The organism is Rhizobacter sp. P2_G4 (assembly GCF_056403575.1).
The window spans coordinates 165,106-219,628 of the sequence record NZ_JBFUFG010000001.1 but is presented as its reverse complement, the minus strand read 5'-3'; the positions used below and the strand labels follow the sequence as shown (position 1 = coordinate 219,628).

56 protein-coding genes and 1 pseudogene (2 of these 57 running past the window's edge) are annotated in these 54,523 nt (G+C 66.3%); 22 read left to right on the top strand and 35 right to left on the bottom strand.

Going from position 1 to position 54,523, the window contains the following annotated elements; genetic code table 11:
* The 3 genes from AC1DYS_RS01070 to AC1DYS_RS01060 all read left to right on the top strand — a co-directional run.
* On the top strand, positions 1-469 hold the final stretch of the coding sequence (locus AC1DYS_RS01070) for a sensor histidine kinase (RefSeq protein ID WP_477895188.1). It extends 1,157 nt beyond the left edge of the window; 469 of the gene's 1,626 nt are visible here — the last part of the coding sequence; its start codon lies off the left edge, out of view; it ends in the stop codon at positions 467-469.
* On the top strand, positions 466-1,149 hold the full coding sequence (locus tag AC1DYS_RS01065) for a response regulator transcription factor (protein WP_477895186.1): 684 nt from the start codon (positions 466-468) through the stop codon (positions 1,147-1,149). The genes AC1DYS_RS01070 and AC1DYS_RS01065 overlap by 4 nt, the downstream gene beginning before the upstream one ends.
* Positions 1,150-1,309: 160 nt before the next feature.
* The gene (locus AC1DYS_RS01060) at positions 1,310-1,795 is read left to right on the top strand and encodes an SgcJ/EcaC family oxidoreductase (RefSeq protein ID WP_477895184.1); all 486 of its coding nucleotides are present in this window, start codon (positions 1,310-1,312) and stop codon (positions 1,793-1,795) included.
* Positions 1,796-1,851: 56 nt separating this feature from the next.
* Here the strand turns inward: AC1DYS_RS01060 and AC1DYS_RS01055 are convergent, their stop codons facing one another.
* A complete protein-coding gene (locus AC1DYS_RS01055) occupies positions 1,852-2,361 on the bottom strand; it encodes an Lrp/AsnC family transcriptional regulator (RefSeq protein ID WP_477895182.1) in 510 nt (169 codons plus the stop codon).
* A gap of 205 nt (positions 2,362-2,566) precedes the next feature.
* On the opposite strand from AC1DYS_RS01055, the gene AC1DYS_RS01050 reads away from it, so the two are divergent.
* Positions 2,567-3,583: a 1-aminocyclopropane-1-carboxylate deaminase gene (locus AC1DYS_RS01050; protein WP_477895181.1), complete on the top strand. Its 1,017-nt coding sequence runs from the start codon at positions 2,567-2,569 to the stop codon at positions 3,581-3,583.
* 53 nt (positions 3,584-3,636) lie between these two features.
* Here AC1DYS_RS01050 and AC1DYS_RS01045 read toward each other — a convergent pair whose 3' ends face one another.
* Entirely contained in the window at positions 3,637-4,032 is a 396-nt protein-coding gene (locus AC1DYS_RS01045; protein ID WP_477895180.1) for a nuclear transport factor 2 family protein, read from the bottom strand.
* Positions 4,033-4,136: 104 nt separating this feature from the next.
* On the opposite strand from AC1DYS_RS01045, the gene AC1DYS_RS01040 reads away from it, so the two are divergent.
* Entirely contained in the window at positions 4,137-5,120 is a 984-nt protein-coding gene (locus AC1DYS_RS01040; protein ID WP_477895179.1) for a helix-turn-helix domain-containing protein, read from the top strand.
* Between the two features lie 21 nt (positions 5,121-5,141).
* On the opposite strand, the gene AC1DYS_RS01035 is transcribed toward AC1DYS_RS01040, so the two are convergent.
* Both AC1DYS_RS01035 and AC1DYS_RS01030 read right to left on the bottom strand, forming a co-directional pair.
* Complete coding sequence (locus AC1DYS_RS01035; protein WP_477895178.1) at positions 5,142-6,509, bottom strand: polysaccharide lyase family 1 protein; 1,368 nt, start codon at positions 6,507-6,509, stop codon at positions 5,142-5,144.
* A 167-nt stretch (positions 6,510-6,676) separates the two neighbouring features.
* Entirely contained in the window at positions 6,677-7,573 is an 897-nt protein-coding gene (locus AC1DYS_RS01030; protein ID WP_477897231.1) for an SDR family oxidoreductase, read from the bottom strand.
* Positions 7,574-7,665: 92 nt separating this feature from the next.
* Here AC1DYS_RS01030 and AC1DYS_RS01025 point away from each other — a divergent pair, with 92 nt between their 5' ends.
* Complete coding sequence (locus tag AC1DYS_RS01025) at positions 7,666-8,502, top strand: helix-turn-helix transcriptional regulator (RefSeq protein WP_477895177.1); 837 nt, start codon at positions 7,666-7,668, stop codon at positions 8,500-8,502.
* A 12-nt stretch (positions 8,503-8,514) separates the two neighbouring features.
* Here the strand turns inward: AC1DYS_RS01025 and AC1DYS_RS01020 are convergent, their stop codons facing one another.
* The 6 genes from AC1DYS_RS01020 to AC1DYS_RS00995 are packed head-to-tail and all read right to left on the bottom strand — an operon-like array spanning position 8,515 to position 15,102.
* Positions 8,515-9,918 (bottom strand): M20 family metallopeptidase, encoded by a 1,404-nt coding sequence (locus AC1DYS_RS01020; protein ID WP_477895176.1) that lies wholly within the window; start codon positions 9,916-9,918, stop codon positions 8,515-8,517.
* Complete coding sequence (locus AC1DYS_RS01015) at positions 9,915-10,748, bottom strand: ATP-binding cassette domain-containing protein (RefSeq protein WP_477895175.1); 834 nt, start codon at positions 10,746-10,748, stop codon at positions 9,915-9,917. Before AC1DYS_RS01015 ends, AC1DYS_RS01020 begins: the two co-directional genes overlap by 4 nt.
* A complete protein-coding gene (locus AC1DYS_RS01010; RefSeq protein WP_477895174.1) occupies positions 10,745-11,752 on the bottom strand; it encodes an ABC transporter ATP-binding protein in 1,008 nt (335 codons plus the stop codon). Before AC1DYS_RS01010 ends, AC1DYS_RS01015 begins: the two co-directional genes overlap by 4 nt.
* 10 nt (positions 11,753-11,762) lie before the next feature.
* A complete protein-coding gene (locus AC1DYS_RS01005) occupies positions 11,763-12,647 on the bottom strand; it encodes an ABC transporter permease (RefSeq protein ID WP_477895172.1) in 885 nt (294 codons plus the stop codon).
* A gap of 29 nt (positions 12,648-12,676) precedes the next feature.
* On the bottom strand, positions 12,677-13,594 hold the full coding sequence (locus tag AC1DYS_RS01000) for an ABC transporter permease (RefSeq protein ID WP_477895170.1): 918 nt from the start codon (positions 13,592-13,594) through the stop codon (positions 12,677-12,679).
* Between the two features lie 23 nt (positions 13,595-13,617).
* Positions 13,618-15,102, bottom strand: a complete 1,485-nt coding sequence (locus tag AC1DYS_RS00995) for an ABC transporter substrate-binding protein (RefSeq protein WP_477897229.1) — start codon at positions 15,100-15,102, stop codon at positions 13,618-13,620.
* Positions 15,103-15,290: 188 nt separating this feature from the next.
* Between AC1DYS_RS00995 and AC1DYS_RS00990 the strand changes: the two genes are divergently transcribed.
* Positions 15,291-16,238: a LysR family transcriptional regulator gene (locus AC1DYS_RS00990; RefSeq protein WP_477895168.1), complete on the top strand. Its 948-nt coding sequence runs from the start codon at positions 15,291-15,293 to the stop codon at positions 16,236-16,238.
* Positions 16,239-16,288: 50 nt separating this feature from the next.
* On the opposite strand, the gene AC1DYS_RS00985 is transcribed toward AC1DYS_RS00990, so the two are convergent.
* The 6 genes from AC1DYS_RS00985 to AC1DYS_RS00960 all read right to left on the bottom strand — a co-directional run bounded on the left by AC1DYS_RS00985 (position 16,289) and on the right by AC1DYS_RS00960 (position 22,397).
* Entirely contained in the window at positions 16,289-16,735 is a 447-nt protein-coding gene (locus AC1DYS_RS00985) for a hypothetical protein (RefSeq protein ID WP_477895166.1), read from the bottom strand.
* A gap of 139 nt (positions 16,736-16,874) precedes the next feature.
* Positions 16,875-17,198 (bottom strand): hypothetical protein, encoded by a 324-nt coding sequence (locus tag AC1DYS_RS00980; RefSeq protein WP_477895164.1) that lies wholly within the window; start codon positions 17,196-17,198, stop codon positions 16,875-16,877.
* Between the two features lie 164 nt (positions 17,199-17,362).
* Complete coding sequence (locus tag AC1DYS_RS00975; protein WP_477895162.1) at positions 17,363-17,824, bottom strand: hypothetical protein; 462 nt, start codon at positions 17,822-17,824, stop codon at positions 17,363-17,365.
* A 10-nt stretch (positions 17,825-17,834) separates the two neighbouring features.
* Positions 17,835-19,655: an ABC transporter ATP-binding protein/permease gene (locus tag AC1DYS_RS00970; protein ID WP_477895160.1), complete on the bottom strand. Its 1,821-nt coding sequence runs from the start codon at positions 19,653-19,655 to the stop codon at positions 17,835-17,837.
* Between the two features lie 28 nt (positions 19,656-19,683).
* Complete coding sequence (locus tag AC1DYS_RS00965; protein ID WP_477895158.1) at positions 19,684-20,211, bottom strand: porin family protein; 528 nt, start codon at positions 20,209-20,211, stop codon at positions 19,684-19,686.
* 161 nt (positions 20,212-20,372) lie between these two features.
* The gene (locus AC1DYS_RS00960) at positions 20,373-22,397 is read right to left on the bottom strand and encodes a sensor histidine kinase (RefSeq protein WP_477895156.1); all 2,025 of its coding nucleotides are present in this window, start codon (positions 22,395-22,397) and stop codon (positions 20,373-20,375) included.
* Between the two features lie 300 nt (positions 22,398-22,697).
* Between AC1DYS_RS00960 and bamE the strand changes: the two genes are divergently transcribed.
* From bamE to AC1DYS_RS00945, 3 genes are all read left to right on the top strand, one after another.
* Positions 22,698-23,012 carry an outer membrane protein assembly factor BamE domain-containing protein gene (gene bamE / locus AC1DYS_RS00955; protein WP_477895154.1) on the top strand — a complete coding sequence of 105 codons (315 nt, stop codon included), beginning with the start codon at positions 22,698-22,700 and terminating at the stop codon, positions 23,010-23,012.
* 281 nt (positions 23,013-23,293) lie between these two features.
* Complete coding sequence (locus AC1DYS_RS00950) at positions 23,294-24,025, top strand: response regulator (protein ID WP_477895152.1); 732 nt, start codon at positions 23,294-23,296, stop codon at positions 24,023-24,025.
* Positions 24,026-24,171: 146 nt separating this feature from the next.
* Positions 24,172-24,552 carry a VOC family protein gene (locus AC1DYS_RS00945; protein WP_477895150.1) on the top strand — a complete coding sequence of 127 codons (381 nt, stop codon included), beginning with the start codon at positions 24,172-24,174 and terminating at the stop codon, positions 24,550-24,552.
* An 87-nt stretch (positions 24,553-24,639) separates the two neighbouring features.
* Here AC1DYS_RS00945 and AC1DYS_RS00940 read toward each other — a convergent pair whose 3' ends face one another.
* The 3 genes from AC1DYS_RS00940 to AC1DYS_RS00930 form a co-directional block, all read right to left on the bottom strand.
* Entirely contained in the window at positions 24,640-25,002 is a 363-nt protein-coding gene (locus AC1DYS_RS00940) for a YXWGXW repeat-containing protein (RefSeq protein WP_477895148.1), read from the bottom strand.
* Positions 25,003-25,308: 306 nt separating this feature from the next.
* Complete coding sequence (locus tag AC1DYS_RS00935) at positions 25,309-25,785, bottom strand: AAC(3)-I family aminoglycoside N-acetyltransferase (RefSeq protein WP_477895146.1); 477 nt, start codon at positions 25,783-25,785, stop codon at positions 25,309-25,311.
* 48 nt (positions 25,786-25,833) lie between these two features.
* Positions 25,834-26,232 (bottom strand): PPC domain-containing DNA-binding protein, encoded by a 399-nt coding sequence (locus tag AC1DYS_RS00930; RefSeq protein ID WP_477895144.1) that lies wholly within the window; start codon positions 26,230-26,232, stop codon positions 25,834-25,836.
* A gap of 297 nt (positions 26,233-26,529) precedes the next feature.
* Between AC1DYS_RS00930 and AC1DYS_RS00925 the strand changes: the two genes are divergently transcribed.
* From AC1DYS_RS00925 to AC1DYS_RS00905, 5 genes and pseudogenes are all read left to right on the top strand, one after another.
* On the top strand, positions 26,530-26,913 hold the full coding sequence (locus tag AC1DYS_RS00925; protein ID WP_477895142.1) for a hypothetical protein: 384 nt from the start codon (positions 26,530-26,532) through the stop codon (positions 26,911-26,913).
* 26 nt (positions 26,914-26,939) lie between these two features.
* Positions 26,940-27,094, top strand: a pseudogene (locus AC1DYS_RS00920) (IS5/IS1182 family transposase); the annotation flags it as partial.
* Between the two features lie 196 nt (positions 27,095-27,290).
* Positions 27,291-28,085 (top strand): MipA/OmpV family protein, encoded by a 795-nt coding sequence (locus tag AC1DYS_RS00915; RefSeq protein WP_477895140.1) that lies wholly within the window; start codon positions 27,291-27,293, stop codon positions 28,083-28,085.
* Positions 28,085-28,771 carry a response regulator transcription factor gene (locus tag AC1DYS_RS00910; protein WP_477895138.1) on the top strand — a complete coding sequence of 229 codons (687 nt, stop codon included), beginning with the start codon at positions 28,085-28,087 and terminating at the stop codon, positions 28,769-28,771. The genes AC1DYS_RS00915 and AC1DYS_RS00910 overlap by 1 nt, the downstream gene beginning before the upstream one ends.
* Positions 28,740-30,158 carry a HAMP domain-containing sensor histidine kinase gene (locus AC1DYS_RS00905; RefSeq protein WP_477895136.1) on the top strand — a complete coding sequence of 473 codons (1,419 nt, stop codon included), beginning with the start codon at positions 28,740-28,742 and terminating at the stop codon, positions 30,156-30,158. Before AC1DYS_RS00910 ends, AC1DYS_RS00905 begins: the two co-directional genes overlap by 32 nt.
* A 104-nt stretch (positions 30,159-30,262) precedes the next feature.
* On the opposite strand, the gene AC1DYS_RS00900 is transcribed toward AC1DYS_RS00905, so the two are convergent.
* The 11 genes from AC1DYS_RS00900 to AC1DYS_RS00850 form a co-directional block, all read right to left on the bottom strand.
* A complete protein-coding gene (locus tag AC1DYS_RS00900; RefSeq protein WP_477895134.1) occupies positions 30,263-30,877 on the bottom strand; it encodes an HD domain-containing protein in 615 nt (204 codons plus the stop codon).
* 32 nt (positions 30,878-30,909) lie between these two features.
* Positions 30,910-31,710 carry a phosphonate ABC transporter, permease protein PhnE gene (phnE, locus tag AC1DYS_RS00895; RefSeq protein WP_477895132.1) on the bottom strand — a complete coding sequence of 267 codons (801 nt, stop codon included), beginning with the start codon at positions 31,708-31,710 and terminating at the stop codon, positions 30,910-30,912.
* A gap of 14 nt (positions 31,711-31,724) precedes the next feature.
* Positions 31,725-32,699 carry a phosphonate ABC transporter substrate-binding protein gene (gene phnD, locus AC1DYS_RS00890; protein ID WP_477895130.1) on the bottom strand — a complete coding sequence of 325 codons (975 nt, stop codon included), beginning with the start codon at positions 32,697-32,699 and terminating at the stop codon, positions 31,725-31,727.
* A gap of 62 nt (positions 32,700-32,761) precedes the next feature.
* Positions 32,762-33,604, bottom strand: a complete 843-nt coding sequence (gene phnC / locus AC1DYS_RS00885; protein ID WP_477895128.1) for a phosphonate ABC transporter ATP-binding protein — start codon at positions 33,602-33,604, stop codon at positions 32,762-32,764.
* A 144-nt stretch (positions 33,605-33,748) separates the two neighbouring features.
* The gene (locus AC1DYS_RS00880; RefSeq protein WP_477895126.1) at positions 33,749-35,137 is read right to left on the bottom strand and encodes an MATE family efflux transporter; all 1,389 of its coding nucleotides are present in this window, start codon (positions 35,135-35,137) and stop codon (positions 33,749-33,751) included.
* Positions 35,138-35,241: 104 nt separating this feature from the next.
* Complete coding sequence (locus AC1DYS_RS00875) at positions 35,242-35,895, bottom strand: DUF2239 family protein (RefSeq protein ID WP_477895125.1); 654 nt, start codon at positions 35,893-35,895, stop codon at positions 35,242-35,244.
* 118 nt (positions 35,896-36,013) lie between these two features.
* Positions 36,014-38,098 carry an esterase-like activity of phytase family protein gene (locus AC1DYS_RS00870; RefSeq protein ID WP_477895123.1) on the bottom strand — a complete coding sequence of 695 codons (2,085 nt, stop codon included), beginning with the start codon at positions 38,096-38,098 and terminating at the stop codon, positions 36,014-36,016.
* 77 nt (positions 38,099-38,175) lie between these two features.
* Positions 38,176-39,114: an ABC transporter permease gene (locus AC1DYS_RS00865; protein WP_477895121.1), complete on the bottom strand. Its 939-nt coding sequence runs from the start codon at positions 39,112-39,114 to the stop codon at positions 38,176-38,178.
* Positions 39,104-40,186: an ABC transporter permease gene (locus AC1DYS_RS00860; RefSeq protein WP_477895119.1), complete on the bottom strand. Its 1,083-nt coding sequence runs from the start codon at positions 40,184-40,186 to the stop codon at positions 39,104-39,106. Before AC1DYS_RS00860 ends, AC1DYS_RS00865 begins: the two co-directional genes overlap by 11 nt.
* The gene (locus AC1DYS_RS00855) at positions 40,176-41,729 is read right to left on the bottom strand and encodes an ABC transporter ATP-binding protein (protein WP_477895117.1); all 1,554 of its coding nucleotides are present in this window, start codon (positions 41,727-41,729) and stop codon (positions 40,176-40,178) included. The genes AC1DYS_RS00860 and AC1DYS_RS00855 overlap by 11 nt, the downstream gene beginning before the upstream one ends.
* A gap of 25 nt (positions 41,730-41,754) precedes the next feature.
* Entirely contained in the window at positions 41,755-42,759 is a 1,005-nt protein-coding gene (locus AC1DYS_RS00850; protein ID WP_477895116.1) for a BMP family protein, read from the bottom strand.
* Between the two features lie 188 nt (positions 42,760-42,947).
* Between AC1DYS_RS00850 and purB the strand changes: the two genes are divergently transcribed.
* The 6 genes from purB (at position 42,948) to AC1DYS_RS00820 (ending at position 50,643) form a co-directional block, all read left to right on the top strand.
* Positions 42,948-44,315: an adenylosuccinate lyase gene (purB, locus tag AC1DYS_RS00845; RefSeq protein WP_477895114.1), complete on the top strand. Its 1,368-nt coding sequence runs from the start codon at positions 42,948-42,950 to the stop codon at positions 44,313-44,315.
* 64 nt (positions 44,316-44,379) lie between these two features.
* Entirely contained in the window at positions 44,380-45,237 is an 858-nt protein-coding gene (gene pyrF, locus AC1DYS_RS00840) for an orotidine-5'-phosphate decarboxylase (protein WP_477895112.1), read from the top strand.
* A 41-nt stretch (positions 45,238-45,278) separates the two neighbouring features.
* Positions 45,279-48,182 carry a PAS domain-containing hybrid sensor histidine kinase/response regulator gene (locus tag AC1DYS_RS00835; RefSeq protein ID WP_477895110.1) on the top strand — a complete coding sequence of 968 codons (2,904 nt, stop codon included), beginning with the start codon at positions 45,279-45,281 and terminating at the stop codon, positions 48,180-48,182.
* Positions 48,183-48,360: 178 nt separating this feature from the next.
* A complete protein-coding gene (gene metX / locus AC1DYS_RS00830) occupies positions 48,361-49,494 on the top strand; it encodes a homoserine O-succinyltransferase MetX (protein ID WP_477895108.1) in 1,134 nt (377 codons plus the stop codon).
* Entirely contained in the window at positions 49,491-50,075 is a 585-nt protein-coding gene (gene metW, locus AC1DYS_RS00825) for a methionine biosynthesis protein MetW (protein ID WP_477895106.1), read from the top strand. Before metX ends, metW begins: the two co-directional genes overlap by 4 nt.
* Positions 50,076-50,196: 121 nt before the next feature.
* On the top strand, positions 50,197-50,643 hold the full coding sequence (locus AC1DYS_RS00820; RefSeq protein WP_477895104.1) for a GNAT family N-acetyltransferase: 447 nt from the start codon (positions 50,197-50,199) through the stop codon (positions 50,641-50,643).
* 9 nt (positions 50,644-50,652) lie between these two features.
* Here the strand turns inward: AC1DYS_RS00820 and AC1DYS_RS00815 are convergent, their stop codons facing one another.
* The 4 genes from AC1DYS_RS00815 to AC1DYS_RS00800 form a co-directional block, all read right to left on the bottom strand.
* Entirely contained in the window at positions 50,653-51,171 is a 519-nt protein-coding gene (locus AC1DYS_RS00815) for a DUF2937 family protein (RefSeq protein WP_477895102.1), read from the bottom strand.
* A 142-nt stretch (positions 51,172-51,313) separates the two neighbouring features.
* Positions 51,314-51,910, bottom strand: a complete 597-nt coding sequence (locus tag AC1DYS_RS00810; protein ID WP_477895100.1) for a chalcone isomerase family protein — start codon at positions 51,908-51,910, stop codon at positions 51,314-51,316.
* A gap of 88 nt (positions 51,911-51,998) precedes the next feature.
* A complete protein-coding gene (locus AC1DYS_RS00805; protein ID WP_477895098.1) occupies positions 51,999-53,081 on the bottom strand; it encodes an S-adenosylmethionine:tRNA ribosyltransferase-isomerase in 1,083 nt (360 codons plus the stop codon).
* Entirely contained in the window at positions 53,078-53,770 is a 693-nt protein-coding gene (locus AC1DYS_RS00800; RefSeq protein ID WP_477895096.1) for an SDR family NAD(P)-dependent oxidoreductase, read from the bottom strand. The genes AC1DYS_RS00805 and AC1DYS_RS00800 overlap by 4 nt, the downstream gene beginning before the upstream one ends.
* A gap of 127 nt (positions 53,771-53,897) precedes the next feature.
* Between AC1DYS_RS00800 and AC1DYS_RS00795 the strand changes: the two genes are divergently transcribed.
* Positions 53,898-54,473 (top strand): helix-turn-helix domain-containing protein, encoded by a 576-nt coding sequence (locus AC1DYS_RS00795; RefSeq protein WP_477895094.1) that lies wholly within the window; start codon positions 53,898-53,900, stop codon positions 54,471-54,473.
* Between the two features lie 4 nt (positions 54,474-54,477).
* Here the strand turns inward: AC1DYS_RS00795 and AC1DYS_RS00790 are convergent, their stop codons facing one another.
* Positions 54,478-54,523 carry the end of a LysR family transcriptional regulator gene (locus AC1DYS_RS00790; RefSeq protein WP_477895092.1) on the bottom strand. 872 nt of this gene lie beyond the right edge of the window, so 46 of the gene's 918 nt are visible here — the last part of the coding sequence; its start codon lies beyond the right edge, outside the window; the stop codon is at positions 54,478-54,480.

The following is a 54,523-nucleotide window of genomic DNA, read 5'->3' as shown; positions in this document are numbered from 1 at the left end:
CCTGCTGCGCGACGCCGCCGAGCAGGCAGAGGCGCTCGGTGCGCAGCATGAGGTCAGCGTGCAGCTCGATGTGCCGGCGAATGCCAGCGGCATGCCGGCCACCGTGCATGCCGATGCCGACCGGCTGCGCCAGGCAGTGGTGATCGCGCTCGACAACGCGGTGCGCTATTCGCGGCGCGGCGGCACCGTGCGGCTGGGCTGGCAGCCCCGCGACGACAGGATGGACATCATGGTGATTGACGAAGGCATCGGCATCGACGCCGAAGAACTGCCGCTCGTGTTCGAGCGCTTCGTGCGCGGGCAGCGTGCGCGCGTGCACCGGCCCGACGGCACCGGCATCGGGCTGTCGATCGCGCAGGCGATCGTGCGGGCGCACCGCGGCGAGATCCGCATCGAGAGCCGCATCGACCGTGGCACCACCGTGTGGATCGAGTTGCCTTGCCACGCAGAGCTGGAGGCACAGTCATGAACCTGCTGGTGGTCGAAGACGACGTGCGCGTCGCCGATTTCCTGCTGCGCGGCCTGAAGGCCGAAGGCTACGGCGTGCAGCTAGCCCGCACCGGTCCGCAGGGCCTGGAGCTTGCGCGTGCCACCGAGCCGGCGCTGCTGATCCTGGACCTGATGCTGCCGGGCCTCAGCGGGCTTGAGTTGTGCCAGACGCTGCGTGCCGAGGGCAGCCATGTGCCGATGCTCATGCTCACCGCGATGAGCAAGCTCGAAGACAAGGTGAACGGCCTGCGCCTCGGCGCAGACGACTACCTCACCAAACCCTTCGCCTTCGAGGAGTTGCTGGCGCGCATCGAGGCGCTGCTGCGCCGCGGCCGCGAACAGCGCCCGCGCGCGACCACGCTGCAGGTGGCCGACCTGCTGCTCGACCGCGAGCGCATGCAAGTCAGCCGGGCCGGCAAGCCGATCGCTCTGACGGCACGCGAACTCGCCTTCCTGGAGCTTCTGATGAGCACGCCGGGGCGTGTGTACAGCCGCGAACGCATCCTCTCGAACGTGTGGGGCACGAACGAAGACCCGCTGACCAATGTCGTCGACGTCTATGTGCGGCGCCTGCGCAGCAAGGTCGACGAAGGCCACCCGGTCGCGCTGATCAAGACCGTGCGCGGGTTGGGCTACCGGCTCGATGCGGATGCGGGCTGACGCCGCGCCGCGTTCATCAGATGTTCATCAAAACATCACCCATTCATCACCTTCGGTGAGGGTCGCCGTTCATCGCTCGTCGAAACAATGACGCCATGCATCGATTGCGATGCAGCACCGAAAAAAACACGGTGTCATTCAACCCTAGACGAGGACTTTCATGAACCTGCTCCGCGCAGCTCTCCTTCCCGCAGCCACCATGGTCGCCATCGGCCTGGCCTCTCCCGCTTTCGCACAGGCACCGGCTGGCGCCACCTGCAAGCCCACCGATGAGAAGCAGGTTGCCGCGCTGTTCGACCGCTGGAACGACTCGCTTCGCACGCTGGACGCCGACAAGGTCGTCGCCAACTACGCGAGCGATGGCGTGCTGCTGGCCACCGTGTCGAACACCCCGCGCACGAACCCGGCGGAGATCCACGACTACTTCGTGAAGTTCCTGAAGAACGCGCCGCAGGGCAAGATCGACAGCCGCACGATCAAGATCGGCTGCAACATCGCGCAGGACATCGGCACCTACACCTTCAAGTTCAAGGACGGCAAGACGGTGCACGCCCGCTACACCTATGTCTACGAGTTCGAGAACGACAAGTGGCTGATCGCGCACCACCATTCGTCGGCCATGCCTGAGGCTGTCAAGGGCAAGTAAGCGTGGGATGACGGCCGGGGTGTTTCACGCCCCGGCCGTTCTGCTTGAACCTGGTCTCAGATCGGGAACTGCGTCGTCGACAGCACCTGCTTCAACACCATGAACGACCGGATCTGCCGCACCCCCGGCAGGTGCAGCAGCTGCTCGGCGTGCAGGCGGTTGAAGCTGTCGCTGTCGCGCGTGCGCAGCAGCATGAAGTAGTCGAACTCGCCGGTCACGATGTGGCATTCCATGCAGCCCGAGACCTTCGCGGCGGCTTTCTCGAAGTCGGCGAACGAGTCAGGGGTCGACCGGTCGAGCACCACGCCGATCATCACCAGCATGCCGGCGTCGAGCGCACGTGGGTTCAGCAGCGCAACGATGCCGGTGATCAGGCCCATCTGCTTGAGCCGCTCGACACGCCGCAAACAAGCCGGCGCACTCAGATTCACCTTGGCCGCCAGCGCCACGTTCGAGAGCGACGCGTCGCGTTGCAGCGACCGCAGGATGGCCTTGTCGGTCCGGTCGATCTCGTGCGTGAGCGAGCCAGGCGGCGATGTGGTGGCACGAACTTTTGTTGCGCTCATGGTCGACTTGCAGAAACTTTTCTCGCCGGGATGACGAGATACCAGGGCAATGTTTCTTCAGCGCAGCCGATTTTGCAACCCTGAAAACAGGCATTTTTTCTACCATGGAGCGATCGTCCGCAGCGATGAAAGCGATCCGAGCATGCCTTCCCTGTTCGCCAGCTTCGATGCCTGGGCGCCGCCCCCAACTCCACAGTCACGAGCCATGAACCTGAAACGCTTCCCCCGCCACGCATTGACCTTCGGCCCCACGCCGATCCAGCACCTCAAGCGCCTGAGCGCGCACCTGGGCGGCGAGGTCGAGCTGTACGCCAAGCGCGAGGACTGCAATAGCGGCCTGGCCTTCGGCGGCAACAAGACGCGCAAGCTCGAGTACCTGATCCCCGAAGCGCTGGCCCAGGGCTGCGACACGCTGGTGTCGATCGGCGGCATCCAGTCCAACCAGACGCGGCAGGTGGCGGCCGTGGCAGCGCACCTCGGCATGAAGTGCGTGCTGGTGCAGGAGAACTGGGTCAACTACTCCGACGCCGTGTACGACCGCGTCGGCAACATCGAGATGTCGCGCATCCTCGGTGCCGATGTGCGGCTCGATGCAGCCGGCTTCGACATCGGCATCCGCCCGAGCTGGGAGCAGGCGATGGAAGACGTGCGCAAGGCCGGCGGCAAGCCCTTCCCGATCCCGGCCGGCTGCTCGGAGCACCCACTCGGTGGCCTGGGCTTCGTGGGCTTTGCCGAAGAGGTGCGCGCGCAAGAGGCCGAACTGGGCTTCAAGTTCGACTACATCGTCGTGTGTTCAGTCACCGGTAGCACGCAGGCCGGCATGGTGGTGGGCTTTGCCGCCGATGGCCGCGCCGACCGCGTGATCGGCATCGATGCGTCGGCCAAGCCGGCGCAAACGCATGCGCAGATTCTTCGCATCGCGCAGAACACCGCGAAGCTGCTCGACCTCGGCCGCGAGATCACCGCGCAAGACGTGGTGCTCGACACCCGCTACGGCGGCCCCGAGTACGGCCTGCCCAACACCGGCACGCTGGAAGCGATCCGCCTGTGCGCACGCCAGGAGGGCATGCTGACCGACCCCGTCTACGAGGGCAAGTCCATGCACGGCATGATCGACAAGGTGCGCCGCGGCGAGTTCCCTGCGGGCTCGAAGGTCCTGTATGCCCACCTGGGCGGCGTGCCGGCGCTCAACGCCTACAGCTTCCTGTTTCGCAACGGCTGAGGGCGGCGCGGCGCTCGGTTGATTGAGTCCACAGCGCTCGCCTCCATGGCGAGTCAGCTCGCCAGGCCCCAGAAAATGTCTTCTGCGTCCTGGTCGCTTGAGAACAAGCGCACCTCGGCGATCTTGCCGTTGTCGATCTTCAAGAGATCGATCCCCGGCTGGGCCAGGCTGATGCCGTCGCGCTCGGCAGCGAAGTCGAGTTCGATCGTGACCCAGCCGCCGTTCTCCATGTAGCGGCTCGCGCGCTCGATGCGGAAGGATCCGCGCGACACGCCCATCATGCCGCCGAGCATCTCGACGACGGCGTGCAAGCCGCGGTGCGTGCCGGAGAACCGATTCTTGCCTGGCTGGTGCCATACGACATCCGCTGCGAAGAGCGTGCCAAGCGCCGCTTGATCTCCGGTTTGCACCGCGCGGATGTAGGTCTGAGCGAGTTCGATGGGCATCATCTGATGTTTCTCCGTTCAACGATTGAGAGGGGTTTGAGATTGCGCGCCGCGCCCGTCGTCCGGGGGAGCAACGTGTTTGGCACAACGCAGCGCATGCGGTCATTTTGCGAACAAATGGCGGCAGACTCACGGTCAGAATACGGGGGACTTATGGTGATAAACGGACAATGAGACGCACACGCCCCTCCGCGCCGAGCGATGACATCGAACGCATCGGCTACCGCCCTGCGGCCCCATACGCGCTCGACATCGAAATCCTGTCGATGCGCAAGCTAAAGGCGCGCATCGCTGCGGAAGAGCTTCGAAGCGCGCATCGGCTCGAGTTTCACCAGCTCATGTGCGTCACCGAAGGCAGTTGCACGCATGTGATCGACTTCAGTCCGATTCCCTGCGAGCCTGGATCGCTGGTCGTCCATCAACCGTCGCAGACCGAGCAGTACGACGTCACGAGCGATTGGGACGGCTGGCTGGTGCTCTTTCGTCCGGAGTTTTTGTTCGCAGCGCCCTCGGGTGCCGCGAGCGACAAGACCGCCGAGGTGAACCTGATCGGAATTCTTGCGGGGCTGCCTCGGCATCTCGCGCTGCCGGCCGCCGAATTCCGTGTCGTCAGAGACGCTCTCTCACGAATGCATGCGGACTCGCAACAGGAGGGCCTGGTGCCCGAGATCCATGCGCTGCTGCGGCATCAGCTCTGCGCGCTGCTGATCCGGCTGCACATGGTGCAGCGGCATCGTGAGGACCTGCAAGCCGCAGCGCCATCGGAATTGCGTCGATTCCGGCGCTTCCAGCAGCTCCTGGAGCAGTCCTTCACCGAGTGGCATCAGGTCGCTCTGTATGCGAACGCGTTAGGGTGTACCGAGAAGACACTGTCGCGCGCGACCCTAAGCGTGGCCGGCCTCACGGCCAAAGCGTTCATCGCGTCGCGCGTCGGCCTGGAAGCGAAGCGCCTGTTGGTCCACACGACGCTCTCGGTGACGGCGATCGCCGACAGCCTCGGTTTCGACGATCCCAGCAACTTCGTGAAGTTCTTCAGGCGCGAGGCGGGCTGCACGCCGCTCGAACTTCGCAGGCAGCACCAACCGGCTTGACGCTCCCGCGGCTTCCGCCGCTCAGATCTTGCCGACCCCGGCGTGTGCTCGCACCGCGGTCGGCACGTCCTCGGTGGCGTAAGGCGTGACGAGGCGCGTGGCCTCGCTCTTCATCGCGTCGATTGGGGCGCTGTCCTGCGCCATGTAGTCGGTCTTGGGCGCCGGCAAAGCGATGTTCGCTTTGCACGGCCGGCCGAAGGCCGCGTTGCACGATGCTGTCGCCGCCGTAGCCGCAGTGGTCGATGCATAGAAGCCGAACAACTTGCCGCGGTGTGCCGGGTCGGCCGAGCCGGCGACGGGCGACGGGACATTCAGGAACTGGTTGCCCTCGAGCAGAACGAGGGTGGGGTCGCCTTCGTAGTCGAGCGCGTGTCCGCCGCTGTTCTCGAACAGGTTGTTCACCACTTGCGCGACGGCGCCGGTGCCCTGCGAGATGATCTTCGGCGCACGGCCGTCGAAGTCGTGCAGCCAGTTGCCGCTCATCGTGACCCGGCCGTTGGCGTAGAGCAGGATATTCCAGTAGTGGCGGCTGTTGCAGTCGATCGAGTAGTCGGTGCGGCCGTCGAACTCGTTGTTCGAGACGGTGAGCATGTCGACCTTGGCTGTGGCCGTTCCGTCGCCGGTCACCAGCAGCTGCCGCCCGATGCGGGCAAAGCGGTTGTGGTCGACCCACACGCCGGTGGCATCGTTGATGGTCAACGCATCGCCGCCCCACACCTTGCCTTCGTTGATGTCGGTGATGGAGATGTTGCGGATGATGACGTTGGTGACGCCCTGTTTCAGCAGCAGGCCCCGGCCCTTGATGCCGGCGTTGGCGCCGACGCCTAGGAGGGTCTTGTTCGAGCCGATGCGAATGCCGCCGGTACCGACGGGGTCGTAGTTGTAGGTGGACTTGGTCTGCCCGTCGCAGTAGGGCAGCTGCCAATCCTGGGCGGTCAGCATGATCTCGCGCTGCTTCGGCGCAGCGCATGTCTTGGTCGGCGAGGCCGTGTTCGGCGTCAGGCAGCCGGCCACCGGCGTGAGCGACTTGCTGGTGAAGTCGATCGTCGACTCGATCTTGATCGTGCGCGCAGCGGTGTCGGTGCAGCCCGTGGAAGCCATCGTGCGGCAGAGTTCGTGCACCAGCTGATCCGCCGTGCTCACGGTCACCACCTCGCCGCCCGCACCCCCTGTCACGCCTGCAGCGAACCCCGCCGGCGAACTTGCAGTGGCTGTCGGGTCGGTCGGCGTCGATCCCGTCGGGGCAGAGGCTCCCTGGTTGGGCGCACTTGGCGCATCGACCGTACCGCCGGATGAGTTGCCGCCGCCGCAGGCTGCGACCGATACGGTGATGGCAACAGCAGCAATGCCCGCCGCGATCAGGGTCGACAGGTTGAGTCGTATGTTCACGAGGGCTCTTCTTTCACGGCGGTTTGAGGGCGGCGCGGAATGTACCTGCCAGCCACCGGCAAGTCATTCCCGAATCATTGCCAACTTCTCAACGGCCACCCTTCCCAGTCGTTTCCGTGACACCCTGCGCGTAAACAGGAAGGGTTCGCGGCTCCCTGCTGCGGGGCTCAAGGCAGGAAGTAACCGGCCTCGTTCATGTCTGCAAGAAGGCCAGGGCCCGTGGGCTCCCACGCGAGCCGGGACCGCGTGTGATCGCTCGATGTCGGCGCGTCCATCGCCGCAAACATCGCGAACCAGCCGAAGTGCGCGGCGGCCTCTTCGCGGCTCTTGGCCACGACCGGCACACAGAGTTGTTTTCCGATGGCGTCGGCGATGATCTTGAAGACCACACCTTGCTCGGCGACCGCATGAAAACGGTCGCCGCCGTTTGCGCCCTTCTCCAGGGCCAGACGGTACAGACGGGCGGCGTCGAGGCGATGAACTGCTGGCCAGCGGTTCTGCCCATCGCTTGCATAGACGGAGATGCCCTTTTCGCGAGCGATGTTGATCAACATCGGCACGAAGCCGTGGTCTCCGCGCCCGTGAACCGAGGGCGCCAGCCGGACCACCATCGCCCGCACGCCTTTCTTCACGAGTAGGTCAGCCGTCGCTTCGGAGACGCGCGGGAATATCGCTGGGTCGGCCACCGGGCGATCGGCTTCCGTTGCGAGACGGCCGGGCGCCAGATGGGCCAGGCCAGACGTCACGACCAATGGGCGATCAGAGCCTTCGAACGCCGCGCCGAGTGCTTCGATCGCACGCTGATCCAACACGCAGTTCTCGCGGAAGCGCGAGAAGTCGTGGTTGAAAGCAGTGTGGATGACCCCATCGCAACTCGCCGCGGCTCGGCGCAGGCCATCGAGGTCTTCCAATGAGCCTCGTTGGGGCTCGGCGCCCGCCGCCACCAGGCTCGCCGCGGCAGCCTCGGTGCGGGCCAGGCCGAGGATCTGATGGCCCGCACCCAGAAGTTCCTGAACCACTGCCGAGCCCACGAACCCCGTGGCGCCAGTAACGAATACACGCATGAACAAACTCCATCGTTGTGATGGAGATGACTTTCGATTCAGAATCCAACGGCGTAAAGGCGTGACCTTATACAGGTATAAGAACCAACTGGATGTCGACCTCTTCTTCGCATGACCCGGCACTGAGCGCCTACCTCAAAGACCGCCGGATGAAGCTGGACCCGGCCGACTTCGGGCTGGTCGGAACGCGTCGGCGAACGCCTGGTCTCAGGCGCGAGGAAGTGGCGCAGCGGGCCAGCATCAGCGTGACCTGGTACACCTGGCTCGAGCAAGGCCGAGGCGGTGCACCGTCGGCCGAAGTGCTCAACCGGATCGCGCAGGCCCTGGTGCTCACCGACGTCGAGCGCGAGCACCTGTTCCTGTTGGCGTTCGGGCGTCGCGCTGAGTCCGGCGTCCGTGCCCCCGAGGGCATCTCTCCGCGCCTTCGGCGCGTGCTCGATGCGATGGAACGCAGCCCGGCGTATGTGAAGACGCTCACCTGGGACCTGGTGGCATGGAACCGCGCCGCATCGGCCGTCTTCGGCTACGACGCGCTGGAACCGGATCAGCGCAACATCCTGCGCCGGATCTTTTGCGACCCGGCCGTGCGGAGCAAGCAGGACGACTGGAACAGCGTCGCACGCTTCGTGGTGGCCGCGTTTCGCGCCGATGCAGCGCGTGCCGGTGCCGCAGAGAACGTCAAGACGCTCGTGTCCGAGATGTGCGAGCGCAGCCCCGAGTTCGAGGCCCTGTGGCGCGAGCACGATGTTCGCGGCTATGGAGAAGGAACCAAGCGTCTCCATCTCCCGCGGGTCGGGCCGCTCGATCTCGAGTACTCCGCGTTTGTCGTCGACGGCCGGCCCGACCTCACCATGGTGATCTTCAACCCGATCACACCGACTGATTCGGATGTGGTGCGGTCATTGATCGACGCCATGCCGGCATCCTAGCTGGGCCGTCGCTCACGAACGCTCTTTCATCACCGCCGGCCCTTCTTCGGCCAGGTCCCAGAACAACCCCGCCATGATGTGCAGCGACTCGCGCGTGAGGTCGGCGAGGATGTGTTCGTTTGGCGCGTGCTGCGAACACGCCGCATACGAGTGCGGCACCCACAGCGTCGGCAGGCCCAGCGTTTCGGAGAACACGTCGTTGGGCAGCGAGCCGCCGAGGTTGGGCAGCAAGGCCGGCCGCTTGCCGGTGCTGCGCTCCATCGACGCCAGGCCCCAGCGCACCCACGCGTCGTCTGGGTCGAGCCGGGTTGCGGCCATGTGCATCTCGGTGCCGCGCAGCTCGACGTCGTCGAAGCCCTGCGCGTCGAGGTGCGCGCGGATGTGCGCGAGGAAGTTCGCCACGTCGCTGCCGACGACGTAGCGCATGTGGCAATGCGCGCGCGCCTCGGCCGGAATGGCATGCACCGGCATGGCAGGGTTGCCGGTGGTGAAGGCCAGCACCTCCAGGCTGTTCCAGCCGATCACGCGCTCGGCGGGCGAGAGGCCGGGCTCGCCCCAGTCGGGGTCGATCTCCGGGTCGCCGGGGCCGCCGCCGACCTCGATGTCTTGCAGCGCACTGCGCACGCTCTCGGGCAGCTCGGCCGGCAGCAGGCCCGGCACGAGGATGCGGCCCTTCGCGTCGACCAGGCTTGCGATTGCATGCGCCAAACGGATGCCGGGGTTGCGCAGCAGACCGCCCCAGTTGCCCGAGTGGTGGCCACCATCGCGCAGCTTCAGGTGCAGCCCGAAATTGAACACGCCGCGCGAGCCGAGGAACATCGTCGCGCGCGAAGCCGCCACGCGTGGGCCGTCGGAGGCAAGGAAGAGATCGGCCGCCAGCAGCTCGCGGTGCTGTGCGCAGACCTCGTTCAGACCGGGGGAGCCGGCCTCTTCGCCCATCTCGAGAATGATCTTCACGTTGTAGCCGAGCGTGCCGCCGCGCACCGCAAGCACCTGCTCGAGCGCGACGAGGTTGATGGTGTGCTGGCCCTTGTTGTCGGCCGTGCCGCGCCCGTACCAGCGGTTGCCTTCGACGACGATGTCCCATGGGTTGAGGCCCGCGCGCCACTGCGCATCGTAGCCGCGCACCACGTCGCCATGGCCATAGGTCAGCAGCGTGAATGCGGCGCCCGGCTCGATGCGCTCGGCGAGCAGGAAGGGACAACGTGGCGTCACCGGGTTCTCGACGATGCGGCAGCTGAAGCCCAGGCGCTCCAGGTGCGGCGCGATCTCGTCGCTCAGGTAGGCGTGCAGTGCAGGGCCGCTCGCCTCGTCCTGGCTTTCAGTGCGCATCGCGACGCGGCGCGCCAACGCCTGCTGGAAGCGGCCGTCGTCGAAGCAGGCAAGGGTTTGATCGATGGCGTGCTGACGGGTCATGCAGCGATTCCTTCCGGGACAAAAATTTCAGGGATGCCGAGACCAGGCTCGGGCGACAACGCAGAGGCCAGCAGCGCACGGGTGTAAGGGTGTTCGGGCCGCGCGAAGATCTGCTCGCGCGTGCCCAGCTCCACGATGGCGCCGCGGTGCATCACGGCCACGCGGTCGACCAGGTGCTCGACGACGCCGAGGTCGTGGCTGATGAAGAAGTAGGTCAGCCCGAACTCGGCCTTCAGGTCCATCAACAGGTTCAGGATCTGCGCCTGCACCGAGACATCGAGTGCCGAGGTCGGCTCGTCGCAGACGAGGATGTCGGGCCGCAGCACCAGCGCGCGTGCGATCGCCACACGTTGGCGCTGCCCGCCCGAGAGCTGGTTCGGGTACTGCTGGTGCGTGCGCTCCGGCATGCCGACGAGGTCGAGCGTCTCGCGCACCAGCCGCTGCTGCTCGGCGCGCGAGCCCACCTGGTGGATGCGCAGCGGCACGCCGACGATGTCGGCCACCGTGCGGCGCGGGTTCAGCGACGAGTACGGGTCCTGGAAGATCGGCTGGATCTGCCGTGCGCGTGCACGGCGCTGGCGCGGGTCGATCTCCTGGCCATGCAGCAGCACGTTGCCCGACGTGGGTGCGAGCAGGCCCAGCAGCATCTTCGCGAGCGTGCTCTTGCCGCAGCCGGATTCGCCCACCAGCCCCAGCGTCTCACCCTTGGCGACGCGCAGCGAGACGTTGTCGACTGCCTTGATCTCACCGGGCTTGCTGAACAGGCCGCGCTTGAGCGTGAAGGTGCGGCTCAGCGCACACAGCTCCAGCGCGTAAGCCGACTTCATCATGCTGCCTCTGAGTACATGTGCGACGGTCTTGCAGCGACGCATCGCACCACATGGTGTGAGTTGAGTTCGACCCGCGGCGGCGTCTGCACGCAGGCGTCTCGCACTTCAGGGCAACGGTTCGCGAACGCACAGCCCGACACCGCCCCGATGAGGCTCGGCACGACACCAGGAATGGACTGCAGCCGGCTGCCGGGCAGCGTCTTGCCGCGCACGGGAATGCAGCTCAGCAGCCCGCGCGTGTACGGGTGCGACGGTTGCGCGAACAGCTCGGCGACCGGCGCGGTCTCGACGATCTCGCCGGCGTACATCACCGCCACGCGGTCGGCGATGCGTGCGACCACGCCGAGGTCGTGCGTGATGAAGACCACCGCGGTGCCGAACTCGCGCTGCAGCTCGCGGATGAGCCTCAGGATCTGCGCCTGGATGGTCACGTCGAGTGCCGTCGTCGGCTCGTCGGCAATGATGAGGTCGGGGCCGCACATCAGCGCCATCGCGATCATCACGCGCTGACGCAGACCACCGGAGAGCTGATGCGGGTACTGGCGCAAACGGTCCGCAGCCTGCGGCACGCCGGCGCGTTCGAGCAGGTAGACCGCGCGCTCGCGCGCCTGCGCTGCGGTGCTGGGGCGGTGTGCCCGCAAGGCCTCGCACAGCTGGTCGCCCAGCGTGTATGAGGGATTCAGCGAGGTCATCGGCTCCTGGAAGATCATGGCCATGCGTGCGCCGCGCAGCGCATTCATCTCGCGCTCGGGCAGGCCTTGCAGGTCGACGCCGTCGAAGCGGATGTGGTCGGCGCTACGCTGCGCCTTGCGCGGCAGCAGGCCCATCAGCGCAAGCGAGGTCATCGACTTGCCGCAACCCGACTCGCCAACGAGGCACAGCATCTCGCCGCGCCGCACCTGGAAGTCGATGCCGCGCACGGCGCGCAGCAGGCCGCGTTCGGTTGGCAGGTCCACCCGGAGGTTCTTCACGTCGAGAAGCAATGAGTCCTTGGGAACGGTCATGGCGGGTTCCTCAGTTGCGGCCATCCGGCGCCGTCACGTCGCGCAGGCCATCGCCGACGAGATTGATGCCCAGCACCAGCACCGCCAGCACCACGCCGGGAATCACGATGACCCAGGGCTGGAAGAACATGTAGGCCTTGCCCTCGGCCACCATCAGTCCCCACGACGGCGTCGGCGGTTGCACGCCCAGGCCCAGGAACGACAGCGTGGCCTCGAGCAGGATCGCGTGCGCCATCTCCAGCGTTGCAACCACGGTGAGTGCGCTCATCAGGTTGGGCAGCAGCTCGCGCAGCAGGATGTACGGCGTGGAGGCACCCAGCGCCTTGGCTGCCGCGATGAACTCGGCGTCTCGCAGCTGCTGCGTGGCAGAGCGCGTGACGATCGCGAAGCGGTCCCACAGCAGAAGGCCGAGCAGCACGATCACGACCTTCAGCGAGCCACCGACCAGCGCCGCCGTGGCCAGCGCGACCAGCACCACCGGCAGCGCCAGCCGCGTCGTGATGATGTAGCTGACCACCGCATCGACGCGCCCGCCGTAGTAGCCGGCGAGCACGCCCATCGTCGTGCCGATCAGGCCCGAGATCAGCGCCGTGGCGAGGCCGATGAACAGCGAAACACGGGCGCCGTACAGCAGCCGGCTGAGGTAGTCGCGGCCGAGCTTGTCGGTGCCGAGCAAATGCTCCCAGCTGCCCTTGGCGTACCAAGCCGGCGGGATCATGCGCTGCGTGACCTCTTGCGCATACGGATCGTGCGGTGCGAGCCAGGGCGCGAACAACGCCGCGAGAGCGATCAGGCCGAGGATCACGCTGCCAAGCACCAGGCCTCGGTGGCCGAGGCTGCGGCGCAAGCCGCGGCGCCACGCGGGGATCGGCGGCAAGGGCAAGGGCGCGGACATGATGAGGTGGCTGCTCGACATCGTGTGCCTCAGCGGGTGCGCACCCGCGGGTCGAGCGCGGCGTTGAGTACATCGGCGACGAAGGTCAGCCCGATGTAGAACACCGCGATGATCAACACCACCGCCTGCACCACCGGGTAGTCGTTGCGCGAGATCGAATCCCATGCGAGCTGGCCGAGGCCCTGCATCGAATACACCGACTCGATCACCACCGAGCCGCCGAGCATGAAGCCGAGCTCGACGGCAGCGAGCGCCATCACCGGGATGATGGCGTTGCGCAGCGCGTGCTTGAAGACCACGCGCGCCGGACTCAGGCCCTTGGCCCGCGCGGTGCGGATGTAGTCGGAGCCCAGCACGTCGAGCATGCCGGCGCGCGTGAGGCGCATCAGCGAAGGCATGGCGTAGTAGCCCAGCGCGATGGCCGGCAACACGAAGTGCTGCCAGCTCGTGTTGCCGGCCACCGGCAGCCACTTGAGTCCGACCGAGAACACCAGGATCAGCGTCAGCGCGAACCAGAAGTTCGGCATCGCCTGCCCGACCACGGCCACCAGCAGCGAGAGCCGGTCGACCCAGCTGTCGCGGTAGATGGCAGCCAGCACGCCGAGCGGGATGGCCACGAGCACCGCCAGCAGTAGCGCGACGCCACCGAGCTTCAGCGTGACCGGCAGGCGCTCGCCGATGAGCTCCATCACCGTGTTCTGGAAGTAGAACGAGCGCCCGAAGTCGAGTTGCACCGCTGCCCCCAGCCAGTCTGCGAACTGGAGTGTGATCGGGCGGTCGAGCCCGTACTGCACGCGCACCTTCTCGACGTCGGCCGCGGTGGACTCCGGCCCCGCGATCGCGGTGGCCAGGTCGCCCGACAGGTGCAGCAGCATGAAGCTGACGACGGCCACTGTGAGCATCACGCTCAGGCCCACGAGCAGCCGGCGAACGATGTAGGTCAGCATGACGGCGTTGGTGCCTGTCGTGCCTACTTCCAGCTCGCCTGGAAGAAGCGCGGCAACTCATCGGGCTGAGCCTCGAACTTCAGGTCCGACGTGAACGCGTAGTTGGTCGAGTACGAGAACAGCGGCGCCCACATCGCCTGAGCCGAGATGCGCTGCAGAGCCTGCGCGTACTTGGCCTTGCGCTCTGCCTTGTCGACAGTGGCGTCGGCCGTCTGCAGCAGCGCGATGACCTGCGGGTCTTTCGCGGTGTCGTCCGGCCCGCCCTTGAAAAAGTTGCCGGCAAAGGCCGACGCATCGTTGACGCCGAACGAGCCCCAGGCCTGGAACGTCAACGGTGCGCGGCCGGCGCGCAGTTCGGTGCGCAGGGCCGGGTACTGCACGAAATGCAGGCGCGCGCGGATGCCGATCTTGCGCAGGTCGCCGATGATGGCCTCGGCGTAGTCACGCTCGCGGTAGGCCCACAGGTCGGTGTCGAAGCCGTTCGCGTAGCCGGCCTCGGCCATCAATGCCTTGGCCTTGGCGGGGTTGTAGTCGTAGGGCGTCACCTTGGCGGTGTCGCAGCCGAACTGGGTGCGGAAGCAGGGCGCGTAAACGGCTTGGCTGCCGCCGCGCACCAGGCTGTCGGCCATGGCCTTGCGGTTGATCGCGTGGTTGACGGCTTGGCGCACGCGGGCGTCCTTGAACGGCGCGGCCTCGGGCGTTGTGCCGTTGTTGTTGATCGAGACGAAACCGACGCGCATGGTCTCGCCGCTCAGCACGTTCATGTTGGGCGTGGCCTTCAGCGACTCGGCCTGATCGGCCGGCACACGCCAGATCCAGTCGACGGCGCCCGTCATCAGCTGTGCCGCGCGGGCCTCGGGGTCGCGCACCACCGAGAACTTCACGGTGCCGATGCGCGGCTGGCCCAGCGGGCTGTCCTTGTAGTAAGCCGCGTTCTTCACCATCGTCACGCCCTGGCCAGGCACGACCGCAGTGATCTTGTACGGGCCGGTGCCGACCGGGGCCTTGCTGTAACCCTCGATGCCGACCTTTTGGAAGTAGGCCGCGGGGTAGATCGGCGTCGGGCCGGCCAGGTATTCGAACGCCGCCGGGAAGGGTGTCTTCAGGTTGATGCGCACCTGGTAATCGCTGACCTTCTCGGCGTTCTTGATCCAGTCGGTGTTCTGGCGGGTGGCGATCTTGGCCTCTGGCGCGGTGATCACGTTGAAGGTAAAGACCACGTCGTCGGCGCTGAACTTGTCGCCGTTGTGGAAGGTGACGCCCTGGCGCAGCGTGAGCAGCAGCGCGGTCGGCGACTCCCACTTCCAGGCGGTGGCGAGCTGCGGTTTGTACTCGCCGGTCTTCTGGTCGCGGTAGACCAGCGTGTCCCAGGCCATGTTGGCGAGGATCACGCCTTCGCGCATGTTGTTGTGATACGGGCTGACGTTCTCGACCTCGTTGTCCGAGGCGTAGACCAGCGTGTCGTTGGCCTTGCCGGCGTGCGCCGCGACCGCGAGGCCAGCCGCCATGCACAGGACAAGAACACGCAGAACACGTCGATGCACCGGGGTGGTGGACACATGCTTCATCGAGAACTCCTTCGTCATGCCGAAACGCGGGACCTGTGCAGTTTGAGCAAGAAGAAGGCCGAATGAGCGTTTCACCCGGTACAGAATATCGATGCGTCCGTTGCCGAACGGGCAACGCTGGAGAACCGATGACCACCGCCCCCATGAAGCCCCCGCCGCAGATCGCACGCCAGCTGCAGGACACGGCGCTGCGCTACTTTCTGGAGGTGGTGCGCTGCGGCTCGATCCGCGAGGCCTCGCAGCGCCTGAACGTGGCCGGCTCGGCCATCAGCCGCGCGATCGCGCAGCTCGAAGACCTGCTTGGCACCTCGCTCTTCGACCGCCACGCGCGCGGCATGATCCCGAGCGCGGCCGGCGAGGTGCTTGCCGTGCACGCGCTCAAGTCGGCACACGACTCCGAACGCGCGGTGCACGACATCCAGGCCTTGCAGGGCATGCGGCGCGGACGGGTGCGCGTCGTCGCGACCGAAGGCTTCGCGATGGAGTTCATGCCGCGCCTCACCAGCGACTTCGTGGCGCAGCACCCGGGCATCCAGTTTCACCTCGGGGTGCATCCACCGGCCGAGTGCACGCGCCGCGTCCTGCATGGCGATGCCGACATCGGCGTCACGATGAACCGCACGCCGGAGAGCGGCATCCAGATCGAACACACGCAGCCCTCGCCGGTGCTGGCGGTGATGCGGCCCGGCCATCCGTTAACACGCTTCAAGCAGATCAGCGTGTCCCAGCTGCTGGCCTACCCGATCGCGCTGCCCGAGCCCGACACGACCGTGCGCCAGCTGTTCGACATCGTGTGCAGCCGCCAGCGCCTGAGCTTCGAGCCGGCGCTCACCAGCAACTACATCAGCAGCCTGTTCGGCTTTCTGCGCCACACGGAAGACGGCGTGACGATCGCGGGCGAGATCTCGATCCGCTACCAGGTCGAGCGTGGCGAATTGGCCTGCGTCGGCCTGCGTGACCGCGGGCTCGACCTGCGCAACATCGAGGTGCAGACGCTGACCGGCCGCACGCTCTCGAGTGCGGCGCAGGCCTTCCTGGGCTTTCTCAAGGGAAGGTTGGCTGAATCGGCATCGTGAGCTGCGCCGCGGGCATCCTTGCCTCCGGCGCAGCTCACGTGCGCGGTGGATCAAACCTCTCCCTTCGGCCAATGCAGGGTGAGGTTCACCGGCTCGCCCGGCTTCAGGTCGACGGCACTGCTCTCCTGGACACCATCGCGGCGCGTGGCGACCACGCGGTAGTGGCCGGCAGGCAGGCTCACATCGGTCAGCGGGCCCGCATGGCCGAGACCGAAGGCCTTGTGGCCCTGGGCGTCGACGATGCGCAGCTTCAGGTCCGCCGCGTAATCCTTGTGGCCGCCTTCGGAGAAGGTCATGCGCAGGTCGTAGGGTTTCAGGTGGTGGTCCATGTCGGCCACCTGTTCTTTGCTGACGCCGCCGTTCTGGTACGCGTGGCCTTTGACCGTGTCGCGCGCAATGTCTGCCGAGGCGGAGAGGTCTCGCGCCGACGCTGCGGTGAAGGCGCCACCAAGTGCAGCGAGCGTGGCTGCGGCGATCAGGATTCGGGAGGTTTTCATCACGTTTGCCTTTCGAGTGGATGCGCGGTAGATGCCGCATTTGCATCGTGATCGGCGCTCGTGATCCTTGTGTTGCGAAGCCGTTCGATGCTGTGACAACTGACATGCCGTCTCGCGGTGCAGCGGTCGATCGAACCGGTCACTGCAATCTGGCCGACCGATCCAGGTAGAGATTCACCGTGGCGCCGTGCTCCAGCGTCACCGTGTAGCGCCGCTTCGCGTCACCCAGGCGAACGTTGACGTGGTACGTGCCTGCAGGGAGCGGCACTTCGAGCACCGATCGCGCGTCCTCGGTGGCGTAGAACTGCTGGCCGCGCAGGTCGTCGACGTGCACGTCGGCATGCGCGCAAGGCGCCTGGCCCAGCAAGCTCGCCACCAAGGCGCGCCAGGGCCGCAGCAGCGCGACGAAGTGGCCCCCGTCGCGGGCCGTCCCGTGGGGCGCATGGATGAGCAAGCGGGCCATGCTCAGAGCCTGTGAATGAATCCGGCGCGCCCCAGCGGGTGCCCCAAACGGTGTCGATCTAGGCGCAAAGCGCAGCTGTAGCTCGGGCTACAGCGAGCATTTGCAACGACGAGCGGCGCCGTTTGGGGCGCACGAGCGGGTGTGTCGGACTTGTTCACAGGCTCTCAGTCCCGGCGCGGCTCTGCGGCGTTGCCGCGAGGCAGGCCCGTCTCGCGCGAGCGAGCGCGCTTCAGGAGCAGGATGACCAGCAAGGCCGCAGCGGCAGACCCCGACAGAACGGGCGACGCGCTGAGCATCTGCGCCAACCCATCGACCGTCTCCACGCTGACCTGCTGGGCGTGGTCGACGAGGGCCATCACCTGGGGCGCGTCGATGTTCTGTATGTCTTCGATGCGCACGTCGTTCCAGCCACTGCGCAGGCGGAGGCTGGCGAACACGCCGCCCGCAATGCCGAAGAGGGACAGCACCCCCAGCGGCCGCATGAGCTGCTCGAGCAGGTGGCTGCGCTCGACCGGCGGCGCCCCTTCATAGACCTCGGCCACCAGTTCGGGGATCGAACGCTCGGTGACCACGGTTTCGGTGGCGGCCGCGGCGGAGGCAACTGGTGTGGCGCGTTGATGTTCCATGGCGGGCCCGTCAGCTGGTGAACGAAGTAGCCATCTTTGGCGGTGCTTCGATCACGTTTGTGTCTGCGCCGGTCGGCCTGTATTGCATTTGCAATGGAGGCGAGGCGTGGCCCTCGGGGACCGATGCATGCAGCACTCCGGCCTGCAAGTGCAGCACCCGGTGGTGCAGGCTGCGCAGCTCTTCGCGGTGCCCGGCATGTAGCACGGCGGCATTCGGCAATGCGCTGCGCAACCGCGCCAGCAGCAGTGCCTGCATGGGTGCCTCCAGCGCCGAGGTGGCCTCGTCCAGCAGCACGCAGTTCGGTCGGTGCAGAAAAAGCCTCGCGAACTGCAGGCGCTGCTGCTCGCCCGGCGACAGCCGGCGCGACCAGGCTTCGGACTGCTGCAGCTTGCCCACCAGCGTGCTCAGCTCGGCGAGCTTGAGTGCGCGGTTCATCGCATCGGCACTGAAAGTCTGCGGCGGATGCGGGTACGCGAGCACCTCGGCCAGGCTGGCCTGCGGCAGATAGCCGCGCTGGGGGATGACCATCGGCGGTTCTGGCGTTCGCACCTGGCCCTGTGGTGCCGTCCACAGCCCGGCGACAGTGCGCAGCAACGAACTCTTGCCGCTGCCGGATCGGCCGGTGAGCAGCACCCATTCGCCAGCGCGCAGCGCCAGCTCGGGCACGGTCACCAGCACTCGCTCGCCAGGCGGGGCGACGCTCAGCTCATGCAGCGCCAAGGCAAGGTCCGGCTCGCATTCCCCAGCGGCAGGGGCGACCGGTGGAATGTCGTGTGCGAGTGCATCGCGAAACGCCGCCAGGCGCAACACGGTCGCGCGCCAATCGGCCAGGTTGCCGTAGGCGTCGACGAACCAGCTGAGCGCGCCCTGCACCTGACCGAAGGCCTGGGCCGTCTGCATCAGCCCGCCCAGCTGGATCTGGCCCGCAAAGTAGCGCGGCGCCGCAGCCAGCAAAGGGAACACATTGGCGAGCTGGCCATAGCCCGCACTGAACCAGGTGAGGCGCTTGTTGTAGCGGATGAGTAGATTCCAGTTGTCGCGAATGGCCGTGAAGCGCGCGCGAAGGCGCTGGTGTTCAGCACCCTCGCCTCGCGCCAGCGCGATGGCCTCGGCGTGGTCGCGCACCTGAACCAGGCCGTAGCGAAAGTCGGCTTCGACCTGCTGTTGCTGCGCGTTGGTGGTCACCAGCGGCGCACCCAGTCGCCGCACGATCCAGCTGCCGGCAAAGGCGTACGCCACCGCCACCCACACCATGTAGCCGGGAAGCGTCCAGCCCGGTGACGGCCAGGCGACGTGCAGGCTGCCCGACAAGCCCCACAGAATGGCCACGAAAGACAGCAGCGTCACGCCGGAGTTCAACAGGCCCAGCGCAAGGTCGAGCGTGCTGCCGACGAAGGAGCGGATGTCATCGGCCACGCGCTGGTCGGGGTTGTCGAGCGTGCCGCCCGGTGCTGCGCTGCCGAGGCGGTAGGGCGTGCCTGGTCGCAACCATTCGGCCAGCATCTGCTCCGTCATGCTTTGCCGCCAGCGGATCACCAGGCGCTGTTGCGTGACCAGCCGCACCACCGCCAGCACGATGTAGCCGCAGGCGAGCAACCCGAAGATGGCGAGCTGGCGCCAGAAGGCCTGGAGGTCGTGCGCCTGCAAGGCGTCGTAGAAGGCGCTGTTCCAGGCGTTGAAGCGGACGTTGACCCAGACGATGCTGAGCGTCAGGGCCACCAGGGCGGCGAGCTGCCACCAGGCGCTGCGCTGGGCACGCCAGAAGGGCGTGCCCAGCGACCACGCTTCACGCAGGCCGTCGCGCCAGAGAGGCGGCTTGGTTGTGGTCACGTGGGCTCCTGCGGGCCGATGACTCGGCTCAGAAGCCCACCTTCACCCCGAGCGAATACTCGCCGACCTTCGGCTTGGCATCAAAGGCATCGGTGAAGTGGTAGTGCTCGTACTCGGCCCGCACCGCCACCCTGTCGGTGATGTCGTACTGCAGGCCGGCACCGAGTTTCAGAGCCGGGCTGCTGTCGTCCCCGTTTGTGGTGGTGAAGCGGCCTTCGGCAACACCAGCGCGCCCGAGCACCGACCACTTGGGCGCGAACTCGTAGCTGCCCACCGCGTCGGCATAAGCGCCACGCAGGTTGACCTTGCCGGTCTCGTTGTCGATGTGGCCCAGGTCGAACGCCCCGCCTTCAACGGCGAAGTTCGGTGTGATCTGGTAGCCGCCGAAGACCTTGCCGCCCACGCCGCTGCCATCGCCCGTCACGCCGTTGACGCTGCTCTTGTAGTCGGGGCTGCCGAGGCTGCCACCCACATAGAGGCCTTCCGCATGGGCGGCACCGATCCCACCGAGAACGATGGCAGCTGCGAGCACAGACTTGTTGAGGCGAGAAATCATTTGCAGAACTCCTTTGATGACGCATCCCTGTGATGCGGTAGAGCCATCATGTTGTTCGTCTCGCCTTCGCTCGTTGCAATGGCATCTGCTGCATATGACGGATGCAACATGTGTTGCCACATCCGCGCTCTGGGGTGCGCGCGTGCCTTGCTTGACGGTGCTCAGCGCAGCACGTCAGCCAGCACGCGCGCCAGCTCGCCGCGTTGCAACGGCTTGGACAAGACCCGCGCGACCCCTGCGGCGGCCGCGCGCTGTGCCAGCTGCGCGCCGCCATAACCGGTGAGCAGCAGCACCGGCAGGCCGGGTGCAAACTCTCTCAGTGCCTCGGTCAACTGCGTGCCGCTGAGCCTGGGCATCACCTCGTCGGTGATCACTGCGGCATAACGGGTCGGGTCGTCTCGCAGCGCCTGCAATGCATCGGCCGAGCTGGTGAAGCCCACCGGCGCGTAACCCAGCCCTTGCAGCAGCTCCTCGACCAGCCCGACCAGAGTGGGTTCGTCGTCCACCACGAGCACGGTCTGCCCGGCGCCGACGGGCGCCGCATCGCTCGCCGACTTGGGCGCCGCCGCTGCATCGAAGCTCTCTGGAAAGTACAAGGTGAATCGCGCGCCTTGCCCGGGTGTGCTCTTGACGTCGATGGCGCCGCCGAACTCGGCCACCACGCCATGCACCACTGCCAAGCCCAAGCCGGTGCCGGATTGCGCGCCCCGCGTCGTGAAGAAGGGCTCGAACAGGTGCTCCATCACATCCGGGGTGATGCCGCCGCCCTGGTCCGACACGACCAGCGCCAGGTAGTCGCCCGCAGCCAGTGCGCTGTGCGACAACACGCGGGCTGAGCCCACCTGCTCGCGCTTGAGCTGAACGCTGAGCATGCCTCCCTGCGGCATCGCCTGCATGGCGTTGGTGCACAGGTTCATCACGGCTTCGAAGGCCTGTGTCGGGTCGCCCCGCAAGTGGGCACCCGGTGCTTCAAGAATGCGCTCCAGAACGACACCTGGCCGCAAGGAGGCCGATAGCAAGGTGAGTACCTCTTCGATCACGGACTCGAGCTCGAACACCGTCGACACGCGAGCGCCGCCCTTGCTGAACGCGAGGATGCGTTCGACCAGGGCCTTGCCTCGCTGGGCGGCCTTCAACACCTTGTCGAGATGGCGTGCTTGCGCGGTGCCCGGCGTTGCGCCGTCTTGCGCCATTTCGCCGAAGCCGATGATGCCGGCCAGCACGTTGTTGAAGTCGTGGGCCACGCCTCCGGCGAGCGTGCCGAGCGACTCGAGCCGGGTGGCCCGGATCAACTGGGCACTGAGCGCGCGTTGCGCTTCGCTGCGCTTGCGGTTGGCACGCAGCACCAGCTGCACCGCCGCGGCCATGATTGCGAACAACAGCCCGAGCGCAATCACGGCGCCCTCTGCGGCCTCACGCCAGGATGAGAGCGCTGTGCCCAGATCGCGCGAGACCAGCACCTTCACGTCGAATCGAGGCACGCTCCGCACGGCCACCAGGTTGTCACGCCCGTTGCGGAACTTGCGCACCTCGATGAGCGGGCGATTCACCAGGCTGCGCGCCATGCTGGCTTCGTCGCGCATGGGCTCGCCCACGTTCTCGCTGCTCAGGCGGGCGCCATCGGCGCGCAGAACCTGTACGCGTGCGTCGGCAGCAGACAGAGCCGCACTGAAGGCACCCAGCAGGCTCTTCGCAGGCATGGCACCGACGATCCACCCGCCGGAGTTGCCCGGAATGTTTTGCAACGGCACGGCCAACGCGATCAGCGCCTCCCGGTCTCGCGGGTCGTTGAACGGGCGGCTCATGGAAACGGCATCCGCCGGCAGGCCATCCAGGGCCGGGGCGAACGAGCGCAAGTCGGGCAAGAGGGTGGCATCGGACGCCGCGATCACCTGGCCTTCGCGATCGACCACCCAGATCGTTTGCACCAGCGGCATCAGGCGGGCGCGCACGTGCAGCGCCTGCATGGCATCGTTGCCCTTGACCGGCATGCCCCCTTGTCGCAGCTCGCTTCGCAGCGCGTACAAGCCTTCCTCTGCGCCGCGCAGGCCGCGGTCGATGGCGTCGGTCAATGCGAGGGAGAGCAGCCCCAGTTCGCGCCGCTGGCTTTCGACGGCATCGCTCTTCAGGTGCCACAGCGCGAGCGATGCCGTGGCGGCCAGCATGGCCCACAAGCCCAACGCCACCAGCCATGGCCTCCATGGACTTGCCGAACGTGGTTGAGGGTCGGGCTGCATGCGTGGGATGGGATTCGAATCTTTCAGAGGGGGCTGATGCAAAAGCGGATCAGCAGTTTGCGGCAGATTGTGTGACCTGCGGCGACGCCGTGGCCGCGAGCCGTTCGCCGGCCAGATGACAAATGACATACAGCGCGCGGCGCCCGCAACATTCGCCACATGAGTTCGCCTGAACATGGCCTTGCCGTGCGGGCCACATCACTCTCGATGCGAACCGAGACCCGGCACACAACGAACAGAGGAACCACCATGAGACTGCAATACATCTCGAAGATTGCATGCGCCAGCGGGCTCTTTGCCATCACCATGGCGCAGGCCGCTACCGGCTACACCGTGACGTCGAACCAGGAAACACAGGTCATTCCCGGCATGAGCTCCGAGCAGGTGAAACAGGCGCTGGGTCAGCCTGACCGCCACGTCAAATTCCGCAACGAGCCCGGCCCGACCTGGACCTACCGCCTCATCGGCGGCGGCAACACCGTCTTCGATGTCGACTTCGACGCAGACGGCAAGGTCGCCACCACCAGCGAACACATGGACGAATCGGGAGACGGCGGATCTTGAGGTGCCCGCGGAGGCCCGGCGGCAAGAGGCTCGGCTTAAGGCAACGCTGAACAAGTCCCTCGCGGACGGCGCATCCTCGTTTTGGGCGGTCTGCGGCGTTGCAAATGCTCGCGATACCTGCGGGTATCGCTGCGCTTTGCGCCTTGCGGCCCATCCCAAACCGAGGCGCGCCGCCTCGCAGGGACTTGTTCAGCGTCGCCATAATCGGCGATGCCGAAGCCTTGCGACGATGGATTGAATCGCTACTGCAGTCGCGCACTGCCGCCTGACCTTCCCTGCACATGAACACAAGCACTGCTCCGCACATCCTCGTGGTCGACGACGATGCCGATGTCCGCGAAATCGTTTGCGAGTACCTGGGCGGCAACGACATGCGTGTCAGCGCCGCGAGCTCGGGTCACGAGATGTTCGAGCTGTTCGACCGCGAATCTATCGACCTCGTGCTGCTCGACCTGAAGCTCCCCGGCGAAGACGGCATGCAGCTCGCCCGCAGCTTGCGCGAGCGAGCCACCGTGCCGATCGTGCTGCTCACCGGCCGCAACGAAGAGGCCGACCGCGTGATGGGCCTCGAACTCGGCGCCGACGACTACGTCACCAAACCCTTCAGCCCGCGCGAACTCCTCGCGCGCGTGCGGGCCGTGTTGCGGCGCTACCAGGTGCAGGCCACCTTGCCGGAACGCGACAACTCGCGCCGCGCGTTTCGCTTCTCGGGCTGGGAGCTGAATCTGCGCACGCGGCGTCTGGTGTCACCCGACAGCACGTCGGTGGAGTTGTCGAACGGCGAATTCAGCCTGCTCAACGCACTGTGCCGCGCACCGCAACGGGTGCTGACGCGCGACCAGCTGCTCTCCATGTCTCGCCTGCACGAGGCCGAGGTCTACGACCGCACGATCGACGTGCAGATCCGCCGCCTGCGGCTCAAGATCGAGGCCGACACCTCGAACCCGCGGCTGATCATGACCGAGCGCGGCGCCGGCTACCGCCTGGCCAGCGACGTCGAGACGCTTTACTGATCGGCGGCGTTGCTCAGCGGCTGTCAGCCAACAGGTCTTGCTTGACTGGCGCTTGACCGCTTGCAGGTCTATGCTCTTTGTCCGCCTTTGAAACAAGGTGCGGTGCACCTTGCAAAGCTTGATCGGACAGAGCGAAAGGACTGCGTATGTTGGCCAAAGCCTCCGTGACGACGATGCTCCCCGTGATTGATATGGCTCGAGCGAGAACCTTCTACGAACGAAGCCTCGGATTGACGCCCAGCGGCTTCCGGCCCGACGGCAAGTTCATCTACGAGGTGGGTGGCAGCACGCTGGCGCTCTTCCCCAAGCCAGAGGGGACGAAAGCCGAGCACACGGCCCTCAGTTTCCGAGTCCCAGACATTGCCGCAAGCATCGCCGAATTGAAGCAGACGGGCGTCGTGTTCGAGAACTACGATTTCCCTGATTTCAAGACAGTGAATCATGTCTGCGTTCTCGGTGCAGAGAAGGCGGCCTGGTTCAAGGACACAGAGGGCAACTTTCTCTGTATTCATGAAGATCTCGAGTAAGCGACTCAAGATCGAAGCCGACACCTTGAACCTCAGCTGATCGGTTTTGGGGCAAGAAGCTCAGCGTGAGGCCACGTGCCCCATATCTCAGCGGCGAGCCCAGTGCCCTTCTCGCAACTGCCAGCCCGCACCGGTGTGCACCCACACGTGTGGCTCCCAGTAGTAGCCAGGTCGCGGAGCGTCCCAGTGCCCACCGACCCAGACGTGCCGGCCACCGACCCAGCCCCAGTAACCAGCGATCCAGATGTGTCCAGGCGCCGGTGGAACGCCGATCACTTCCACCTGCGGAGCCGGCGGAGCGACCATGACGACCTCACCGGCGAACCGGGGATGCACGGGCGTGACAACGCAGCCTGTGAGGCCCGTCAATGCGAGCGCCGATGCGGCGATGAGGATGCCGCCGGAGATTCGGCGCCAGTTGGAGCTTGAAGCGGTTCGGGCTTTGTTCATGTGCATGCCTTTGGATGTTGATTTGGTTGGAGCCGATGGCTCCGCTGAAAAGAACACCCTCAGCATCGGCGGCGCAGTGCGGTGCCGGATGACAGGGCTCATGGCGCTTTGTGTCGATTGCAATGTGTGAGATCAACATCGAGTAATCAAAACGTCTTCACACAGCCTCGGCGCAAGGTGAAGTACTCGAGGCAGTTTCCAGTGCTTCGACGCAGACGTTCGGAAAATCGCTAACAATGTCAGTCGACAGTGGAGACTGGTGTGTCCACTGAACCGACAAGGTCCGACACCCGCGCGATTGATGCGTTAGACACCGCCTTCACCGGGAAGGATGTCGAAGTGAAGGACATCTTCTCGGATTCCCAGCTTGGTATACAGAGCGATTGCCGGGGCGTCGCCGTGATCTGCTTGAACGTAGATCACATAGGCGCCTTTGGCCTGAGCCAGCTGCTTGAGTTCTTCGATCATCGCGGTGGCAATGCCTTGGCGGCGATGCGCGTGCTCGACTGCCAGATCGTAGATGTAGATCTCCGAGCGAGCTTGCTCGAACTTGGGCAGCAGGTATGCGGCAAGCCCGCCGATAACCGTCGTGCCTGCCATCGCCGCTACAGCGATGAATGCCTTGCTGGAAAGCAGCTCGGTGAGATAGGCGTCGTCGGGCTGGTTTTGCGTGTAGGTTGCTCGCTCTCCGAACGCATCGCCGAACATGGAGAGCATGGCGCGCATGACGCCGACATCTTCGCGAGTGAGAGCCCGAACACGAAAGGGAGGCTGTTCTTGCATGTGAGGGTTCCGTCGCGTCTGGTTGGAATCGTTCACCGAATTCTGTGTTCAGTCTTGGCCGCGGACAACCAGCTCAGCGAACCCGGTCTTCGCGTCGTGCTGACGCGTGAGCGAGCCGCTAGGGAGCAACGCAAGGAGAATCTCAGCGGTTGTTCTGATCTCGTTGCCGTAGCAAACGTGGCCCCCGTGCACCTGGCCTGAAGCGTCGGAGACGGACATGTGCAGGTGGGCGCCCGCCGGACAAAGACTCCCCGAGACGCTCAGTACCTCCAGAGGGCCCGCGAGCTTGGTTTCCGTGGACTCGCCCGCATGGCGAAGCGTGGCTTCCACCAGGCTGCCGATGCCTGCGACCACGAAAGCCGAGTCTGTGCCACGACTTGCCAAGATGCCTTCCAAGGTGCGTCGAAGGTCAGCGCCTGGAGAGAGTCGGATGGGCAGGAGGTTCATGTGAGCGAACTGGCTTTGCGCTCGTCGAGCCGAGCTTTCCGGCCCTTGAGCAACTCGTTGCGTTGCTGCGTCTTCATGGTCATGGCGATGCCTTCGATGTCGATCGGAGATCAGTATGCGGCCAGCTCGATAGCTCGACTTTGATGGCGGGTCAGGCAAGTCACCCGCGAGTTCGATGAGGCGCGCGAGAGTTGGTATCCCGAAGTCGCCGTGTGCCCCTGCCCCGAGTCGAAGGCGCCCCCCGCCCCAGGATCGCCGCCCTCTAGAATCCGGCCCTGCCACCAACGAGGACCCACCTTGGACCTGAAGCTGCCCATCACCATCACCGACGAGTTGAGCGACACCGTCATCAAATCGACCGGCATGCTGGACCTGGCCAGCGGCGAGATTCGCAGCGTGGAGTACGAGGACTACGACCCCTCGACCATGGGCCTGCCGGCCGAGAACGAGGACTACGAATTCACCTCGGGCACGCTGTCCAACGGCAAGAAGGAAGTCGAGTTCGGCATCCAGGTCGACCTGATGAGCGGCCAGTATTCGGTGACGCCCAACGAGCTGCTCGAACTCAAGGGTCGCGCGGCCAAGCTCTTCACACTGGCCCCCGGCGAAACCACGCGGCCGGAAGCCCGCCCCGGCTCGGTGCCCGCTCCCGCGGCGCCTACCAAGCGCAAGCCGCGCTAGAAGTTCTGCGCGGCGGAACCGTGTAGTTCGGCTCGCGCAAGATCGAGCGCCGGCTGCACGAGGCTCTGCGTTTCGGAGGCTGGGCGCAGGCAACTTCCCGCGCCACCGCACGATCGGAGACTTCCGGGCCTTTCATCTGAAAAGGCTGTCAGAGTTGTTCGTGCAGGTGGTCAGGCTTGCCGTGAGCACTGCCAACTCCCTCGTCACACCGCTTGTCTTCCTGCTTCCATTCCGAGCGACTGGAACGACCACGGCGTTCGGAAAGTGCGTCGTAAGAGTCAGCCGACGAAGATTTCGTCTCCTCAACGAACTTTTCAGGGCATCACATGGCACGTCTACACCACCCGCGCTCACGCGCTTCGACTCCGCAATCAAGCGTGGCCCGGCTGGTCGCACTGGTCGTCCTCCTCGGCGGCGCTGTCTCCAGTGCCACCGCCCAGCAACAAGGCAGTGGTGCTCAGGGCGGCCCGGGGGGTGAGCAGGGCACGCAGTGGGGCTTGGGCATTGGCGTGATCGCCAAGCAGGATGCCTACAAGGGGATCGACCGGGAAACCAAGGCCGTGCCCTGGCTTCGCTTCGAGAACGAGTATCTGGAGTTCAACGGTCTGGGTCTGGAGGTCAAGTTGCCCAGCCTCCAACTTGGCGAGGGCAGCCGGATCAAATTCGGCATCGTGGCCAAGGCCGAGCTGAGTGGCTATGAAGCCAAAGATGCACCGATCCTCGCAGGCATGGCTGAGCGCAAAGGCGGGTTCTGGGCCGGCGGCAAGGCGGAGTGGGAGAATGAATTTGTCGATCTCAGCGCCGAGTGGACCGCCGACGCATCAGGCCACAGCAAGGGCCGGAAGTTCAGCCTGGGTGTCGAAAAGAAGTGGCATCTGGGAGAGCACACCATGGTCATGCCCTACGTGACGGCGCACTGGCTGGACAAGAAGTACGTGGACTACTACTACGGTGTCCGCGCCGCTGAAGCCACTGCGGGACGTGCTGCCTACGTTGGCAAGGTCGGGGTGAACGTGGATGTCGGCTTGCGCACCATGTACCGGTTCGACGAGCATCACTCGATGCTGCTCGATGTGGGCATCACCCGCCTGGCCAAAGAGATCAAGGCCAGCCCGCTCGTGGACCGCTCGCGCACAAACCGGGTGATATTGGGTTACATGTACAGCTTCTGATGAACCGGATCCTGCTGGTCGAGGACCACGAGCGCCTGGCTCAATTGGTGAGCAGCGGCCTGAACGCCGCGGGCATCGCGGTCGATGCCGTGCTGCGCATCGACGCTGCCTGGTCCGCGCTCCAGCAGGTGTCCTACGGCGCCCTGGTCCTGGATCGCGGCCTTCCGGACGGCGACGGACTGACGCTGCTGAAGCGGCTGCGCGACTCCGAGCTGAGCATTCCCTGCCTGGTTCTATCGGCGCAGGATGCGCTCAATGATCGTGTCGAAGGTCTGGACGCCGGGGCGGACGACTACCTGCCGAAACCCTTTGCCATGGACGAGTTGGTGGCGCGTGTTCGAGCGCTGCTGCGCCGGCCTGCCGAGAGCCTGCCGATCGAGCCAGGACACGGCGATCTGCAGCTACGACCCGCAGAAGGCATGCTCCACTGTGGTGAGGAGTGCGTGTCGCTGGCTGCGTCGGAGATGCAGATCATGCTGCTGTTGGCACGAAAAGGCGGCGACACGGTGCGCCGCTCGACACTGGAAGCCGCGGCCTGGGGCCTGAGCGAGGCGGTGACACCCAACGCCTTGGATGTGGCCTTGCACCGTATTCGCCGAAAGCTCGGCGTGATCGGTTCGCGCCAGAAGATCGTCAACGTGAGAAGTCTGGGCTATGCGCTTCGCGAAGATAACGTGGCTGAATAGCCTCAGCGTCAAGATCCTGCTCGCCTATGTCGTCGGCGCGGTATTGAGCATCCTTCTCATCGTCGCCATCGCCGTGACGGTCGTTTACTCCCAAGGCGACGTGGTGTCCGGTTTCGAAGTGGCGGACACCGCCAAGGACATCGCCGGCGAGCTCCGGTTCAACCAGGACGGCGTACCCGTCGGGATCGGCGCCCATCTACCGGACCGCGACTCGAAGTTCGACGATGAGGCTGCTCAGCTCTTCGAGAGTCTGAAGCACGAGACTGCCTATCGCGTTCTGGATGCATCAGGCAAGGTGGTGCTGTCCTCCGCACCGGGCGTGACCTTCTGGCCCGAGTCCGGCGCTGAGCGCATGCTGAAGTCCGGCCGCTTCGAGTTCCAACATGAAGGTGTCGCGATGCGCAGTGCCACCGAGTCTGTACAGCACGACGGTAGGGTCTGGTACGTGCAATTTGCGGTCAGCAGACGGTTCCTGCAGCTGATGTACCAGGAGTTCGGTTTGCCGTTTACCGGGGCCGGCGTCACGCTGTTCACGCTCGTGCTTTTGTTGGTCTTCGGACCTTGCGTCTATCTCACGCTGAGGTATGCCCTCAAGCCGGTGCGCCAAGCGTCAGACGCTGCCGCCGAGATCTCACCCCGGTCACTGCACGTACGGCTGCGCACCCATGCGGTGCCCAGTGAGGTTGCCCCATTGGTGGACAGCTTCAATCGGGTTCTCGAGCGACTGGAGGACGGGTACCGCATTCAGCGGGAGTTCCTCGCGACCACAGCCCACGAGCTGAAGACGCCGCTCGCACTCGTCCGAGCGCAGGTCGAACTGAGCCCCCCTTCTGCCCAACGTGGCATGTTGCTCCAGGATGTCGAACACATGAGTCGGCAGGTGCAGCAGCTGCTGCACCTGGCCGAGGCAAGTGAAGCGCAGAACTATCGGCCTACCGTCGTGGACATGCACGAGGCGGTGCGCGAAGCCGCTGGCTACCTGCAGCGGATGGCCGACGCGGCCAATGTGCGTTTGGAGCTGCCTGCGCAAACCGTGGGCGTCCGCTGGTTGGCTGACCGTGGCGCGCTGTTCACATTGTTGAAGAACCTGCTTGAGAACGCGATTCAGCACACACCTGCCGGCACGCTCGTGAGCGTTGAAGTGGATTCCACCTCCATGGCCGTTCGCGACTGGGGGCCTGGGGTACCTCAGGACCAGATGTCGAGCATCTTTGCCCGCTTCTGGCGCGGACCCCATCGCCGCGACAAGGGCGCAGGGCTGGGTATGGCGATCTGCCAAGAGATTGCACAGGCCCACGGATGGACGCTGACCGCAAGCCGGGCACAACCGGGACTTCGCGTCGTGCTGGAACGACCGGCCACAGCAGCCGAGGAAGTGCCGACCTGAGAGACAGCCTCGGACGGTGCAACGCCTTCGCCGGCGTCACGCCGAGTGCACGCCAACTGCCGCCATTCACGTTCAGGGTGGCCCGTTCCGCCTGTAGGACCTGGTCAGCTGATCGTCTGCGGGCCGACCTCAAGCTTGCCTCGGTCGGCACGGCTGCGCTGCAGGTCGTCCAGCAGCGCGATGTAGTAGCCGAGCGGCGGCGTGCGCTGGCCTGGTACCTTGGCCAGGTCGTCCCAGCGGCGCAGCTGCACTGCATCCATCGCGTACGGAGTGAGCTCGAAGGCGTCCACCTCGGCCGGCGTCATCGCGCCGCCCTGCAAACCCAGCGAGTGCACCGAGGCCGGCGACAAGCTGCCCAGGTAGTCGGGATCGGTGGCCACCAGGTAGCGCTTGGCGGCCACGTGCAGGCGGATGGGCTGCAGCACCTCGGGCCCGAAGAGCTCGTCGAGCAAGGGCAGCGCGCGCGTTTCGTGGCGGTCGTCGACGGCGTCGCCGACCTCGCCCCCTTGGAGCGGGAAGTGCCCGATGTCATGCAAGAAGGCGGCGGCCACCAGCGCATCGTCGGCATGCGCCCATTCAGCGAGCTGGGCACATTGCAGCGCGTGCTCCAGGGCCGTCACCGGTTCGCGCCGAAGCGATTCGTAGGCCTGTGCGCCGTGCAGCAGGAACAGGGCTTCGATGTCGTCGCAAGAAACGCCGCTAGAAAGAGCGCGGACCATGAAGGCTCCTTTCGATCGGGTTGGCAGTGCCGTCAGATCACCCGCTTGCGCAGCGTCGACGACACGACGTCGATGGCCGAAACAGCCACCACCAGCATGATCAGCACGGCGGCTGTCTGCGAATACTGGAAACCGCGGATCACGTCCCACAGCACCATGCCGATGCCGCCGGCACCGACCATGCCGACCACCGAGGCCGAGCGCACGTTCGACTCGAAGCGGTACAGCGCGTACGAGATCCACAGCGGCATCACTTGCGGGATGACGCCGTAGACGATCTCGGCCAGCGGGTGCGCCCCGGTGGCGCGAATGCCCTCCACCGGCTGCGGGTCGATCTGCTCCACCGCCTCGGAGAAAAGCTTGGCCAGCACCCCGGTGGTGTGCACCCACAGCGCCAGCACGCCGGCAAAGGGCCCGAGGCCGACGGCCACCACGAACAGCAGCGCAAACAGCATTTCGTTGATCGAGCGGAAGGCATCGAGCACCCGGCGCACCGGCTGGTGCACCCACCACGGCGTGATGTTGTCGGACGCCAGCAGCGCGAGCGGCACCGAGCCGAGGATGGCGAGCGCCGTGCCCCAGACCGCGATCTGCAGCGTGATCACCATCTCTTCGAGGTAATGCCGCCAGTCAGAGAAGTCGGGTGGAAAGAAGCCGCGCGCGTACTCGCCCATGTTGCCCGCGTCGCGGAACAGGTCGAGCGGGCGCATGTCGGCCCCCTTCCAGCTGCCGGCCAGCAGGGCGATCAGCACGCCCCACACCAGCAGCGTGGACAGCGAGGTGCGCGGCGGCCGCAGCGGCGGCTGCGGGCTCGCCAGGCTCAAGGACGACATGCGGCTCGGCCCTCTTACTTGACGCTGGCGATCTGGCGTGCGAGCTCGGCCTGGCGCTGCTCGATGTCTTGCAGCTTCTTGGCCTTGTCGTCGGCCGACATCGCGGTGTCGGCTTCGATCTTGCCGCGCTCACGGGCCAGTTCGAGCTGGCGGATCGGTGTGAGCTGGCTGTTGTCGGATGCCACGAAACCCGACCAGGTGAGCGTCTTCAGGATGTCTTTTTCGTGGGCGTCGCGGCCGTAGGTGATGAAGAACTCGCGCAGCTTCTTCTTGGCGTCGGCATCGAGGTCGCGGCGCCACACCAGCGGGTCGCTCGAGATCAGCGGCGAGCGCCAGATCTCACGCAGCTCGGCGGCCTTCTCGGGCTGCTTGATCTTCATGCGGTCGACGCCGTCGCTCGCGACCGTGGCCACGTCGATCTGCTTGTTGGCCACCGCGAGGATGTTGCTCTCGTGGTTGGAGCGCATGGCGCGCTTGAAGTCCTTCATGGGATCGACCTTGTTCTGGCCCCAGGCGTAGAAGCCCGGCACCAGCGTGCCGCTGGTGGAGTTGGTGTCGCCCATGCCGAGCGTGAGGTCCTTGCGGTTCTTCAGCACGTCGTCCAGCGACTTGAGCGGGCTGTCCTTGTGGACGAGCATCAGGCTCCAATAGCCTTGGGCGCCATCGGCCTGGGCCACCTTGGCGAACACCTCGCCCTGGGCGCGATCGACCGCCTCCATGCCCGACTTGTTGCCCATCCACGCGACCTGCACCTTGTTGAAACGCATGGCTTCGATGACGCCGGCGTAGTCGGGTGCGAAGAAGGCGTTCACCTTGAAGCCGGTGGCCTTTTGCATGTCGTCGAGCAGCGGCTGCCAGGCCGTCTTCAGGTTGGCCGATGACTCGGTGGCGATGATGCCCATGTTGATTTCACGGGTCTGCGCGTGGGCGCCGGGGAGCCACAAGGCGGCGGTGGTGGCAATGAGGGCGAGGGTGGATCTGCGGTTCATGGTGTTCTCCTGAAGGAAGGGGCAAGACTCACCGCCCGTTCGGGCAGAGGCTTGCCGGCATGTCAAGCCGCCAACAAGTTGGCCGGCACGGGTTGAAGAGAAGGCGCGTTCGCCTCGGGCGCTTGTTGAGGCAGCAGCTCGTCGCTCTGCGTGCCATACAGCTCGCGCAGGCGCTGTGGCGTGAGTTCTTGCGTGGCGCCGTCGTGCACCACCTGGCCAGCGCGCAGCGCCACGGTGCGCGGGCAGTAGGCAAAGGCGTAGTCGATCTGGTGCAGCGAGACGATCACCGTCACGCCGAATTCGCGGTTCACCTGCGCCAGCAGCTCCATCACGCGCCGGCTCGACTCCGGGTCGAGCGAGGCAATGGGCTCGTCGGCCAGGATGATCTGTGCACCCTGCACCAGCGCCCGCGAGATCGCAGCGCGCTGCTGCTGCCCGCCCGACAGCGTGGACGCGCGCTGCCACGCGCAGCGCTCGATGCCCACGCGGCACAGCGCCTCATGTGCACGCTGGTATTCGGCTTGCGGAAAGCGATGCAGCAGGCCGCGCCACAAGGGCAGGCGGTGCAGGCTGCCGGCGAGCACATTGCTCATCACCGACAGGCGATCGACCAGGTTGAACTGCTGGAAGATGGCAGCCACCTTGGCGCGCGTGGCACGGGCATCCGGCCCGAGCTTGCCGTTCTGCTGCAGCGTGCTGCCGAGCACGGTGATCTTCGAGTGGCTGTTCGCATCGGCGCGGTGCAGGCCGTTCAGGTGGCGAAGCAGCGTCGACTTGCCCGAGCCCGACGCACCGAGCAAGGCCACCATCTCGCCGCGCTGCACCTGCAGCGACACATCGCGCAGAGCCGTGTGGCCGCCGAAGCTCTTGCGCAGCTGCGAGACCTCAACCACCCAATCGCTCATGACCATTCCTCGACGCAACGATCGGTGGATTGTGGAAAGCGGGTGTGACGGTGGCGTGACGCCGTGTGCGCCACACGCAAATGAAGACGCCTCCCGCAGGAGGCGTCTCACAGCCCGTGGTGGGCTCGGGCGCGGCGCGAAGTGCTAGATCAGTCGCTCGACCTTGCGGTGGCGCCACACGAGGTTGAAGAAGCCCGTTTGCAACACCAGCATGGCGATGAAGGTGACCACGTAGGCCCACCAGATGCCGGCCATGCCCATCTGCGCATTGAGCAGCCAGGCGAGCGGCAACTCGATGCAGACGATGCCAAACACACCCAGGCCGGTCGGCGCCCAGACGGTGCCGCTGGCGCGCATCACGCCCACCAACACCATGCCAGCACCGCGCAACAGCATGGTCCAGGCCACCAGACGAAGCAGGTGCAGCGCAAGTGCAATGACGCTGTTGTCGGTGAGAAACCAGCCGAGCACCGTCGGCGCCATGGCGTAGGCCAGCGCCACGAACGCCCCAGTGAACAGCAGGTTCATCCACAGGCCGGTGCGCGCGATGGCGCCGAGCCGGTGAGACCGCCCGGCACCGATGGCATGCGACGCGAGGATCGTCGTCGCCATGCCCAGCGAGATGACCGGAAACTGCAACCAGTTCATCAGCTGCGTGACCGCACCGTAAGCGGCGGTGGCGTTTGAACCGTGGCGGTTTACGAGTCCGAGCAACACGAGTTCCGCGAAGGCGATGGTCAGCATCTGCAAGCCAGTGGGCATGCCGATGGCGAGCAGCTTGCGCAGGATGACGGCGTCGAACTTCACCTCGCGCAGCAACTGCGCAGTGGGCGCCAGCGGGTGGCCTTTGCGCCGCCAGTGCGAGAGCGTCCAGGCCATCGCGATCGCGAAGCCCAGCAAGGTGGACACGGCCGCGCTGCGCACACCCAGTTGTGGCAGACCGAACCAGCCGCGGATGAAGGCCGGCGTGCACGCCATGGCGATGACGGTCACGAGTGACAGCGTCCACAGTGGCGAGATCGCATCGCCAACGCCGCGGCTCAGCGACGTGGCGAGCCAGAGCAGGAAGAAGAGCGGCATGCCGATCAGCATCAAGCGGGCGTAGCCGCTGGCCTCGGCGAGCACATTGGGCGGGGTGCCCAACAACCGCATCAACTCAGGTGCGAACAAGCCCCCGAAGACGCTCACCGACAAGCCGAGGCACAGCATCAACGCCAGCGCCGTGCCGGTGACCGCTCGCACGGCGGTGTGGTTGCCGGCACCGAAGGCCTGCCCGACCAGCACCGTGGCGCCGGAACTCAAACCGATGATGAGTGCGAAGAACACGAAGAAGAGCGGGAAGAAGGCGGACACCGCGGCCAGCGCATCGACGCCCAGCATCTGGCCGATGTAGATGCCATCGAGCGTGCCCGACACCCCTTGCAGGGTGCTTGTGAGCAGCATCGGCACGAGGATGGAAACGAAAGCCTTCCACAGCGCGGGGCTGGCAGGCGGGGCAGTGGCGGTTGGCGCCGAAAGCGTGGTGGCAGACATGGATGGCTCCTCTGGAAAAACGATGGCAAAGCGGGGCCTGTCCGCGGCGACGAACGCGCACGGTAAGGCGGTGGGGTGGGGTTAGCGGCGCCGAAGCGCGCGGGCTATGAAGGCAGGCTGGGCGCGCTCTCCGGCGCGTTGTCACCGAGGCGCAGCCAGAGCACGTGTTCGCGCACGTCCTTGGGCCAGTCGGCCATCAGCGTGCGCAGGGCCGGCAGGTTGTCAGCGAAGAGCGCACGCGAGGACTCTTCGAAGCCGGCCCAGTTGCCGGCCAAGGCCGACATGAAGTGGTAGGCCCGCTCTTGCGCCTGGCGGCGTTGAAGCCGTTCCTCGGGCAGCTTGCGCGCGGCTTCCACCAGCTTGCGCAGCGCGACGCTGGCGCCGCCCGGCTGTGCCGCCAGCCATTCCCAGTGCCGGGGCAGCAAGGTCACTTCACGTGCGACCACGCCCAGCTTCGGGCGCCCGCGGCCACGCGGGGCGGCATCGCTCGCGGTTGCTTCTTCGCCGCCGCTCGGGTCGGCGTTTGCTAATGGTGTGGCCTGTTCCGCCTGGTGCCTCGCTACGCGGGCCAGCACGTCGTCAGAGGAGCCGTGGAAGTTGAGATCGACGCTGCGGCCGCTGTCGTCACTGAAGATCCAGACTGTCTCGGGCGTGTCGGCGTCGACGACACGCTTGACGGCCAGCGCGGTGGCTTCCAGCGTGCCTGAGGTGAGGCGGGTTGCGCCGTTGAAGGCGGTGTAGCGAGACGAGGCGGTCATGACGGGCAGGTTTCTCAATGGAAGCCTGAATTTTGCCCGGGCATAAATGCCTTGTCAATATCATCCGGGTAAATAAAAACGCCTCCCGCAGGAGGCGTTAAAAGTCAGCGCTTGCTCGTTACATAGGCGCTGCGAAATCGGCAAGCTTCGTGTCGAACTTGATCAACCACAAGCGGGTGGGCCGCTCGGTGTCGCTGCCCCGGGTGAGTCGCGCCCCGACCGCACCGGCCGGGCAGCCGGAGACGATGGCACCTGCCGCGTCCACGGTGCAGTCTTCGATGCTGCCGGCCACGGTGGCGCCGTTGGCGTCGAGCAGGATGGTGCGCAGGCCGAAGTCATCGTCGTTGACGAGCGCCAGCGTGTGTTCGTCGACCAGCGTCAGGCCTTCGGCCTTCTCGGCCAGCCAGCCGGCGGCGTTGAGGTCGAGCAGCTCGGTCTTCTTCAGCGTAATGACTGTCGAGTAGTCCGCGCCGTTGGATGCCGCCTGCGTGATGCTGCTGACCTCGAGGTTCTGGTCCATCGCGGCGATGTCGGTCGCGTCGGGCGGAATCTCCACCAGCATCAGCTTGTTGAAGACCTTCGCGTCGCCCTTGCGCGCGCCCTGCTCGATGACGATGAACTTGCCGTTACCCAGACTCACCACGTCGCCGAGCTTGGCGTTGCCGGTGCGGTCCTTGTCGTACAGGCTGCCGTCGATCGGGTAGGCGTAGAGCTTGGACGTTTCGGTGGCCGGGTCGAATTCGAGCCAGCGGGTGAACTTGGCGATGTGGCGCACGTCGGTGTTGGTGCCGCCGGGCGGCTTGGCTTTCAGCGACTTGCCGGCACCGTCCTTCGGGTCGATGGGGCTTTGCAGAAAGCCGTGCAGCTTGCCGCTGGCAACGTCGAGCGTCAGGCCTTCCATGCCGCGGTTGACACGGCGCAGCGCCATCACCGCCGGCAGGTCGGCCGCGCCGGTGCCGGGGCCGTACTTCTTCTGGATGATGCCGGTGGCGATGTCGATCTTGGCGATGAAGGGCCCGTATTCGTCGCTGGTCCACAGCACGTTGCGCGCGGTGTCGAGCACCAGGGTCTCGGGGTCGAGGCCGTTGGGGTCGTAGTTGGACTTGCTCACATCGAACACATAGGCGTCAGTCAGCGGCGTCTCGCCGGTCGACCCGAGGCCCGACTGTGGCGGCAGGCCGGTGATCTTCTTGTCGGCGCTCAACTTGAGCGGCGTGCTTGACTTCAGCACCGCGCCCGTCTTGCCCACGCTCACGAGGCCAAAGCTCGGCGCGAACGACGGCGCCGGGAACACCTTGCTGATGTTGAGCGTGCCCGCGGCGGCACCGGGCACCGGTGCGGTGGGGCCGTCGCCGTTCGGGCCGCGGTCGGTGATGGCGTAGAACTCGAGCGTGCCGTCGGCCGCCTTGCCCTTGAACGCGAGGCCCGAGCCGTAGGCCGGCAAAAAGCCGTCGGCGAAGTCCGCCTTGATGGCGGCGTTGCTGCCTTCGTAAGGCACGTTGAAACTCTTGTCGGCCTGCAGCTGGTAGCGGGTGATGCTCACGCCGACGCTGCCCAGCGTGTGGGTCTGCGTCGACGCCTCAGCGACCGGCGTGCCCAGCGCGGAGCCCAGGGTGTTCTCGAAGTGTTCGCGAGCCAGCATGCGGCGAGTGTCGTCGACAACGCGGGTGTTGTACGGCGCGGGCAAGGCGGCCAGCGTGGCGTTCAGGGCGGCGTTGAAGGTGGCAGATGGCGCGCTGAAATCCAGCGACTTGCCGGCCAGCGCGGTCTTTGCGGCCGCGGTGAGGCGAATGCCGTTCGACGGGTCGAGGTCGTCGTCGAGAGATTGCAGTGCGAGCAGGCGGTTGACGACGGCGTCGGCCTTCACGTCCGCGCTGCTGGTGGTCGAAAGACCGGCCAGCGTCAGCGGCGTGATGGTGGTGGCGCAAGCTGCCGAGCCGAGTGCCAGGCCTCCGGCGCTGAAGCTCAGCGTCTGGCCAGCCTGGCAGCTGAAGTGGCCATCGGCCGTGGTTGCCGTGGCCGTGCCCCCGGCAACGCTGTAGTCGAGCCCTTCAACCGCGGAGTCGAGGAAGCTGCCGACCGTGGTGGCAGGTGGCGGAGCCGGCGCGTCGTCATCGCTGCCGCCGCAGGCGGAGAGCAGCATCGCCGTCGCAGCGAACGCGGCCCAGGTCTTCTTGTGTGTGTTCTTGTGATGTGTGTTCATGGTGGGGGCGATGTGCGCGACATGCGCACGCCCCGGGCATTGAACGCACGGCGTGTGAAAGCCGTGTGACACCGAACCTATCGTTCACCCTTGCGGTAGGGCTTCATCAGCGCCTGCGGGTACGCCGCGCGCCGCGCCATCACGACCAGCGCGACGATCGATAGCAGGTAGGGCAGCATCAGATAGACCTGATACGGCACCGCCACGCCGAAGAGTCCGCTGCCCGACTGCTGCAGGCGCAGTTGCAGCGCATCGAACAACGCGAACAGCACGGCACCGAGCAAGGCCTTGCCCGGCCGCCACGACGCGAAGACGACCAGCGCCACGCAGACCCAGCCCCGGCCGTTGACCATGTTGAAGTAGAAGGCGTTGAAGGCCGCCAGCGTGAGAAAGGCGCCGGCCACACCCATCAGCGCCGAGCCGGCGACGATGGCACCGATGCGCACGCGCGCCACGCTCAGGCCCTGGCCCTCTGCGGCGGCGGGGTTCTCGCCGACCATGCGCACGGCCAGGCCGATGGGCGTGCGGTAGAGCACGTAGCCGATCAGCGGCACCAGCAGGAGCGCCAGCAACGTGAGCGGTGTCTGCGCATTCAGCACCGGGATCGGCAACCACGCCATCTCGGTAAACGGCTGGATCGTCGGTGGGCTGTCGACCTTCGGAAAGCTCACACGGTAGGCATAACTAGCGATGCTGGTGGCAAAGAGCGTGATGCCAAGGCCGGACACGTGTTGCGACAGGCTCAACGTCACCGTCAACAGCCCATGCAGCAGACCGAACGCTGCACCGATTGCCGCCGCCGCCAGCACACCCCACCACAGGCCGGCACCGTGATACACCGCGAGCCAGCCAGCGAAGGCGCCTGCCACCATGATCCCTTCGATGCCGAGATTGAGCACGCCGGCGCGCTCGCACAGCAGCACGCCGAGCGTGCCAAGGATCAGCGGCGTGGCGATGCGCAGCACGGCGACCCAGAAGGGCATGCTCAGCAGCAGGTCGAGGGTTTCAGCCAGCATGAACGGCTCGCCGATTGAAGACAACGCGGTACTGGGCGAAGAGCGTGGCCACCAGCATCGACAAGAGCGACACCGAAACGATCACATCAGCAATGTAGGTCGGCACGTTGACCGCGCGGCTCATGCTGTCGGCACCGACCAGGATGCCGGCGACGAACACCGCAGCGGCCACGACACCGAGTGGGTTCAGCGCTGCCAGCATCGCGATCACGATGCCGCTGTAGCCGTAGCCTGGCGACATGTCGAGCGTGAGGTAGCTGGTGCGGCCGGCCACCTCGATCGCACCGGCCAGGCCGGCCAGCGCCCCCGACAGCAGCGCCACCTTCACCGTGACCCAGCCGACCGGCATGCCGGCGAAAGCTGAGGCGCGTGCATTGGCACCGACCGCGCGAATCTCGAAACCGGTGGTCGTGAACCTGAGCAGTGCCCACAGCAGCACCGCCAGCACCAGCGCCCCCAGCAAGCCCGTGTGCACGCGGCTGCGCTCGATGAGCTTGCCGAGCTGCAGGGTATCCTGCAGCGCCACACTCTGCGGCCAGCCCATCGCGGTCGGGTCTTTCATCGGGCCGTCGAGCATCATCGAGACGAAGAGCAGCACGATGAAGTTGAGCAGCAGCGTGGTCACGACCTCGTCGACACCGAGGCGGCTCTTCATCAACGCCGGGCCGAGCAGCAGCAGCGCACCGGCGAGTGCGGCCGCGAGCATCATCAGCGGGAACAGCAGCCAAGGCGACAGCTCGAAGCCGCTGCCGCCATGCAGGCCGCCCACGGCCACCGCCGCCAGCGCACCGACGTACAACTGCCCTTCGGCACCGATGTTGAACAGCCGCGCACGAAACGCCACCGCCGCCGCGAGGCCGGTGAGGATCAACGGCGTGGCGCGCGTGAGCGTCTCGCCCCACGCGAAGCGCGAGCCGAAGCCGCCTTCGATCAACAGCGCATAGGCCTGCCCCACCGGCGCACCGGCCCACAACACGAGCAGCGACGACACCGCCAGCGTGAACGCGATGGCGATCAGCGGCGCGGCGAGCTGCAGCGCACGCGAGGTTTGTGCGCGCCGTTCAAGGTGCATGAACGGCTTCTCCGGTCATGGCGAGGCCGATGTCGGTCAGTCTCCATTGCGCGGCCGATCTGGCTTCGCTTAAGTGCCCGTGGTGCATCACCGCGATGCGGTCGGCCAGGGCAAAGATCTCGTCCAAGTCTTCGGAGATCAGCAGAACGGCCGAGCCCTTGGCGCAGGCGTCGAGCAGCTGCCGATGCACGTAGGCCACGGCGCCGATGTCCAAGCCCCAGGTGGGCTGGTCGGCGACGATCAGCACCGGGGCCTTGTCGCCATCTGTCATCAGAGCCCGACCCAGGATGAGCTTCTGCATGTTGCCGCCCGACAAGCCGCGCGTCGGCGTGTCGACGCCGGCCGCCTGTGTGCCGCGGACATCGAAGCGCTCGATCAGCGCCTTCGCATGCGCCCGCGCGACGCCGCGCTTCATCACGCCGCCGCGCGAGAACGCCCGCGTCGTGAAGCGCTCCAGCACTGCGTTTTCCCACACCGGCAGGTCACCCACCACGCCGACCGCATGGCGGTCTTCGGGGATGCGGGCAACACCGGCTTGCACCCAGGCACTGGCCCGCGCCGGCATCGCATGGCCTTGAAGGCGCAGTTCACCGGCATCGAGTTGGCGCAGGCCGAACAGCAGCTCGGCCAACGCCTGCTGCCCGTTGCCCGCCACGCCAGCAATCGCCACGATCTCGCCGGCGCTAAGCGACAGATTCACGCCCTCGATTGCGGCACGGCCGTTCTCCCCGCGCACCGTCGCACCGCGAAGCGTGCAGACCTCTGCCTGCGGCACCGCGGCGCCGGGTTCACGCCGCGGCATCTCGACACGGCGGCCTACCATCAGCTCGGCCAGCATCGCCTTGTCGGCCTCGGCCGCGGGCAGTGTGGCGACGAGCTTGCCGCCGCGCAGCACCGCGATGCGGTCGGACACACGCAGCACCTCGTCGAGCTTGTGGCTGATGAAGATCACGCCCAGGCCTTGCGCGACCAGCTGCTTCAGCGTGGTGAAGAGCGACTCCGCCTCAGCCGGCGTGAGCACCGCCGTGGGTTCGTCGAGGATCAAGATGCGCGCGCCTTGACGCCTGCCCACCGACACCAGCGCCTTGAGAATCTCGACGCGCTGCCGCTCGCCCACCGACAGGTCGGCCACCCGCGCATCGGGGTCGACCAGCAGGCCGAAGCGCTGCGCGGTGTCCACCAGCGCGGCACGCGCTTCGCGCCGCCTGGAGAACGGCAGCCACAGCGGCTCGGTGCCAAGCAGCACGTTGTCGAGCACGCTCAGGTTGTCGGCCAGCGTGAAGTGCTGGTGGACCATGCCGATGCCGGCCGCGAGCGCCGCCTTCGGCTGGCCCGGCGGCAGCGGTTGGCCGAAGACCTCGACCGTGCCTTCATCCGCGCGGTAGTGCCCGAAGAGGATGGACACCAGCGTGCTCTTGCCGGCGCCGTTCTCGCCCAGCAGCGCCAGCACCTCGCCTTGTGCGAGCGTCAGCGAGATCGCATCGTTGGCCACCAAGCTGCCGAAGCGCTTGGTGATGCCGGTCAATGCGAGCGCGGTGCTCACCGCAACGGCGGCCGGTGTGCCACGGTCACTTCGCCGTCGGCTTGGGCTGGCTGTCGTCGACCTTCACCGTGAGCTTGCCGTCGGCGATCGCCTTCTCGGCCGCCTTGACCTTGGCCACGATCTCGGCCGGCACCTTCTTCTCGAAGGTACCCAGCGGCGCGAGCTCGGAGCCCTTGTGCTTCATCATCGAGTAGGGGCCGTAGTCTTCGGCCTTGAAGCTGCCGGCCTTGGCGTTCTTGATGGCGAGGTCGATGGTGGGCTCCATGTTCCACAGCGCCGAGGCGACCACGGTGTCGGGGTACTTGTCCTGCGTGTTGATCACGTTGCCGATGGCGAGCTTGCCTTTTTCCTTGGCGGCGTCGCTCACGCCGAAGCGCTCGGCGTAGAGCAGGTCGGCGCCCTTGTCGATCTGCGCGAAGGCGGCTTCCTTGGCCTTGGGCGGGTCGAACCACGAGTTGATGAAGGTCACCATGAACTCGACCTTGGGGTTGACCTCTTTCGCACCGGCCATGAAGGCGTTCATCAGGCGGTTCACCTCGGGGATGGGGTAACCGCCGACCATGCCGATCTTGTTGGTCTTGGTCATGCCGCCCGCCACCATGCCCGACAGGTAGGCCGGCTCCTGGATGAAGTTGTCGAACACCGAGAAGTTGGGCTCCTGCGGCTTGCCCGAGCTGCCGAGCAGGAAGCTGACCTTGGGGTAGTCCTTCGCGACCTTGCGCGCTGCCGCCTCGACCGCGAAGGCCTCGCCGACGATCAGCGTGTTGCCTTTCTCGGCGTAGCCGCGCATGACGCGTTCATAGTCGGCGTTGGTGACGTTCTCGCTGAACACGTATTCGATCTCGCCACGTGCAACGGCGGCCTTCAGCGCCTTGTCGATGCGGCTGACCCATTGCTGCTCGACCGGCACGGTGTAGATCGCGGCGACCTTCAGCTTGGCCTGGGCCAATGCGGCACTGCCCACGGTGGACAAGGCCAGGGCGGCAAGCACACCGCGCAGCGCGGCACGGCGGACGAATGGCAAGGACATGGGAATCTCCTTCGATGGGTGAGGGGCGTGGCAGGTCGTATCAAGCACGGTCGCATTAAGCAAGAGCTGTTCCGCCAGCGTCAATTGGCATGCACCCAGCAGGGCGGGGTTTCGAAGTCTCGGGCGACTAAAATTGCGCTGCTTCGCCCTGCCCCGTCTTCCACCTCAGCCGCTCGGCTGCCTCACGCATGAACCTGTCTGCCCTCACCGCCCTTTCTCCGCTCGACGGCCGCTATGCCCCCAAGGTGGCGCCGCTGCGTGCGCTGCTGTCCGAGTTCGGGCTGATGCACCGGCGCGTGCAGGTCGAGGTGGAGTGGTTCATCGCGCTGTCGGACGCCGGCTTCGCCGAGTTCAAGCCCTTGTCCGAAGCAGGCCGCGGCCTGCTGCGCGGGCTGGTGACGCGCTTCTCGGAAGCCGATGCCCAGGCCATCAAGGACATCGAGAAGACCACCAACCATGACGTGAAGGCGGTCGAGTACTGGCTGAAGAGCCGCTTCGACAACACGCCCGAGTTGAAGGCGGCCGGCGAGTTCGTGCACTTCGCCTGCACCAGCGAAGACATCAACAACACCAGCCACGGCCTGATGCTCAAGGCCGCGCGGCAAGAGGTACTGCTGCCCACGCTCGACAAGATCATCGCCACGCTGTCCACGCTGGCCAAAGACCTGGCCGATGTGCCGATGCTGGCGCGCACGCACGGCCAGACCGCGAGCCCCACCACCGTGGGCAAGGAAGTGGCGAACGTGGTCGCACGCCTGGCCAATGCACGCAAGCGCATCGACAGCGTGGAACTGCTCGCCAAGATGAACGGCGCGGTCGGCAACTACAACGCCCACCTGTCGGCCTACCCCGATTTCGACTGGGAGGCGTTCAGCCGCAAGGTCATCGAGAAGCAACTGGGCTTGGCCTTCAACCCGTACACCATCCAGATCGAGCCGCACGACTACATGGCCGAGCTGTTCGACGCGATCACGCGCACCAACACCATCCTGATCGACTGGTCGCGCGACGTGTGGGGCTACATCAGCCTGGGCTATTTCAAGCAGCGCACGAAGGAAGGCGAGATCGGCTCGTCGACCATGCCGCACAAGGTCAACCCAATCGACTTCGAGAACGCTGAAGGCAACTTCGGCCTCGCCAATGCCCTGCTCACGCACCTGAGCCAGAAGCTGCCGATCAGCCGCTTCCAGCGCGACCTGACCGACAGCACGGTGCTGCGCAACATGGGCGTGGCGATCGGCTACGCGCTGCTGGGCTACGACAGCCTGCTGCGCGGCCTCTCCAAGCTCGAAGTGAACCGCGATGCGCTGGCAGCCGATCTCGACAACGCCTGGGAGGTGCTGGCCGAACCGATCCAGACGGTGATGCGCCGCTACAAGCTGCCCAACCCGTACGAGCGCTTGAAGGAGCTCACGCGCGGCAAGACCATCACGCGCGAAGCCATCCAGCAGTTCATCGGCACGCTCGAGATCCCCGAGGCCGAGAAGACGCGGCTGCTGGCGATGACGCCCGGCAGCTACACCGGCATCGGCGCAGCGCTGGCCAAAAGAATTTGAGCCCCTCAGTCGCTCCGCTCGGCCTTGCAGGCCGTGCTGGCGGCTCAGGCATATGAGGACTGACATGAAATTCACCGACCAGCTCAGCGCAGCTCAGCGTGCCAACGATTCAATGCTCTGCGTGGGCCTCGACCCGGAGCCGGCCAAGTTTCCGGGCTCGTGGAAGAACGACGCGAGCCGCATCTACGAGTTCTGCGCTGCGATCGTCGACGCCACCAAAGACCTGGTGATCGCCTACAAGCCGCAGATCGCCTACTTCGCCGGCAATCGCGCCGAAGACCAGCTCGAGCGGCTGATGGCGCACATCAAGCGCGTTGCACCGGGCGTACCGGTGATCCTCGATGCGAAGCGCGGCGACATCGGCAGCACTGCCGAGCAGTACGCGCGCGAAGCCTTCGAGCGCTACCAGGCCGATGCGGTGACGCTGTCGCCCTTCATGGGCTTCGACTCGATCGAGCCCTGGCTGCGCTACACCGACCGCGGGCTGATCTTGTTGTGCCGCACGTCCAACCCTGGTGGCTCCGACCTGCAGGCACAAAAGCTCGAAGGCGGCAGCATGGTCTACGAACACATCGCCCGCCTCGCGCAGGGCGAGTGGAACCAGACCGGCCAGCTCGGCCTCGTGGTCGGTGCGACCTTCCCGGGCGAGATTGCGCGTGTCCGCGAGCTGGCGCCGACGCTGCCTTTGCTGATTCCCGGTGTCGGCGCGCAAGGCGGTGATGCGCAGGCCACGGTGCGTGCCGGTTGGCGACCTGATGCGCCCATCGTCGTGAACTCGTCGCGCGCCGTGCTCTATGCATCGTCGGGTGCCGACTTCGCTTCGGCCGCGCGCACGGCGGCGCAGCAGACGCGCGCGGCGTTGAATGCGGCACGGTCGTCACCGTCCGCACACGGGGAAAACGAGGCCACGCGCGCGCTCTAGCGCAGGCCACACTGCAGCACCCTTCGCGTCGGGGCTCCTGCATGAACGAACCTCGCGAATCCCTGCTGGACCATCCGGTCGCGGCCTACCCCCTGGGGCTCAGCCGCCGCGTCGCCAGGTTGCTCTTCGGCATGGGTTGTGGCATCTCGATCACCGGTGCCCTGTTCTGCGCCAGCTCCGCGATGCCTTCCCAACCGGGCATCAAGCCGCTGCTGGTCGGCACCTGCCTGCTGCTGGCGCTGTGCTTCGCCGCGGCGATGGTCATGCTGCAGCGTGCCGCGGTGGAAGCGGCCGAGCGTGAGCAGCGCTTTCGCGGCCTGCTGGCCATTGCGGCCGACTGGTACTGGGAACTCGACGCTGAGCTGCGCTTCAGCCGCATCGTCAACCGCCCGCTCAGCGGTGCGTCTGCCGCGACCGACGCAAGGCTTGGCCTGCACCCCTGGGAAGCGCCCGACATGGAGGTCGACCCGGCCGCGTTGTCAGCGAATCGCCAGGACCTGGAAGCACGGCGCGGCTTCAGCGACCTGTTCATTCGCTATCGCGCCCCGTCGGGCCGCATGCTGCATTTCAGCGTGAGCGGGCGGCCGCACTTCGACGACAAAGGCAACTTCACCGGCTACTGGGGTGTGGGCCGCAACGTCAGCGCCGAAGTGCTCGCACGTGAAGCGCACCAGCAAAGCGAGAGCCGCTACCGCGAACTGTTCTCGCTGTCGCCAACCCCGCTCGTGCTGCACCGCGACGGCATCACCCTGCTTGCCAATGACAGCGCCGCGCGCCTGTTCGGCTTCAAGTCGGCCGAGGAGATGAACGGCTTCGAATTGGCGCAGCTCTACCCCGCCTCCTCTCACGAGGTGTTGCGCGAACGCCGCAAGACGCTGCTGGCGCAACCGATCGGCAAGAGCCTGGACCTGGCCGAGGTGCAGCTCCACGCGATCGACGGCCGGCGCATCACCGTGCAAGCCAACGGGGTGCGCGTGAACGCACCCGATGGGCCGGCGGTTCTGGCGCTGTACCACGACATCACCGAACGCGTGACCATCGAAGCGGCGCTGCGGCGATCGGAAGCCATGCTGTCGCACCTGTTCGCCACCAGCCCCGACCTGATCACGCTCACCGACATGGAGACCGGCACCTACGTGATGGTCAACCCCAGCTTCACGCGCGTGTGTGGCTACGCTGCCGACGAAGTGGTGGGCCGGAGCTCGCTCGATCTGGGCATCTGGCGCGACATCGAACAACGCCGGAGCATCCTTTCGGCGGTGAAGTTGGGCGACGAGGTCGTCGACGTGGAAACGCTGTTCCGCACCAAGGCAGGCCAGACGGTCACGGTGCTGGTCTCGGCGGGCAGGTTCTCCATGGACGGGCGTGACTACCTGGTGATGAATGGCCGTGATGTCACGGAGAGCCAGCGGGCTCGGCTGGAGCACGCGGCCATCCTCAAGAACGCGTCGATCGGCATCGCCCTCACGCGGGACCAGCGCTTCCTGCAGGCCAACCCGCGCTTCGAGAGCATGTTCGGCTGGGAAGCGGGCACGCTGGTCGGTGCGCCGGGGACGGCGGTGTGGGGCAGCCAGGAGGACTATGAAAACTTCGGCCGCCTCGCCTCGCCGCTGCTCATACAGGGCAAGCTCGTCGAGTTCGAGCAGCAGATGGCGCGGCGCGATGGCAGCCTCTTCTGGTGCCGCCTGCTGGCCCAGGTGGTGGACCCGACCCACCCGACGCGCGCCGGCACCATCTGGATCGCCGAAGACGTGACCGAACGCCGCCAGATCGACCAGGCGCTGGCCGCAGCGCGCGACGTGGCCGAGGCCGCGAGCCGCGCCAAGAGCGCCTTCCTCGCCAACACCAGCCACGAGATCCGCACGCCTCTCAACGGCTTGCTGGGCCTGGCCAACCTCGCCATGCAGCCCGGCATCGAGGCTGCGCGGCGCCAGCAATACCTGGAGCAGATCCAGGACAGCGCACAGAGCCTTGCGGGCATCATCTCCGACATCCTCGACCTGTCGAAGATCGAGGCCGGCAAGTTCAGCCTCGAAGCCGTGCCCTTCAACCTGCATGTGCTGCTGAAGGCGGTGCACCATGCCTATCACTCGTTAGCTCAGGCGCGCTCGCTCGAGCTGGAAATCCACATCGCCGACAACGTGCCCGCCACGGTCAGTGGCGACCCGGTGCGCCTGCGCCAGATTCTCAGCAACTTCATCACCAACGGCCTTAAGTTCACCGAGCGTGGCCGAGTGCAGATCGGCGTGGCGCGATCCACCGACCCGGCCTGCCCGCACCACATACGCTTTACCGTGAGCGACACCGGCGCAGGCATCGACGCGGCCACGCAGCAGCGCCTGTTCCAGCCCTTCACCCAGGCCGACGACTCGACCACCCGGCGCTTCGGCGGCACCGGGCTGGGCTTGTCGATCTGCAAGGAGCTGGCCGCGTTGATGGACGGCCATGTCGGCATGCACAGCGCGCCAGGCCATGGCAGCCGCTTCTGGGCCGAGGTCCCCCTCCCCGAGACCGCTGCGCCGCTGATCGACCCGCACCTGGAGGCGCAGGACATCGAACGCCTGGCCGGCATGCGCGTGCTGATGGTCGAAGACAACGCCGTCAACATGATGATCGGCGTGGCCATGCTGGAACAGTGGGGCGTCGAGGTGACGCAGGCGGTCGATGGCGTTGAAGGCGTGGCCGCAGTCGAGCGCGCGTTCGCAGCGCAGCGGCCGTTCGATGCGGTGCTGATGGACGTGCAGATGCCGCGCCTGAGCGGGCACGAAGCGGCCAAGCGGCTGCGCGGAAAGCATTCGGCCGAGCAGCTGCCGATCATCGCGTTGACGGCCGCGGCGTTGGTGTCTGAGCGCGACGAGGCGTTGGCCGCAGGGATGAACGACTTCCTCACCAAGCCGGTGGACGCGCATCGGTTGAGGCAGGCGTTGATACGGGCGGCCGGATAGCTTCGGGCTCTCGCACCGCTGTTCGTCCGAGCAGCCGTTGCTCGCAACGGGGCGGGCCTATACTCACCACGCGCTGATTTGTTCCGGCTTGCGGGCGCTTTATAAATTCGGCTAAAGACAGGACGCACTACCCGGTGTCCCGCTTTGGCGGTGCCGGGTTTTTTCTTTTGGGTGCGTCATGGGTTCAGTGGGGTTGGTCACACCGCAGTCGATGTCGTTCGCAGAGCCGCTGCCGTTGCAAAGCGGTGCGAGCTTGCGCGACTACACCTTGGTCTATGAGACCTACGGCACGCTCAATGCCGACAAGAGCAACGCGGTGCTGGTGTGCCATGCGTTGAACGCGTCGCACCATGTGGCCGGCACCTATGCCGACCAGCCCAAGAGCGAAGGCTGGTGGGACAACCTCGTCGGCCCTGGCCAGCCTCTGGACACGAACCGCTTCTTCGTGATTGGCGTCAACAACCCCGGCTCGTGCTTCGGCTCTACCGGGCCGATGCATACCAACCCCGCCACTGGCACGCCCTATGGCGCCGACTTCCCGGTGGTGACGGTGGAAGATTGGGTCGATGCCCAAGCCAGGCTGCTCGACGGCTTGGGCATCAAGCAATTGGCCGCCGTGCTCGGTGGCAGCCTGGGCGGCATGCAGGCGCTGAGCTGGTCGCTGCGCTACCCCGAGCGCCTGCGCCACTGCGTGGCCGTGGCGACCGCACCGAACCTGTCGGCTCAGAACATTGCCTTCAACGAGGTGGCGCGGCGCGCCATCATCACCGACCCGGAGTTCTACGGCGGCCACTTCTACGCACACGGCGTGGTGCCGCGGCGCGGCCTGCGTGTGGCACGCATGATCGGCCACATCACCTACCTGAGCGATGACTCCATGGAGGCCAAGTTCGGCCGCAGCCTCAAAGGCAGCCAGCCTGCCTACAGCACGCAAGACATCGAGTTCGAGATCGAGAGCTACCTGCGCTACCAGGGCGACAAGTTCAGCGAGTACTTCGACGCCAACACCTACCTGCTGATCACCCGCGCACTGGATTACTTCGACCCGGCGCGTGCGCACGGCGGCGACCTGAGCGCCGCCTTCGCCGCCGCGCGCTGCAAGTACCAGCTTGTGAGCTTCACCACCGACTGGCGCTTCTCGCCGGCGCGCTCGCGCGAGCTCGTGAAGGCCTTGCTCGACAACCGCTTCGACGTGAGCTACGCCGAGATCGACGCGCCGCACGGGCACGATGCCTTCCTGCTCGACGACCCGCGCTACCACGGCGTGCTGCGCGCCTGCTTCGACAACATCGCGAAGGAGGTGACGCGATGAGCGATCTCAAGACGATGGAGCTGATTGCACAACTGGTGCCGAAGGGCTCGCGCGTGCTCGACTTGGGCTGCGGCAATGGCGCCTTGCTCGCCCACCTGCGCGACACGCGGCAATGCAACGGCTACGGCATCGAGATCGCCGATGACAACGTGCTCGCCTGCACGCAACGCGGCGTCAACGTGATCCAGCTCAACCTCGAGGAAGGCCTGGCCATCTTCGAAGACCAGAGCTTCGACGTGGTGCTGCAGCTCGACACCATGCAGCACTTGCGCCATACCGAGCGGCTTCTTCGCGAGACGGCGCGTGTCGGGCGCGTAGGCGTCATCAGCTTCCCCAACTTTGCACACTGGCCGAACCGCCTGCGCGTGGCGACCGGGCGCATGCCGGTGACGAAGGCGCTGCCGTATCAGTGGTACGACACGCCCAACATTCGCGTCGGCACGTTCACCGATTGCGAGGTGCTGCTGCGCAAGGATGGCTTCCAGGTGCTGGACGCGTTCGGCATGCAGGATGGAAGGGCTGTGCGGCGCTTTCCCAATCTGATGGCGAGTGTGGCGGTGTTCAAGTTCCAGCGGGGGTGAGGCCCTCCGCGGCGGGCCGACGCGCGCGATAAAGCATCGTCCCCCTCGACTGCAACACACCAACGTTCCCTTCCGGGTTCATCCCCCTCTGCCCTGAATCGAAGCTGGCTACGATCCCGGCATGGCCGATGATCCCCTTGTCTTGCGCCCCGCCACACTGGCAGATGCCGAGGCGCTCGGCCGGCTCAACCAGGACCTCATTCGCGACGAAGGCCCTCGCACCCGGATGAGCCTTGCCGAACTCACCGAGCGCATGCGCAACTGGCTGGCGTACGAAGGGTATGAAGCGCTGCTGGGGTTCGATGGCGATGCAGTAGTGGCCTACGTGCTGTGGCGTGACCTGCCCGACAGCGTCTACCTGCGCCAGATCTACGTGCAGCGCGAGTACCGTCGACAGGGCACCGCGCGGCAACTGATGCTCACGCTGTTCGAGCGCTGGCCCGACAAGCGGCTCACGGTCGACGTATTGGCCGGCAACGCAAGGGCGCTCGCCTTCTGGCGGCGCATGGGCTACCAGGACTATGCGGTGATGCTGGAACGTTTGCCGGTGGACGACGAAAAGCGCTGATGCTGAAGTTCAACGCGCACCCGACAAGCGCGCGCGTCGCCCCCACAGCGCGGCGACCGTCCACCACACGCAGAGAAACACGAGCCAGATCGACAGCCCGAAAGCACCGGCCATCAGCAGGCTGTCGGCGGTGATGCCGAACGACGGGCGGAACGCGTCCCACGTGGCTTGCGCCATGGCGGGGTCGGGCTGACGAAGCAAATAGGCGAGCTGATGGAACACGTCGGTGTCGAGCGCGGTGAGTGCGCTGCGCAAGGACGCGACCGAATCGGCGATGGCCTGGATGGCAGCGCCCTCGGCGTGGAAGGTCGGGTCGGTGCTTGCGAGGTGGTGCTGGATCAGTTTGGCCAGGCTGCCCTCGTGAAAGCGGTCGGCAATCTGCTGGAAGGGCGCGAGGTCTTGGAGGGCCTGGCCCAGTGCGCCGCCGACGCGCTGGCGGTATTGCGCAAGGTAGCTCGGCACCATGCCGCCGGCCACCACGCCGACGATGAGCACTGCACGATCGAGAAGCCCTCGCAACAGTGCCATGAGCATCAGCCGCCGCCGGGCCGGCCCAGCGGGTGCCGGCAAAGCGACGTGGGGGCTGGCATCTCAGCCGCTGCCGGGCCGCCCCAAAGCGGCTGGCGCCCCCCCGGGGGGCAGGAGCAAAGCGACGTGGGGGCCGACATCCCTAGCGCTCGTTGCCGAGCAAAGCGTCTTTCAGGTTGCTGTCGGCCGGCGAGGGGCCGACCCAGATCTTGAGCACCATGCCGAAGAACTCGGCATCGCCCACCGGGTCGCCTTGCGGCTTGCCGACGATGTAGAACTGCGTGCCCTTGCCGGGCAGGTAGTCCATCGCGAACGAATCGCCCGGCATCAGCTTGGAGCGGCCCGAGAAGATCTCGATCAAGCGGCTGGTGGAGATGCTGTGCTTCTGCACCGTCTCCTTCGGCGTGTTCTCGGACATGCTCTTGATGAACAGCAGGCCGAGGTCGGTCCCGGGCAGCTCGCGCAACGCCACGAACTGCAGGCGCTTGGGGCCGGGCGTCGCGAGCAGTTCTTCAGGGGTGCTGACCTTCTTGGTGGTGTACAGCGCCATGTCGTACACCTTGAAGACTGCCTTGTAGCGTGTGCCGGCACCGTTCAGCTGCAGCGGCGTTCCCTGCAGCTGCGCCGTGGGTTCGAACTTGGTGGACGGTGCGGCTTGTGCCGTGCTCACCATCAGTGCCAGGGTCAAGGCCAAGGCCGCATGCACAGGGGCAAGAGCTAGGGCTGCGGGTCTGCGCATGAAAGCCTCCAACGAGTTCGAGTTTTGAGTACGGGCCATTATTCTGGCTTGCCGCGCGGTAAACAAGCCCGAAAACCCGTTGCACGCATCACGCCTCGTGCGGTATTGCTTGCGTTTGCGCCGGCTGCGCGGGTGCCTTGACAGTGCGCTCGATCAGCACCGAATCTCCGAACTCGTGGGTGCGGTACGCATCCGATTCCAGCGTCTGGTCGACGCGCTGCAGCAATGCTTCGCTCGCAAAAGCCTGTAGCAACTCGTGGTGGCTGGTGCCGGGCTCGTGCGTGCCGCTGATGAGCGCGTCGACCACGCGCAAGCGTGTGTGGGGGCCGATGCGTTGCGTCGCGACACCCATGCCGCTGCGCAGGCCGCCGAGCGAGGCCGCATGCTCCAGCGCACGGGTCACGGTCGTGCCCAGCGCGACGATGCGTCCGCCGCGGGCTCGCGCCAGCTCGATGGCTCGCACCGTGGCTTCGGGCAGGTGGTAGGGCTCGTCGAAAGGCAGGCGCGCATCGAGTGCCGCATCCCCCGTCGACGAGATGCCGGCCGCGTGCGTGAGCGTGGCGAACGCGACGCCTCGCTCATGCAGCGCATGCAGCATCTGCCCGTCGAGCACGAAGCCGGCCGATGGCGGTTCGAAGGCGACCGGCAAGGCCGCCACATGCGTCCACACATCCCACAGCGCCAGCGGTTCGGCGACGTGCGCGTACTGGATGGGCCGGCCGTGGCGGGCGATGCCGGCCCAGATGGCATCGGGCGTCCCGTCAAAGCGCAACAAGATCAGCCGGGGATGGCCGAGCGTATGCACGACCCGCGCACGCAGCGGCCCCAGCACCAGCGTATCGCCGCGGTGCAGCGACGGGGGCGGTGCGCGGTCTTCGGTGCGTGTGCGGTGATCTCCTTCGCCAAAGACGATGGCGGTGAACTCTTGCACGTCGTCGACGGCGAGCGAACGGCGGCCGGCCAGGCGCACTTCGATAGGCCAGCCGGTCGGCCCGTGCAAGCCGCTCAGGCTGGCCGGCAGGGTGGCCGCATCGTTGGCGACCAGCAGGTCGCCCGGGCGCAGGAAGTTCGGCAACGCGCGGCGTGGCGCGTGGTGCAGTTGGCCTGTGGCGTCGACGACCAGCAGTCGCGCGTCGCGCGGGCGTTGAACCGGGGTGGTGGCGGCTTTCATGTCGAGGCCTTTTCGATCAGTGCGGCGACCTCGCGTGCGGCCTGTGTTGGGCGCTTTAGCGTGGCAGGGTCGGCATCGGGTACGGCCAGCGCGTGCAACGGCGTGTCCATGTCGCCGGGGTCGACGGCGATCACCTGTACGCCCTGTTCGCGCAGCTCTTCGTCCCAGATGCGGCTCAGGTGCTGCAGCGCGGCCTTGCTTGCGCCATACGCGCCCCAGCCCGGGTAGGCGGACACGGCGGCATCGCTCGTGATGTTGATGACCAGCGCGGGCCGGCCATCGCGCGCGGCCGAGCCCAGCGCCCCGAGCAGGGCCTTCGTCAGGCGAAACGGCCCGAGCAGGTTGGTGGCCAGTGCGGCTTCTAGGTCCTCGCATTCGGTGTCGGCGAGCAGGGCCAGCGGCTCGGGGCCGAGGCTGGAGGCGTTGTTGATGAGCACGTCGAGCCCGTCGAGCGCCGCGGTGATCTGCAGCGCGAGCGGGTAGATGTCGTTCTTGCGCGAGACGTCGCCGACCAGCCCGTGCGTGCCGGGCAAGCTGCGTGCGACCTCGGCCACGCGTGTCGCATCACGTGCGACAAACGCGACGCGGGCGCCGTGCTCGCTGAACAGCCGGGTGAGCGCGAGGCCGAGGCCCGAGGTGCCGCCGGTGATGGCCACGCGGAGGTCGCGGGGAATGTTCAAGGTGGTCATGATGAGAGGCTTTCGTGTTTCGATGACGCGAAGATAGGACGCGGTGCCGCGCGCGGCGAGCCCCATGTCCAGCGCATTGGCACAAGGTTGGCGGGGTGGACAAAGGTCGTCGCACAATCCGGTTGCCATGGCCACCGATGACTCCTCTCCCGTCGCATCCCACCTCGCACGCAACCTGGTGAGCCTTCGCCACACCCGTTCGCTCACGCAAGACGGGCTGGCCAAGGCTGCCGCGGTGCCGCGCTCGACGATTGCCAATCTTGAGTCGGGCGAGGGCAATCCATCGCTCGCGGTGCTGGTGAAGGTCGCGGGCGCGCTGGGTGTGCCGATCGATGAGCTGCTGGCCTCGCCGCGCGCGATGGTCCGCCGATGGGCGAGCGGTGAAGTCGCCAGCCGCACCAAAGGCCGCGGCGTCAGCATTCGTGCGCTGGTGCCCGAGCCGGTGCCCGACGAGATGATGGAGGTGATGGACTTCGCCCCCGGCGCGGTGATGGGCGGCACACCGCACCTGCCGGGCACGCGCGAGTTCTTCACCTGCCTCGACGGGCGCGTCAACCTGATGGTGGCTGGCGAGCGCTACACCCTCGATGAAGGCGATGTGCTGGCCTTCCCGGGCAACCTGCCGCATTCGTACCAGAACGCCGACGCCGTTGCCTCGGCTCGCGGTGTGTCGGTGGTGGTGCTGGCGAAGGCGGGCGTCTAGCGCCTCACAAACGTGAGATGCCGGGCAGCAGCTGGAAACTGCGGTCCTTC

Bases quoted from the DNA above. Each gene is read 5' to 3' on its own strand.
- AC1DYS_RS00850 (WP_477895116.1), bottom strand. From the start codon at position 42,759: ATGTCCTTGCCATTCGTCCGCCGTGCCGCGCTGCGCGGTGTGCTTGCC.
- AC1DYS_RS00900 (WP_477895134.1), bottom strand. From the start codon at position 30,877: ATGGTCCGCGCTCTTTCTAGCGGCGTTTCTTGCGACGACATCGAAGCC.
- AC1DYS_RS00880 (WP_477895126.1), bottom strand. From the start codon at position 35,137: ATGTCTGCCACCACGCTTTCGGCGCCAACCGCCACTGCCCCGCCTGCC.
- AC1DYS_RS00940 (WP_477895148.1), bottom strand. From the start codon at position 25,002: ATGAACAAAGCCCGAACCGCTTCAAGCTCCAACTGGCGCCGAATCTCC.
- AC1DYS_RS00815 (WP_477895102.1), bottom strand. From the start codon at position 51,171: ATGGCACTGTTGCGAGGGCTTCTCGATCGTGCAGTGCTCATCGTCGGC.
- bamE (WP_477895154.1), top strand. From the start codon at position 22,698: ATGAGACTGCAATACATCTCGAAGATTGCATGCGCCAGCGGGCTCTTT.
- AC1DYS_RS01050 (WP_477895181.1), top strand. From the start codon at position 2,567: ATGAACCTGAAACGCTTCCCCCGCCACGCATTGACCTTCGGCCCCACG.
- AC1DYS_RS01060 (WP_477895184.1), top strand. From the start codon at position 1,310: ATGAACCTGCTCCGCGCAGCTCTCCTTCCCGCAGCCACCATGGTCGCC.
- AC1DYS_RS00980 (WP_477895164.1), bottom strand. From the start codon at position 17,198: ATGGCCCGCTTGCTCATCCATGCGCCCCACGGGACGGCCCGCGACGGG.
- AC1DYS_RS01010 (WP_477895174.1), bottom strand. From the start codon at position 11,752: ATGACCGTTCCCAAGGACTCATTGCTTCTCGACGTGAAGAACCTCCGG.
- AC1DYS_RS00965 (WP_477895158.1), bottom strand. From the start codon at position 20,211: ATGATTTCTCGCCTCAACAAGTCTGTGCTCGCAGCTGCCATCGTTCTC.
- AC1DYS_RS01065 (WP_477895186.1), top strand. From the start codon at position 466: ATGAACCTGCTGGTGGTCGAAGACGACGTGCGCGTCGCCGATTTCCTG.
- metW (WP_477895106.1), top strand. From the start codon at position 49,491: ATGAGCGATCTCAAGACGATGGAGCTGATTGCACAACTGGTGCCGAAG.
- AC1DYS_RS00975 (WP_477895162.1), bottom strand. From the start codon at position 17,824: ATGGAACATCAACGCGCCACACCAGTTGCCTCCGCCGCGGCCGCCACC.
- metX (WP_477895108.1), top strand. From the start codon at position 48,361: ATGGGTTCAGTGGGGTTGGTCACACCGCAGTCGATGTCGTTCGCAGAG.
- AC1DYS_RS01020 (WP_477895176.1), bottom strand. From the start codon at position 9,918: ATGACCCGTCAGCACGCCATCGATCAAACCCTTGCCTGCTTCGACGAC.
- AC1DYS_RS00860 (WP_477895119.1), bottom strand. From the start codon at position 40,186: ATGCACCTTGAACGGCGCGCACAAACCTCGCGTGCGCTGCAGCTCGCC.
- AC1DYS_RS00905 (WP_477895136.1), top strand. From the start codon at position 28,740: ATGCGCTTCGCGAAGATAACGTGGCTGAATAGCCTCAGCGTCAAGATC.
- AC1DYS_RS01055 (WP_477895182.1), bottom strand. From the start codon at position 2,361: ATGAGCGCAACAAAAGTTCGTGCCACCACATCGCCGCCTGGCTCGCTC.
- AC1DYS_RS00910 (WP_477895138.1), top strand. From the start codon at position 28,085: ATGAACCGGATCCTGCTGGTCGAGGACCACGAGCGCCTGGCTCAATTG.
- pyrF (WP_477895112.1), top strand. From the start codon at position 44,380: ATGAAATTCACCGACCAGCTCAGCGCAGCTCAGCGTGCCAACGATTCA.
- phnE (WP_477895132.1), bottom strand. From the start codon at position 31,710: ATGTCGTCCTTGAGCCTGGCGAGCCCGCAGCCGCCGCTGCGGCCGCCG.
- AC1DYS_RS01030 (WP_477897231.1), bottom strand. From the start codon at position 7,573: ATGCGTGTATTCGTTACTGGCGCCACGGGGTTCGTGGGCTCGGCAGTG.
- AC1DYS_RS00820 (WP_477895104.1), top strand. From the start codon at position 50,197: ATGGCCGATGATCCCCTTGTCTTGCGCCCCGCCACACTGGCAGATGCC.
- purB (WP_477895114.1), top strand. From the start codon at position 42,948: ATGAACCTGTCTGCCCTCACCGCCCTTTCTCCGCTCGACGGCCGCTAT.
- AC1DYS_RS00945 (WP_477895150.1), top strand. From the start codon at position 24,172: ATGTTGGCCAAAGCCTCCGTGACGACGATGCTCCCCGTGATTGATATG.
- AC1DYS_RS01025 (WP_477895177.1), top strand. From the start codon at position 7,666: ATGTCGACCTCTTCTTCGCATGACCCGGCACTGAGCGCCTACCTCAAA.
- AC1DYS_RS00995 (WP_477897229.1), bottom strand. From the start codon at position 15,102: ATGGCGGCTGGCCTCGCGGTCGCGGCGCACGCCGGCAAGGCCAACGAC.
- AC1DYS_RS01000 (WP_477895170.1), bottom strand. From the start codon at position 13,594: ATGCTGACCTACATCGTTCGCCGGCTGCTCGTGGGCCTGAGCGTGATG.
- AC1DYS_RS01015 (WP_477895175.1), bottom strand. From the start codon at position 10,748: ATGATGAAGTCGGCTTACGCGCTGGAGCTGTGTGCGCTGAGCCGCACC.
- AC1DYS_RS00835 (WP_477895110.1), top strand. From the start codon at position 45,279: ATGAACGAACCTCGCGAATCCCTGCTGGACCATCCGGTCGCGGCCTAC.
- phnC (WP_477895128.1), bottom strand. From the start codon at position 33,604: ATGAGCGATTGGGTGGTTGAGGTCTCGCAGCTGCGCAAGAGCTTCGGC.
- AC1DYS_RS00795 (WP_477895094.1), top strand. From the start codon at position 53,898: ATGGCCACCGATGACTCCTCTCCCGTCGCATCCCACCTCGCACGCAAC.
- AC1DYS_RS00990 (WP_477895168.1), top strand. From the start codon at position 15,291: ATGACCACCGCCCCCATGAAGCCCCCGCCGCAGATCGCACGCCAGCTG.
- AC1DYS_RS00985 (WP_477895166.1), bottom strand. From the start codon at position 16,735: ATGAAAACCTCCCGAATCCTGATCGCCGCAGCCACGCTCGCTGCACTT.
- AC1DYS_RS00800 (WP_477895096.1), bottom strand. From the start codon at position 53,770: ATGACCACCTTGAACATTCCCCGCGACCTCCGCGTGGCCATCACCGGC.
- AC1DYS_RS00865 (WP_477895121.1), bottom strand. From the start codon at position 39,114: ATGCTGGCTGAAACCCTCGACCTGCTGCTGAGCATGCCCTTCTGGGTC.
- AC1DYS_RS00870 (WP_477895123.1), bottom strand. From the start codon at position 38,098: ATGAACACACATCACAAGAACACACACAAGAAGACCTGGGCCGCGTTC.
- AC1DYS_RS00935 (WP_477895146.1), bottom strand. From the start codon at position 25,785: ATGCAAGAACAGCCTCCCTTTCGTGTTCGGGCTCTCACTCGCGAAGAT.
- AC1DYS_RS00810 (WP_477895100.1), bottom strand. From the start codon at position 51,910: ATGCGCAGACCCGCAGCCCTAGCTCTTGCCCCTGTGCATGCGGCCTTG.
- AC1DYS_RS01045 (WP_477895180.1), bottom strand. From the start codon at position 4,032: ATGATGCCCATCGAACTCGCTCAGACCTACATCCGCGCGGTGCAAACC.
- phnD (WP_477895130.1), bottom strand. From the start codon at position 32,699: ATGAACCGCAGATCCACCCTCGCCCTCATTGCCACCACCGCCGCCTTG.
- AC1DYS_RS00930 (WP_477895144.1), bottom strand. From the start codon at position 26,232: ATGAACCTCCTGCCCATCCGACTCTCTCCAGGCGCTGACCTTCGACGC.
- AC1DYS_RS00875 (WP_477895125.1), bottom strand. From the start codon at position 35,895: ATGACCGCCTCGTCTCGCTACACCGCCTTCAACGGCGCAACCCGCCTC.
- AC1DYS_RS00950 (WP_477895152.1), top strand. From the start codon at position 23,294: ATGAACACAAGCACTGCTCCGCACATCCTCGTGGTCGACGACGATGCC.
- AC1DYS_RS00805 (WP_477895098.1), bottom strand. From the start codon at position 53,081: ATGAAAGCCGCCACCACCCCGGTTCAACGCCCGCGCGACGCGCGACTG.
- AC1DYS_RS01005 (WP_477895172.1), bottom strand. From the start codon at position 12,647: ATGTCCGCGCCCTTGCCCTTGCCGCCGATCCCCGCGTGGCGCCGCGGC.